This is a genomic window from Acinetobacter sp. 809848, from assembly GCF_000581275.1.
Taxonomy (GTDB): Bacteria; Pseudomonadota; Gammaproteobacteria; order Pseudomonadales; family Moraxellaceae; genus Acinetobacter; species Acinetobacter pittii.
Window position 1 is genome coordinate 1 of sequence record NZ_JEXG01000006.1, and the last position, 57671, is coordinate 57671.

Genomic DNA, 57671 nt, shown 5'->3' on the forward strand with positions numbered 1-57671 from the left:
CATGACCCGATGCCAATACATGTTCAGCCATTTCAGGCGTATTGATTCGGTTAGAAGTAATTAAAGGAATAGAGACTTCACCTTTAAGTTTTTCAGTCACCCAAGTAAATGCAGCACGAGGAACTTTAGTTGCGATTGTAGGAATACGTGCCTCATGCCAGCCAATACCTGTATTGATAATTGTTGCGCCTGCTTTTTCAATTTCTTTTGCAAGCTGAATCACTTCATCAAAACTTGAACCGCCTTCAACTAAATCAAGCATAGATAAACGATAAATAATGATAAAATTTTCACCAACTAAAGCACGTGTGCGCTTTACAATTTCAATTGGAAAGCGGATACGATTTTCGTAACTACCACCCCATTCATCATCACGATGATTCGTTCGAGCTGCAATAAATTCATTAATTAAATAACCTTCAGAGCCCATGATTTCTACGCCATCATAGCCCGCATACTGAGCAAGTTTGGCGCAGTTAGCAAAGTCATCAATGGTTTGTTGTACTTCGGCAGAGCTTAAAGCTTTTGGCTTAATTGGGTTAATTGGTGCTTGAATTGCTGAAGGCGCAACGTTATTTGCCTGATAAGAATAACGACCCGTATGTAAAATCTGCATAGCAATTTTACCCCCAGCTTCATGGACAGCTTGGGTAATCACTTTATGTTTTTCAGCTTCTTCAACTGTATCTAGTTTGGTCCCGTGGCTAAATACAACACCATCATCATTTGGAGAAACACCGCCAGTTACAATTAAACCCACATCACCTTTTGCACGCTCAGCATAAAACGCAGCCATGCGCTCATATCCTTGCGGTGCTTCTTCTAATCCAATGTGCATCGACCCCATAAGCACACGGTTTTTTAAAGTAGTAAAGCCTAAATCAAGTGGCTTTAATAAATGTGGATAAGCTGACATATTTTCTCCTATGGCTAGCAATAGCTTGCTAATGCAACTTGTTGCATAAATTTATAATCAAATTTTGACTTTTATGCAACATGTTGCATAATCTCATGAGTCACACTTTACTTTTGCTTACAAACTGGATTGCCATGTCACTTCCTCATGTTTTATTGACCAGCTTGCTTGAACGTCCAAGTACGGGGTTTGAACTTGCCCGTCGCTTTGACCGCTCAATGGGCTTTTTCTGGAATGCCACTCACCAGCAAATTTATCGTGAACTCAATAACATGCTTAAAAAAGGCTGGGTTTCCACTTTAGAAAATGAAATGGATAATGGCCGAAAAAAAACCTATCAGGTCGAACAACTGGGTCGTATAGAACTAGCCTCATGGATGACGCAACAAAGTGAACCTGCACAGCTTCGTGATGATTTAATGGTTAGATTGCGTGCAGAAGCACAATTGAGCAATAATCAGATATTACCTGAACTGTTAAGGCATCTTGGTTTACATCAAGAGAAGCTCAAACTTTATCAAAGTATTTATGATAAAGATTTTAAAGACAGTGATGATCTAAATGACCGTGTGTTATACATCCACAAAATGATCTTAGAACTTGGAATTACGATGGAAAGTGAATGGATCAAATGGTTGGAACAAGTCATCCCTCAATTAAAACGCTTTGCCCAAGATAACCCATCTGGAGAATAGCCATGCCGTATTACACCATGCCCGATCGGGAAAATTTATTTGTACGCCGTGTTGGTCGTGGTGAGCCTGTTTTGGTTTTATCTGGCCTTGGCATGCAAAGTTGGCAGTGGCTACCGTTTATTTATGCAAACCGCAAAGGATATGAGTTTATTATTCCAGACTGGCGTGGTTTCGGTGGATCAAAGAATTGTGCAATTCCCGAGCAAGATGCCATTTCTAGTCATTGGCAAGATGTTGCTCATTTAATAGATCAATTAAAACTTGATAACTTTATCTTGATGGGTTATTCAATGGGCGCAACAACTGCCATGCATGGCATGAAACATGCGCAACTGGCACAGCAGTTAAAAGCCTATTTACATATTGATCAGACACCAAAAATATCAGTAGATTCGACTTGGGAATATGGTTTATTCGGCCCTCTTCACACCCAGTTCAAACAATTATTAAATGATATTTATCAATTATTGCTAAAGCATAAAAACGCCAAATATCTTTATGAGCTATCACTTCCAGATCGACAAGAACTAGTCCGTCTATGGGTAGATTTTATTGAGTTACAAAGTAGCAATCCATTTAGTCCACTAGTTTTTAAAACAGCTTTAAAACAGCCTTTTTTACAAAAATATTTATTACCTATTCAACGTTTAGATTACTTGTTTTGGTATGTTGAAAACTATCTTTATCATAATGAAGATTATCGAGAAGCAATTCAGCAGTTAGCATGTCCTACCACTTTCTTTATTGGTCGTAATTCGACACTTTATCCAGAAACTGGTCAGACACTAATTGCACATAGCGTTGAGCATGCAAAAGCAATATATTTTGAACGTTCAGGCCATACACCTTTATTAACCGAGCCTAAAAAGTTTGGGCATGAAATCACTACATTCTTATCCGAACTCAAGCATGCTTCTTAAAAAAACAAAGGGATCTATCTACAGATCCCTTTTTAAAGCCCATAAATAATTAAGCGGAATGAGCTAATTCTTTTGTCTTTAATTGCTTCGAGACATTTAATAAAAGCTGCTCTGTTTTTTCCCACCCTAAACAACCATCAGTTACTGACTGGCCATAAGTCATATCACAAGAAATCTTTTGGTTACCATCAACCAAATGACTTTCAATCATGACACCTCGAACTTGTGTTTTTAAACGTTCAGCAACGATTTGCTGTAAAACTTCTGGCTGACGCAACGGATCTTTCCCACTATTACCATGACTACAATCAATCACCAGTGCAGGTAAATTCTGTTTGTACTTTTCGCGTATCGCCTGAATTGAAGCCAAATCGTAATTTGGCCCATGATTCGCACCACGCAAGATCAAGTGAGGTAATGGATTTCCGGCACTCTGAATCACTGAAGGCAAGCCTTGTTGATTCATTCCTAAAAATTGATGTTCATTTTGCGCGGATTGAATCGCATCTAGTGCAATCTGAATAGAACCATCAGTACCATTCTTGAAACCAATACTGTATGGCATATGACTTGAGATTTCACGGTGAATCTGAGATTCGCTTGTGCGAGCACCAATTGCCCCCCAAGCCAATAAATCATCAAAATAGCCAGTTGCCATTGGACTTAAAATTTCACTCGCAATTGGCAAACCCTTTTCAATAATCTGTAGGTAGAGTTCACGAGACTTTTCTAAACCAAGTTGTAAATTTGATGAACCATCTAAATTTGGATCATACATGAACCCTTTCCAACCAACTGTGGTACGTGGTTTTTCAATGTATGTACGCATCACGATAAAAATCTGATCTTTAACTTTTTCTTGTAATTTTTGCAGTTTTTCAGCGTATTCAAGTACTGCAACTGGATCATGAATTGAACAAGGCCCTGTAATTACCATTAGACGATGATCGTTGCCGTTAAGAATATTTTGAATAATTTGGCGATGTTCGGCAATTTGACGTGCGAAAGAGTGTGCAAGCGGGTATTTCGCTTTTAACTGGATAGGTAAACTAACTGGTGTTTCTTTTGTATTGGTTTGAGTCAGTAAAGTATTTAGGGCATTCATTGGTTTTTTCCTTGGGACTGCAATCTACTCAGTCCGATCATTTATTTGAGCGTTTTGGATCTATTCGTTGGTAAAGGTAAGCAAAAGTAAAACCAATAAAAGTTGCTAAAGTACGAATAAGTCATGTTGTTCATTTTAAGTTCCTCGATTCTAAAAAGATAAAGCATAAAAAAACCTGATCGGGGTTGCCGATCAGGTATTAACTGTGATGGGCAACTTTCTCATGCCCGAATACGCTCAGGCAACTATCTAAATTGCCAAAAGTAATAATAAGCGTTAGTGTTCACAGATTGATTTAACATCTTTATCTCAAATATTAAAAAATGTTCCTTAAATCTAAAATACGCATTGTTGATGAGTTTGACAAGTCTTTTTTTTGAAAAAAACTTCTTATTTGCTCGCTTAAGATTTGATTCAATGGTGCATTAACGAATCCACCCTTGAGGTTGCAAAATAATTAAACCAGCTCCACAAAGCACTATTAGACCACCTAATATATCCCATCTTGTTAATCCCACCTGATCAACAAAGCGTAGCCACATAAGCGCAGTAAAAATATAGATACCGCCATAGGCCGCATAAATGCGCCCAGAAGCTGCTGGGTGTAGGGTCAACAACCATACAAAGATAGCCAGACTTAAGACAGTAGGTAGCCACAGCCAAGCCGACTTACCCTCTTTTAAAATCAGATAAGGAAAATAACAACCAAGAATTTCAGCAATTGCTGTGATAATAAATAACCCGAATACACTGAGTATTCGGGTTATAGCAAGACTATCAATTAACATAAGTTATGCTGGTTCTGCTGTATGATGATCTTCAAACACTTCAAGTTTTAAGCCGACAGCTTTGCCATCTTCTTTTTTCACCGATACAGCCACGTTACCACCATGATCTGCAAGTTCACCAAACAAAATCATTTCAGCGAGTGGTTTCTTCAAGTGTTCTTGAATGAGACGTTGCATTGGACGAGCACCCATCAAACGATCATAACCATTTGTAGCTAACCAATCTCGTGCACTTTGATCAACATCAAGAACAACTTGTTTTTCATCCAATTGCGCTTGTAGTTCTGTCAAGAATTTGTCGACTACAGACTCAATCACAGTTGTTGGCAATGCTTTAAATTGAATAACACCATCTAGACGGTTACGGAACTCTGGAGAGAAAGCACGTTTCATCGCTTCTTGGTTATCAGAACTATGATCTTGTTCAGTGAAACCAATGCTCGCGCGAGAAATACTTTCTGCTCCAATATTCGTAGTCAGAACAATAATCACATTTCTAAAGTCTGACTTACGTCCATTGTTATCCGTTAAAGCGCCATGATCCATGATTTGTAGTAATAGATTAAACACATCTGGATGTGCTTTTTCAATTTCATCAAGCAACAAGACACAATGTGGATTTTTGTGAATCGCATCAGTAAGCAAACCACCTTGGTCATAACCCACATACCCTGGAGGTGCACCAATTAAGCGTGAAACTGCATGACGTTCCATATATTCAGACATATCGAAACGTACAAGCTCTACACCCAATAATTTAGCGAGTTGCTTAGTAACCTCAGTTTTACCTACACCTGTTGGACCAGCAAAAACAAAACTACCCACTGGTTTATCTGGTGACTTCAATCCAGCACGAGATAACTTGATCGCTGAGCCTAATGCAGTAATTGCTTCATCTTGACCAAACACCACACGTTTCAAATCACGCTCAAGATTTTCAAGCACTGACTTATCATCTTTAGACACAGTTTTTGGTGGAATACGAGCAATCTTAGAAACGATATCTTCGATATTCTCTACAGTAATCAAGCTATCATCACTTTCAGCTTTCAAACGGCGTTGAGCACCTGCTTCATCAATGACATCAATTGCCTTATCTGGCAAGAAACGATCATTAATGAACTTAGCAGAAAGCTCTACAGCTGATACCAAAGCCTTATCGTCATATTGTACGTGGTGAAAATCTTCAAACTTAGTTTTCAATCCACGTAAAATATCAATTGTTTCCGAAATACTTGGCTCATTGACATCAATTTTTTGGAAACGACGTGATAACGCATGGTCTTTTTCAAAAACCTGACGATATTCTTGGAAAGTCGTTGAACCAATACAACGTAAAGTACCATTAGCTAAAGCTGGCTTAATAAGATTTGAAGCATCCATTGTGCTGCCCATACTTGAGCCTGCACCAATGATCATATGAATCTCATCAATGAATAAAATCGCATTTGGATTTTTCTTCAATGCATTAAGCAACTGTTTTAAACGTTTTTCAAAGTCACCACGATATTTAGTTCCAGCAACTAATGCACCAATGTCCAGACTATAAATTTCAGCCTGACTTAAAGGTTTAGGTGCTTTACCATTCACAATTAACCATGCCAAACCTTCAGCAATCGAGGTTTTACCCACACCTGGATCACCCACAAGCAATGGATTGTTTTTGCGACGGCGACACAGAATTTGAGCTGTACGCTCAATTTCTTTTTCACGACCAATCAATGGGTCAGTTTTGCCTTTTTGCGCTTCAACATTTAGATTCAGCGTATAAAGCTCAAGTGGCCCTGCATTGCTTGCGCTAGTTTCACCTTCAATATCTTCAACTTCTTCTTCAACTTGTACTTCGTCTTTACGTGTCCCATGAGACAAGTATTGAGTCAATGTCAAACGATTGATTTGATGACGTTTAAGTAAATACACAGCAAAAGAATCACGCTCTGAATACATTGCGACCAAAACATCTGCACCTTCAACAGTACGATCGCCGCCACTTGATTGCACGTGAAAAATAGCACGTTGCAAAATGCGGTCGAAACTTTCTGTTGGATGAGGCGCTTGCTCGCTATTTTCGCCAAGCTTAGGAGTATGCTGTTCTACATATTCTTCTAATTCTTTACGCAAAGAAACTATATCAGCCCCACATGCTTTTAATGCATTCACGGCTGAATCGTTGTCGAGTAGTGCTAATAATAAATGTTCAACTGTAAGAAACTCATGTCTCTTTTGACGAGCCATGCTAACAGCCAAACGTAATGATACTTCTAATTGACGACTGAGCATGTAACCCCCTTATGCTTTAGGCTCAATCTGGCAAAGTAATGGATGACCTTGCGATCGAGCGTAATTATTAACAAGGTTTGCCTTAGTTTCCGCGATGTCTCTTGGATAGACTCCGGCAATACCTTTACCTTCATAGTGTACTGTTAGCATTACTTGAGTTGCTTGGTCAAGATTCATTGCAAAGTATTGTTGTAAAATTTCAATTACAAAGTCCATTGGAGTGTAATCGTCATTCATTAATACGACTGCATATAATGGGGGACGCTTGAGTTCAGGAGGGGCTGTTTGTACAACAACCTCTCCATCATGATCTTCGTTTTGCGAATCACTTAAGCGTGGGTGGAAGTGCCAATCGACATAGCCAGACTGCTGAAAAGAAGCCTTGATATCTTTTAAGTTTGTTTGACGCTTATTTGTTCGCATAGGATGTTACTATTGTGAATTTGCTTCAGCTTGAGGAATTTCTGCCACGAAAGCAGAAGATGTTTCGACAGGTTTACCACGCTGCCAACTAAAACGTTTAATAATCGGTGTATCAGAGCCACCAGTTAAACGCACTTCAATAAATTGAGGCGTGAAACCTTTAGGCATTGTCCAACGACCTGTTAAGCGCTCAAAGTCAGTAAAGTTAAAGTTCTTCGCTTCAAGTGGTACGACTAAAACCTCAGTATCTTTGATCAATCTGATTTCAACCGATCCTAAAGCACGGCGCTTACTTGGACTTACTTGAACTAAATCTAGTTGATATTCATAAGCATTTTCAGGTAAAGGCTTAATTGCCAGATTTTGGATTGTTAAGCTCAAACCACCGCGCTGTCTCAAAATCTCACGGTAGATATTACTCATACCTTCTTGCTGAGTCTTATCGGCGTTCGCTTGATTAAGCGCTTCAAATAGATCATTTGCATTCGTCACAGCCACATCACGCTCTTGCACCGCTGCATTAAGGCTTTTGTTAACTGCATCTAAGGCTGTTTTTTGCTTTTGCACCACTTCAACCAATTGCTCCGCATCTGCATCGTAACCGACAACAGTTAAACCTTGACGGTGCCCAATTGTATAGCCGAGCGCAAAACAACCACTCATTAAAATAGCAGCACCAATAAACAAAGGCTTATTGGTGTTTAAAAATTTTTTCTTTTGCAACGAACTTTCTGCTGAAGTCGTCTGTCCAGAGTTTTGCATCGTCATCTCAGTGTTCAAGATCAGAGTCAAGACACACATTTAAATCGAAATTTAAATGTGTGTGAAGCAAAAAAGAGTTTTTTATGGTAATAAACCAATCCCTTGTAAGCCTTCATCTTCATTAAAGCCAAACATAAGGTTCATATTTTGTACAGCCTGACCAGATGCACCTTTTACAAGGTTATCTTGAGCCGCCAAAATAATCAGTTTATTTGGTTGTGGTTTATATAATGCAATACGAAGTTCATTCGCACCGCGTACACTACGTGTTTCAGGTGAACTATTTGCAGGCATAACATCTACGAATTTTTCATTAGCATAGAAGTTTTCATACAAAGCTTGTAAGTCTGTCTGCTTACCAGCTTCTGTCAAATCTACATAAATTGTACTCAGCATACCGCGAATCATAGGTACTAGATGAGGAACAAATAAGAGTCCATCAAACCCGCCCTTTTGTCCTGCAATATTTTCTAAGGCTTCTACAATTTCTGGATGGTGACGATGACCTGCAACACCATATGCTTTAAAGTTATCAGCGTTTTCACTATAAATCATGCCCAAGCTTGCTTTACGGCCAGCACCCGAAACACCAGACTTCGCATCAATAATAATATTTTTGGTTTCAATGAGTGCTTGTGCTGATTTTAATAGTGGCGCTAAACCTAATTGAACAGTCGTCGGATAGCAACCAGGGTTACCAATAACTTGAGCTTGTTTAATTTTTTCGCGGTTTAACTCAGTTAGACCATATACAGAATCTTTTAGTACATCTGGGCAAGCATGCTCCATACCATACCATTTTTCAAATTGTTCAAGATCTTGTAAGCGAAAGTCTGCTGCTAAATCAATAACTTTAGTTCCAGCTGCAATTAAATCTTTGGCATGTTGCATGGCAACACCATGTGGCGTTGCAAAAAATACAACATCACACTCTTTTAATGCATCAATGTTTAAATCTGAAAATTGAAGATCAGTATGTCCACGTAAATTAGGGAACATATCTGCAACTGGTTTGCCCGCTTCTGTACGTGAAGTAAGAACTCGAACCTGCGCTTTAGGATGTCGTAATAAAATACGTAATAGTTCAACGCCTGTATAACCCGTTCCACCAACAATTCCGACAGAAATCACGTGCATTACCTCAATTTTTGAATCTATACTTGAGCAGTAGTATGACAGGATGTCCAAGCTTACAAAACCATTTCATGCTTAGTAATTTTAATTTTTTTAATTTTAGCGACAATCAGATAGCACTTACTGGACTGTCATAACCACATAAATATCAGCAAATAAATACCAGATTAATTTTTGGAGAGCTAGGATGCTTCATCAATCAAAAGAAACAAAATTACGCACGTACCTTGGCTTGAGCACATTTATTTTAAGTGTAGCCCTTACTGGTTGCGGAGGTGGAGGTAGTAGTGGAGGCAGTTCACCCACTACACCAACGCCAGTTGACCCTACACCTGAAGCAACAACTGATGTTACTTTAAAAACCCCTGTAGAAATGCGTAATATCCAGCTTAAAGTATATGACAATACCAACAATGCTATTTTAGTGGATACTTCAATTGCGAGTTTAAATAGCTTTAATGTCAAAATTCCTACTGCAAAATTGAATCGTTTATATCGCGTAGAAATTACAACTCAAAGCTCATCTCAAGTGTTTGACCCCATTACTCCACAATACCAAAATTTGTCAGGTATTTATCATGCATTTATTACACCAAACAGTGTAAGTGGCAGAATCCAATTCATTAGCCCAAGCAGTGAAGCAGTTTATCAACGAGCTGTCATACGTTCGGGACAACTCCCTCAAGAAACGGTTGACCCAACCCGTATTGAGCAATTACATGTGGATTTAGCTTCTCAAGATGTCTACAAATCGTTAATGAATGCGTTTAAGGATGGTGACATTCCAAGTTTAAGTCCAGCTAATTCCCTTCTGAATTTAACTTTGTTGCGATACTCAACTACTAAACCTAGTACATATGTAGATAGTTATCTTAGCTTTGGTTACTTACAATATTGGTCAACGATTCATGGCGGAGCAAACACCTACCAAGAACTTGTTAAAAGTTTAGCAACTGATTTAAAAGATGGCTTTTTGGATGGGAAAAAACTTCATGGGGATCAAACATCCTTCACTCCTATTTTCACACCTGCTCCAGATAATATTGATCCACTAAAAAATACGCTGTTAGATATTGCAGCTAATCAAAAAGTAACGCGCGATTACTTTGGAACCAACCTAAAAGCATCTACTTTGCAATTGGCTCAGGCTAATTCACAACAGTCTTTAGATCAGACGGGTTATGAACTTCTACAAAAAAAACAATATACAGGAATTGTTCCTACTGTAAATTCAACAACATTCATTCGCATTGACGGTGCTGGAGATTACCGTAGAGCTGTTGGGTTTACCACCACAGCGACGTGTAATGGATCAAGCTATCCATGCAAACAAGGCTTAACTAGCATCAACCTATCAGATCCAAACCTACCAGCTACAGACTATTTAGTGGGCCACTATGAAGACACCTCAACTGGATGTCAGCTTAATTTTCGCGCGAACGGTCAAATCGACTTAAGTAAAGGTTCACAAATTTATCGTGCTGCTTTAAGTGCTGATAGTACCGATAATTTATTGCAAACAGATGCTGCTAGTTCAAGTTATTTACTCAATTCAAGTTCAGCCGAACCAAATAACACGACGCAACAATACAACTTTATCCAATTATCTATTAAAGCAAATAAAATTATTAGTGCTAAAGCAGGTTTAGATAGCCGGAAAGCACCCGATAGCTTACAAACACCTCAACTAGAATGTACCTTTAGTTAAGCTGAAACATACCACCATGCAGGCAATGGATTTGATTTAAGTTGTCTGCGGTGTTTTTGAAAATATGGATCGTATTTTTCAACTTCTGCCCAAAATGCAGGACTATGGTCAAAATGTTTAGTATGCGCTAACTCATGAATAGCCACATAGCGAGCAATTTCGTGTGACATAAGTACCAGTCCTGCATGTAGCATAATATTATGCTGACTACTACAACTTCCCCACCGAGTTTTCGGGCGGCGAATTGTACACTCCCTATAAGCCAAATGAGTGTGCTCACTTAATTCTTTTAAAAGCTCTGGTAATTCTTGTTTCGCATAGGCAATAACTGCGTTTTGCAATGCCAAATATGGCTGTGTGTTTTTAATAAATAAAGAATTGTTTTCCCAGTCGAATTGAAAAACACGATGCTGCTTTTGAACAATCACTTGAAATGGCTGTTCTTTATTAAAGAAATAAATTTCCGAAGGAATTTCAATGGATGCCGATTGGACGTTTTGTTGCTTATTCCATGTCTCGGTTAACCATTGTTCAGATTGTGCTAAAAAATGCTGAATTTGTTTTTTACTACAAAATAAAGGAACCGTAAGACGGATTGAAGCAGGCTCAACACGTAAGCGCAATTTTCGTGCTCTTACGTGTCGAACGATTTTAATCTCTGGCATTTTTGCAGACATTACTGTGCTGTACGCTCTTCAATACCATTATTCGTTGCAACAATTGCAATCGTTGCCGGATTTAAGGCGAAGATACCGTTAGTTACCACACCAGGAATATTGTTAATTGTTTTTTCCAGCTCAATAGCATTTAAAATATTAAGATTGAAAACATCCAAAATAACATTACCGTTATCTGTAACTACACCTTCACGATAAACCGGATCACCACCCAAACTTACCAATTTACGAGCTACAGCTGAACGTGCCATTGGAATAACTTCTACTGGTAATGGGAAATCACGTCCAAGTTGATCAACCCATTTTGAATCATCAACAATACATACAAATTTCTTAGCGATTGATGCAACGATTTTCTCACGTGTTAATGCAGCACCACCACCTTTAATCATATGCATATGGCGATCAATCTCATCTGCACCATCAACATAGGCATCTAGGCTACCTACATGGTTCATATCAACCACTTCAATACCAAGTTTTTTAAGGCGATCAGCAGTTGCTTGAGAACTTGCCACAGCCGCTTCTAATTGTAATTCAGGTAATAAATCAATTAGAAAGTTTACGGTACTTCCAGTCCCAATACCCAAAATGCCACCTTTGGGTAAGTGTTTTAAAGCAGCTTTCGCAGCAGCTTGTTTCTTTTCATCTTGGGTTGCATATAGGCTCATTACATCACTCAACTATTTTTTGACATTTATGCGCCAATAAACGGCGCAAATGCACAAGGGTTTGCTACAATAATTTCCTATTTTAAACTGTTATAGGGAAGATGAACATGCTGTCTCGTGTGGTACGACAAATTTTACAAGCAACGGTTTATGATGTTGCAATTGAAACACCTCTCGAAGCAGCTCCACGAATTAGTCAAAAATTAAACAATACAATTCGTTTTAAGCGTGAAGATTTACAACCCGTTTTTTCTTTTAAATTACGCGGTGCCTATAACCGTATTAGTCAATTACCAAAAGAACAACTTGAACGCGGAGTAATTTGCGCCTCTGCTGGTAACCATGCTCAAGGCGTAGCTTTGTCAGGACAAAGACTAGGAATTCCCGCTATTATTGTTATGCCAAGCACAACACCTGACATTAAAGTTCAGGCTGTTAAACGCTTAGGTGGTCAAGTCGTATTACATGGCGATAGCTTTGATATCGCAAATAAATATGCTCAACAACGTGCTGAAGTTGAAGGTCTTGTATTTATTCCACCTTATGACGATGAACTTGTCATTGCAGGTCAAGGCACAATTGCCAATGAAATTTTACGTCAATGGCGTGATGTAGAGTACGTGTTTGTTGCCGTAGGTGGTGGTGGCCTTATTTCAGGCGTAGCAGCTTACCTTGGAGAAGTTGCACCGCATGTAAAAGTTATTGGCGTTGAATATGAAGAGTCTGCTTGTTTAAAGGCAGCTTTAGAAGCAAATGAACGTGTAATTTTGCCACACGTGGGCTTATTTGCAGATGGTACGGCTGTTGCCCAAATTGGTGCTTTACCTTTTGATATTATTCGTTTGCGCAAATCTGATAACTCAGGCCCGATTGTTGATCCTGATATTGTGACTGTGAATACAGATGAAATTTGTGCAGCAATTAAAGACACATTTGATGAAAACCGCAGCATTGTTGAACCTTCTGGCGCAATGGCTTTAGCGGGTATCAAAAAATATATTCACGAACATAAAATCAGTAATAAAAATATGGTGTCGATTGTGTGCGGCGCCAATATGAATTTTGACCGCCTCCGTTATATTGCTGAGCGTACCGAGTTAGGTGAGCAACGCGAAGCGATTTATGCAGTTACCTTATCTGAAGAAAAAGGCGCATTCTTAGGCTTCTGCCGTGCTTTACAAGGCCGCAATATTACTGAGTTTAACTACCGAGCAAACAATACAGAGGAAGCACAAGTATTCGTCGGTATTAGTTTAAAAGGTGGAGATGCAGAGCGCCATGAAATTTTGGAACAATTAAAACAGCAAGATTATATTGTAGATGACCTTTCTGACGATGAAGTTGCCAAATTACATATTCGTTATTTAATTGGTGGTCATGCAAATCTAGATGATGAAAGATTGTTCCGTGTTGAGTTCCCTGAACGACCTGGTGCGCTCTTAACCTTCTTAACTCGTTTAGGTCCAACCCACAACATTACCCTCTTCCATTACCGTAATCACGGCGCTGCTGAAGGTCGTGTATTAGTTGGCTTACAAGCAACAGATGCTAAACAAAACCCTGATGGATTGATTGAGACTCTCGAGCAGATTAATTATCCGTATGCAGAAATTACTGATAACGTCGGCTATAAACGCTTCTTAAAATAATCTTTAATTTTGATGAAGAAGCCGACAAAGTTGTCGGCTTTTTTATACAATCTTTTTATATTTCTATCATCTTTACATTGCATCTCTTTATCTTAAAGAAAATATCCTTAAAAATAATGATCTAACTCGGAAAAAAGGACCAACATGGCACAGTTTGCAGTCATTGGCTTAGGTAGTTTTGGAGCCACAGTTGCTCAAGAACTCACAAAATTGAATCATGATGTTATTGGCATCGATACGGTAAAAAAGAATGTCGAAAATCTTGCCGACGTTTTAACTCATGCCGTCATTGCTGACGCTACCGATGAACATGTGCTTGACGAATTGAATATCCAAAATTGTGATGCTGTTGTAGTCGCAATTGGTGAAGATATTGAAGCCAGTATTTTGTGTGTGTTGAACTTAAAAAATTTAGGAATTGATAAAATTTGGGTAAAAGCAAAAACCAAAGCTCATCACACCATTTTGTCACACCTTAATATCAATAAGATTATTCATCCTGAAGAAGATATGGGCGTAAGAGTTGCTCAAGCTCTGAACTACCCTATGGTAAGCCGCTATATGTCTTTAGAAGATGACCATTACATTATCAAGATTGAAATCCCAGATAAGCTTAACGGCATCAATTTATATGGCATTATGCAGCAGGCACCTCAAGTCAAAACATTGCTCGTGAAAAGACAGCAGCAAATTTTGTTTGAGACTGAAGAAAATTTCACTTTGCAAACACATGATATTCTTATTTTAGAAGGTCATTTATCACAGTTAAAGAAACTTTCTAATTGCTTCTTATAAGAAAACGAACTCTAGAATATGTCTATATATCCCAAGCCTCATAAAACGTTAAATTTAAGCCCTCCTTCACTTTTAGCGCTAGGGTTTTTAGGCTTTATTACTTTTGGCACTTTATTGCTTAAATTGCCATTTGCGAATACAGGCAATGTCAGTTGGATGGATGCGCTTTTTACAGCCACCTCAGCAGTTACCATTACTGGTCTATCTGTTTTAAATATTCATGAGTCTTTTACTCTCTTTGGGCAAACTATTATTTTATTACTGATCCAGTCTGGCGGTTTAGGTTTTATGACTTTTGCGATATTGGCCGCATTAAGTTTGTCACCAAAAGTTGGTCTTAAACAGCAAATGATGGCTCAAGATAGTCTCGGGCAAACAAGCCTATCAAAAGTTACCTTTGTTGCTAAAGGCGTTGTCACCTATACTCTTATTTTTGAGCTGATTGGTACAGTTATTCTTACTACCGCTTTTACACCAACCTATGGCTTTGCTCGTGGTTTATATTATGCGGCTTTTTACAGTATTTCCTCATTCAACAATGCTGGTTTTTCATTATTTTCCAATAGTTTAATGAATTTCCAAAGTAACTATATTATTTGTATAACCATTAGCATCCTTTACACCTTAGGTGGTCTTGGTTTTTTAGTGCTCATGGATATTAAACAAAACAAAAAATGGAAAAAACTAACGCCAAATAGCAAACTTATTCTTACCACCATTGCAATTATTAACCTCGTTGCCTTTATTTTAATATGGGCTTTAGAAGCTCAAAATCCCGCGACTTTAGGGATGTTAAACTCAGGTGAACAAGCATTAAACGCTTGGTTTCAGGCAACCGTTCCACGATCTTCAGGCTTCAATACCATTGATACAGGTGCAATGACCAACAGTAGCTCATTACTAATGATGTTACTAATGTTTATTGGTGGTGGTTCACTGAGTACAGCTGGTGGAATCAAAGTTGGCACCTTTGTCATCTTAGTACTTAGTGTAATTTCATTTTTACGCCGTACAGATGAAATTAGAATATTTAACCACTCTGTATCTCACGAAACGACCTATAAAGCATTAGCAGTGACTGCTATTACGAGCATACTGATTTTTATAGGCTTCTTTACTCTTTTGCTCTTAGAACCTAAAGCAGATTTTATGAACTTGCTTTTTGAGGTTGTTTCAGCGGCATGTACAGTGGGTCTCTCTCGTGGAATCACACCAGATTTACATAACGGTAGTTTATTCATTTTAAGCCTACTCATGTTTGCTGGAAGGCTTGGACCTTTAACACTCGCCTATTTAATCGCTACTCCGAAAAAGAGTCGACTCAAACATCCTCAAGCCAATATTCAAATTGGATAATAAAAAAGCCGCTTTAAAAGCGGCTTTTCTTATAGCTTCTTAGTACCAATTCAAGAGCGATACACCCAAACCAGCATAAGTTGCTCGATGGTTATAATCAATTAGGCTTTCACCATAACCGTTAAACAACTGGAAATGTCCGCGTAACTTGCCACTGATTGGAAAAGCCCAGTCAAATTGCACAGCACCATGAGAGTCATCACCACCTTTCAATGAATGACGCAGCATTAAAGAGAAGTCATTCTGCTTCCACTTATAAAACGCTGTTAAATCACCACGACCAATGTAATCTTCCATATCCGGATTATTATCATCTTTACTATCTTCTTCAAGACGAATCCATGGACGAAGCATTAAAGCAAAATTACCACGCTCCAATCCAACATTAAAAATTACACGGTTCCAGCTACGAGATAATGGATCTGAACGACCATTTGACTGATGGTTTAAGGTAACTCCAAGCAAACGTCCATCCAAACCAAGCAACTCGTAGTTCGTTCTAAACATTAAACTTGCTTCTGGCTCATAGTTCGTTTCACGGAATGGGCGAGATTCTTCAGCATTGAACGTCTGCCAACGTGAAGATTGTGTATACCCTACCCACAAATCACCATTATTTCCAAAAATATTTTCCCAAGCTTTGGTTTTCAAAGAAATCTGAAACTTACTTTCTGTTGATTTCAGATTCTGAGCATCCGTTACAGTGTTATTTGGATTTGGACTACTCGGGAATTCATTCTTGTCACTGGTCCAAAATACAGGTAGTAAATAGACTGGCTGATAAGCACGAATATTCCAAACACCGAGTTTACTTTTTTCAGATAACTCCCAACGTTGATCTAGCAAAGAAGTAGTAGGTTCAAGTGTAGGCGCTTTACCAATCACTTTAATATTACTAACTGTATCTACCACCTTCTCTTTAAATGTTTCTGGTTGAACAACAGGCTGATCGATTTTTTTAACAGGCTCAGGTACTACAGCGGCTTGCACAACAGGTAGAGCTGCTGGTTTAAATACAGAGTCGTAACAAGCCAGACGATCGGCATTCGAAGCAAGAGCAACACATGCATCAACTGTGGCAGGGTTTGCTGGAGCTAAGGTATCAGCATATGTTACAGACGCACATAAACAGCTAAGCACGATTCCCATGCTTAGCTGTAAAGATGTGCGTTCAAATTGTTTGAACGCCATGTTCAATCTCCAATTTTTATTTTAATTAACTTGTTGAATGGTAAAACCTAATTGCTGCAATTCATCACGTTTAGCAAATGGCGCAACTACAGCTTTTACAGGAGTTTGCTCTACTAAATATTGACGAGCAACACGTTTTAAATCATCCAATGTTACATGCAACAATCTTTCACGCAAAGTACGGCGGAAAGCTGGTGTTCTCGCATGCAACAATGCATAACATGCTGTAATCGCTTCACCTGCTGGAGAGCCTGGTTTATCCATACTTGCCACTAAACCAAGAATTGCTTCTTCAAGCTGATGAGGTTGTTGCTCTGTATTTAATAACCATTGCACGCTTGCTTCAAAGTCTTTAAACGTCTCTGCTAAACGTGGGTCACGGTAGCTAAAGAAACGGAATGAACAAGCATTTCCATCATAACTAGCCCCGCCGCCATAAGCACCACCTTTTTCACGGATAGCACTGTGCAAGAATCCGTTACGTAAATAAGCTGCCAATACCATTAATGGAGCCGCATCTGGATGTGATACTTCTACGGCTTGATATGCAGACGCACAGAATTGAACGTTTGCCTGAATTAACCATGCTTCATGATTATTATCATTAGCTTGTTCTACTTGAGTTAACTCAGTTGTAGCTGTATCAACATTCAACTTATCCCAAACATTCTGGATTTCTTCAACCAAACGTTCAGATTGATGTTCTTCACACACTAGTAAGAACTGTTTAGGTGCTTGCAACAACTTACTATGAATACGTTTTAATTCTGCAATCAGCTCATCGTAAGCGGCATCATCTTGGGTAATTTTAGTAACAAGCTCACCCAACCAATTCAATGCACCTAAACCCGTGTTTTGATAGTCACGTTGAGCCAGGGCACTCATGTTACGAGAAGCAATCTGCATCGCATAGCTGTGACCTGAACCAGATAAACGAGATTGCCAACGTGTTTTACGTTGTTGCAGTAACTCGATAATTCGTTCTTTCTCATCAAATCGAAGCTGTTCAAATGCTAATTTTAATAAATGAATTGCATCAAATTTCTGAGTCAAAGATTTAGTCGTTAAAGTCAGCCAAGCACTAATTTTATCTTTATCATCAACTTTACTACGTAAAGAAGCGCCCATTCCTAAACCACCACTTACAGCGGTTTGCAAGTTTTGTAGTTCAAGATAGCCATATTCGCCTGCACCCACTTCACCCATCAAAATAGAAAGCAAATTGAAGTAAGGTGACTTCACAATATCTTCAGGAATCTGAATGAGTACTTGTTGATAGTAAATGCCGTTAGTACCCGCATGGTACAAGTTCAACGGCGTATCCATACGATTACAAATAATTTCGCGTAACTGACCTTGCACAATATGCAAGTCAGCAGGTACATCTTCCAAACCTACTTTTGGCAATAACTCAAGATTATCAGGAGTGTCCTGACGTTCCTCTAAAGCCTTAGTCTTAGCAATGATTTCAGCCTTATCAGCATCTGTTAGCTTTTCACCAATAGCCGCTAAACGAGCTTTTTCCGCTTCCTGCTCTTTTACAGACTTGGTCGGGTCTGGAACTAAAGTCATCTGTACGCGATGAGGGTTGTCGAGCAAATGTGTTTGAATCAGATTTGATAACCACATTGGGTCTTTCAACTCTTCTTTAACTTGTGCAATTGCGCTGTCAACATCCCAAATTTGGATTGGATCATTATGGTGAATCGCACCACTTAAGCCATTTAAAATTAGACTTAAACCATACGGTGTACCATCACCATTAATTTCACGTTGATGTAACTCGATTTGATGCAAAATTGCATCGACTAAATTACTATCAATTGGTTTTGCAGCAACATCACGCAGAATATTTAAAACACCATCTCTAAAGCTTTGCGCATGTTCAGGATTTGAACCTTGAACACCACAGTAGAAAGTCATTTCAAAATTACTATCGTCTACGCCCATTAATGGACCTGTAGATTGAGCATAACCACAAGTTTCTAAGTAATGACGCAGTGGCGAAGCCGAATTTTCTAATAAAATCCCTTCGACTAAACGCATTCCTAAACGCAATTTAATGTCATTTGCTTCCGGTAATAACCAAGATAGAACATGATAAGTTTTATCTTTTAAATCATCACTATCAACACCGTAGTTCTCTGTTACTTCAATTGGTGCAGCTAAACGTTTTTCAGGCTTAGAGTATAAAGTTGTTCCCGCAGAAAACTTGTGTAGGGCTAGTTTTTCAAACTGCTCTTGTAGTTCATATGCTGTCTGATTACCAAAGGTCATGAATACAGCATTGCTTGGGTGGTAATGTACTTTATAAAAATCGACTAACTGCTCATACGTTAAATCAGGAATATCTTTCGGATCACCACCTGAGTTGTAATGATAGGTCGTTTCAGGAAATAAATGATGAGCCAACTGATGATAAAGTTGATCAGACGGCGCACTCATTGCACCTTTCATTTCATTAAAAACAACACCTTTATATACAGGTTGACCATTTTCAAGTTCAATACGAATACCTTCTTGAGCAAAATCAAGTGGATTCAAATTGGCAGCAAATGCCGCATCAAGATAAACAGAAAGTAAGTTTTGAAAATCTTTTTTATTTTGAGTAGCGAATGGATATGCTGTCCAATCTGCTGCTGTAAATGCGTTCATAAAAGTATTTAAAGAACGACGAATCATTAAAAAGAATGGATCACGTACCGGAAACTTTTCAGATCCACACAAAGCCGTATGTTCTAAAATGTGTGCCGTGCCTTTAGAGTCCATAGGCTGGGTTCTAAAAGCAACAAGAAATACATTTTCATCATAATCAGTTGCCAAGTGATAATGCACCGCACCTGTGACTTTATGCTTATATTCAGACACTAAAATATCTAATGCTTCTACATGGTGCTGACGTAGCAACTGAAACGCAGGGTGAACAGTTTGAGAAATGGTTTCAGTGACATCTACAGTCATGTGATCTCCTAACATATCGGATAAGTGAATAAGTCTCATTATAGCCTGAGTCAGCTTGAGATTGGCGAACAAAAGCCAAGTAAAATACTATGTTTTTGTTGAGTATTAGTTTTCATTGGCACAGCTTTGATATCAAGCACATAGCCATGAATGTTTTATCCTAACAGAACAAAAGCTTTTAATTCTATGTATATGATAGACATTGAATAAAAAAGCTGATCAATTTTATCTCAACGAGCTATTTGTGAGTCTAAAGAATTTTCACACAATAATATTTTTCCACTAATTTTTGATTTAACTGAATTTTATTCAACAAACTACAGCAAATCCAAGCAATGGTGTAAACTTAGCAACCTGATTTTTTTATTTTGTGACAACACATATGGCAACTGTAGATCTTTTTGCAATTGGTAATGCATTAATCGACCAAGAATTTAAAGTGTCTGATGATTTTCTTAGTCAACAAGGTTTGCAAAAAGGCACCATGCAGTTGTCCGATGGCGACACTCAATCTGCTCTTTATGCGGAGTTAAAACAGCATCAAGATTATAAAGGTCAAGCAAGTGGTGGTTCTGCTGCGAATACTACTGTAGCCTTTAGTGCATTAGGTGGAAGTGCTTTTTATGGTTGCCGCGTTGGTAACGATGATTTGGGTTCAATTTATCTGCAAGGTTTAAATGAAGCTGGCATCCAAACCACTCCAAAATCAATCAGTGAAGGCGTGACAGGTACCTGCATGGTACTCATTAGTCCTGACTCTGAACGTACAATGCATACTTATTTAGGCATCACTGCTGAACTTTCTCAAGATCAAATCGACTTTGAACCGTTAAAAACAGCAAAATGGCTTTATATTGAAGGTTATCTTTCTACAAGTGAAACAGCGCGCAAAGCTGTAAAACAAGCCAGAGAAATTGCAAAAGCAAATGGCGTTAAGATTGCTTTATCTCTTTCAGATCCTGCCATGGTGCAATACGCTCGCGAAGGCTTAGAAGAGCTCATGGATGATGGCGTAGATTTACTATTTTGTAATGAACAAGAAGCCTTAATGTATACAAATACAACAACTGTTGAAGATGCTCTTGCTCAATTACGTTTTAAAAATCATACAGTAGTCATTACACAAAGTGCTAAAGGTGCTTTAGTTTCTAACTCTACTCAACATTTCCATGTGGCAGGCCGTCATGTAGAAGCCGTTGATACCAATGGTGCGGGTGATGCATTTGCAGGCGCATTCCTATACGCCCTAAACCATCATCAAGATTTGAATGCTGCTGCACAGTTGGCTGTCTTGATTTCTAGTGAGGTTGTTTCTCAGTTTGGCCCACGTTTAGCAATTAATGATTATGCTAAACTTCTTGAAAATTTTCAGAAGGAATGTGCTTGAAATGGAAAGGATCTGTATGACGGAAGAAGTTCCTGAGCGTGAAGCTAGAGCTTTTGACACTTTACAAGGAACTACTATTTTCATTACGCAACGTGATGGCGCATTCTATGCTTATCAAAACCTATGCCCTCACTTGCAAACAGAGCTTGAATATTTAGAAAATCAATTTCTGGATCAAGACCAAGAATATATTCAATGTTCTACCCATGGTGCTTTATTCACTGTGGAAACAGGCGAATGTATCTCAGGACCATGTTTAGGTGATTTTTTAAATAAAGTTGAGATTAAAGTACATTCAGATGGCGGTATCTATATCGTAGACTGAAGCGATCAACATTAGAGTTTCTGCCATGGCTGATTTCTTTTTCAATTATTATCTTATGCCATTTCACTTAAGTGTAGTGGCTTTGATATTACTCAGCGTGGTAGAAACCATTGGTATGTATATTGGACTTCGTCCAAGTCAATTACTCAAAAAAATTGCGCCTGTTTGGCTTTCCAATTCACCACTACTTAACGTTAAATTTTCTAAAGCTTTAATTTTCGTTTTTTTACTTATCAATTTTAGTTTTGCAGGCTATTTTTTACAGCTCTCTTTCTTTGCAATCCAGCATTATTTTATTTCACCATTTTATTTAATCGTCCCAGCCCTTGTCATCGCAATCTTTTTTACTGTATTCATGATTCACTGCCTTGACCAAGTAATTAAACCAAAGCTTACTCATACAAACTATAATCTTTTAGGACGTTTAGCGACAGTTTCCAGTGGTAATGCTAGACCTGGGTTTTCTGCCCAAGCGCGTGTGCGTGATGAATTCGGCCAGCTACATTACGTTCAAGTCGAACCAGAATACGGCGAACTCGAATTATACTCTCAAGTTATCCTTGTCAGAGTGCATAAAAGCCATTATGTAGCCAAGAAAATTTCTGTATCAAACGATCTTTTCGCCCCCGATTAAATTCTCACTACTATTCTATTTACTTACTGCTTTTTGCAGGCTTTATTACGTCTATATTTATTATTTTCTTTTTAATTAATTATTTATTATTCCAACTCTTTTAGTTTGAAATAGTATTTATAAATATAATATACAACCATTTTGGTTGGTATTAAATTAAAACAAACCATTTTAATCAACTTAATATTTTTTATTTACAAGTGTTTTAGTAGGATTTAATAATCAATTCAAACCATTTTAGTATAGTATTTATTTTAAAATATTAAATGTTTGTTTTATAAAAATTAATTATTTAAATATTCATTTAAAATATATTTAATGTTTATTTTTATTATATTTTGATTAATAATAAAATTAATATCAAATGAGGTTTAATTTATGAGCCTTAATTTTAAAAATCTTAATGGTCGTTTAGTTAAAGAAATCACTATTATTCTAATAATAAAAATAGTGCTTCTCTTAACGATCAAACATATTTGGTTTGATGCTCCCACCATCCCCAAAAATTTTGACAATCAGGTCGCCGAGCATATTGCCGGCGATAACATTTCCCACATTAAGGAGACACGTTGATGATTTCTGAAAGCGTGGTTGATCTTTCGCGGTTTCAATTTGCGATGACCGCAATGTATCACTTTCTTTTCGTCCCTTTAACTCTAGGTTTGGCATTTATCCTTGCCATCATGGAAACCACTTATGTCATTTCCGGTAAAGAAATTTACAAGGATATGACTAAATTTTGGGGAAAATTATTTGGTATTAACTTTGCTTTAGGGGTAACAACTGGCTTAACCATGGAGTTCCAATTTGGAACAAACTGGGCTTATTACTCACACTATGTAGGTGATATTTTTGGTGCTCCATTAGCAATTGAAGGCCTTATGGCATTCTTTCTTGAGTCTACATTTATTGGTTTATTCTTCTTCGGATGGGATCGTTTAAGTAAGGTTCAGCATCTAGGCGTAACATGGTTAGTCGCTCTCGGTTCCAACATGTCAGCGCTTTGGATTTTAGTGGCGAATGGATGGATGCAAAACCCTGTAGGTGCTGCATTTAACTTTGAAACAATGCGTATGGAATTAGTTGATTTCGGTGCGCTTATCTTTAACCCTGTAGCTCAGGTGAAATTCGTACATACCGTTTCTGCGGGTTATGTAACTGGTGCAATTTTTGTACTCGCCATCTCAAGCTATTATTTACTTAAGAAACGTGATCTCCCTTTCGCACGCCGCTCTTTTGCAATTGCTGCCATTTTCGGTCTTGCATCTACACTTTCAGTGATTTTGTTAGGTGATGAATCTGGCTATGAGCTCGGTGATGTTCAAAAAACTAAACTCGCTGCGATCGAAGCCGAATGGGATACTCATCCTGCTCCTGCTCCATTTACTTTGTTTGGTGTACCAAACCATGAAGAGATGCGGACAGATTACGCAGTTAAAATTCCATATGCATTAGGTTTAATTGCAACTCGTTCAACAACCAAAGAAGTTACTGGTCTTAAAGATCTCATGCAACAGCATGAAGTTCGTATTCGCAACGGTATGCTTGCCTATGCCGAACTTGAAGAATTACGTGCAGGTGATCGTTCACCAGAGTTATTAGCCTCTTTTGAAAAAAATCAAAAAGATTTAGGTTATGGCCTACTTCTTAAGAAATATGCACCCAATGTAGTTGATGCAAGCGAGCAAAATATTAAAGCTGCTGTAAAAGATACTGTTCCAAATGTTACAGCGCTATTTTTCTCTTTCCGCGCAATGGTTGCCTCTGGTTTCTTAATGCTATTACTCTTCGTTTTAGCGACTTGGGCTGTAGCAAAAAGAAATGCTGAAAATAAACCTTGGCTACTGAAATATGCATTGTTGGCTCTACCGCTTCCTTGGATTGCTGCACAAACTGGCTGGTATGTAGCTGAAGGTGGTCGTCAACCATGGTCTATTGGTGAAATTCTACCAACCCACCTCTCTACTTCTAGTTTAAGTACTGGTGACGTATGGGGTTCGATTATTGCGCTAGCAGCGTTCTACACGGCTCTTTTGATTATTGAAATGTATTTAATGATCAAATTTGCTCGCTTAGGACCAAGCTCTCTACACACTGGCAAATATCATTTTGAAAAGCAAGAACCGAAAGCAGCGGTTAAAGGGGAGGCCTTATCATGATTGAATATGAATTATTGAAAATCATTTGGTGGGTGTTAGTTGGCGTACTTCTGATCGGCTTTGCTCTTACCGATGGCTTTGATATGGGGTCTATGGCTCTCATGCCTTTCGTTGGAAAAACCGATAGCGAACGCCGTGCTGCAATCAATACCATTGCCCCACACTGGGATGGTAATCAGGTTTGGTTTATTACAGCAGGTGGGGCACTATTTGCTGCATGGCCAATGGTTTACTCAGTCGCTTTCTCAGGCATGTACTGGGCACTTTTGTTAGTTCTATTTGCACTTTTCTTAAGACCTGTAGGTTTCGATTATCGCTCTAAACTTGAAAATACCAAATGGCGTAACTCTTGGGACTGGGGTCTGTGCATCGGTAGTGCTGTTCCAGCGCTTGTGTTTGGTGTGGCCTTCGGTAATTTATTTTTAGGCATTCCTTTTAGTTTAGATAGCACATTACGCTCTGAATATACAGGCAGCTTTTTTGCCCTTCTTAACCCCTTTGCTCTAGTTTGCGGTGTGGTAAGTCTGTCTATGCTTTGTGCACATGGCGGTGCATGGCTCATGCTACGTACTGATGAAGCTTTAAAACAGCGCTCTGCCAAAGCCACTCAAATTATGGCAATTATCTTTTTAATTTGTTTCCTTGTAATTGGAGCATGGCTCTATTTCGGGCAAGTTCCAGGTTATAGCTATGCTGTTGCTATAGACCCAAATACTGCGCTTAACCCTTTAGCTAAAGAAGTGGTTACCAATAGCAATCCAGGTTGGATGAACAATTACAGCACCTACCCAGTGACTAAAGTTGCCCCTGTTCTTGCCATATTAGGCGCAATCATTGCAATTTTTGCATCTTCAAAAGCAAAAGCGGGCTTAAGTTTTACTGGTACAAGTTTAATGATTGTAGGAGCAATTTTAACTGCTGGTTTTGCCCTATTCCCATTCCTACTTCCATCTAGTATCAATCCTAACTCTAGCTTGACGATGTGGGATGCTGTATCAAGTCACCTTACTTTAGGCGTTATGACAGTTGCTGCCTGCATTTTTGTTCCTCTTATTTTGATCTATACCAGTTGGTCTTATTACAAAATGTGGGGAGTCATTACCAACAAACACATCGAGTCAAACTCGCATAGCTTGTATTAAGGAGAACGTAATGTGGTATTTCGCATGGATCCTAGGCATTTTGATGGCATGTTTTGCGGGTGTACTCAGTGCACTTTATATCGAACATCATCAAAATCTAGATGAGGAATAAATGATGGCAAAAGCAATGACAGCATCAAATCATCGAAAAGCTCAAGCATTTGCAATGGCCCTTTCTTTTCTGTTGGCATTGCCTCTTGCTGCAATTTTGTTGGTTTATCCTTCACTCATGCTAGATGCTAACGGACACTACAATCATAGCCAGCTTATGCTGGTGATGATTGGTATTTCTGGTGGTTTTATTTATGGAGTGGGTTTCGTACCCAACTTCTGGTTATGGAAATGGCTATTTAGCCCATGGGTGGCTTGGCCTCTCATGCTTTTAGGTTATTACATCTGGTTTCTAACCTAAATTAAAAAGACCTCATCTGAGGTCTTTTTTCATTTCAACCAATTTAATAGGGACCCTTGGCACCCCTACATTTGCTTCAACCGGATATGACTGCTTATTACCCGTTTTCATATATCCACGTCTTTCATAATAAGCGATCAATTCAGAACGGACATCTAGCACATACATTAAGGCGCTGGTCAGATGGGGATCTTCTTTCAATGCATATTGCTCTGCATATTCTAAAACAGATCGACCCACTCTCATATTTTGAACTTGAGGATCAGTACAAAATGTTCCAATCTCAACCTGATTATTTTCAAATGTAAGCCCAATACAAGCAATAAGCTTGGAAACAGAAGTTTCTGCTATCAATAATGTTGAATTCCTAAGTTGTAGTTGTGCTTCTAATTGAAACTCTGTAATACGCTGTCCTTCTACCCAATCAAGTTCTGTTGTCCAACTTCTATCTTGTTGTTCTCGATAGGACTTATTAATTAAAACTACGAGTTGTGGAATATCAGGAAATTGAGCTGAGCGGAAATTTAAATTATTCATAAAATATACTTAGGCTATTTATAAAAATTCTAAAAATAAAGCCGATATTAAATCGGCTTTATTTTAAATAGCAATAAATTAATTTGATTGTTCAGCTAACCATGCCATAAATTTTTGACGCTCAGCTTTAGAAGCTTTTTGCCAAGTTTCTACTAAACGTTGATCATTCGTTTGGGCTACACCCGTTACTGGCATAGATGTTGGAGCTGGTACAGCCACCTGAACAGAAGTAGGTTTAGCAGAGGCATACACTGCCTCAGGCTGCGATTTAGATGATTTAGTCGTAAAGTCAGTGACTTTTCCTAATAAACCCGTTGCAAACCATGGTTTTGCCTCATTGTTTGCACCAGTTTGTTGTACGATTAATTCATTATTTGCGCTGTACAAAGCCACAGTTGGTTGCTCAGCATATTTCTTTGCTTGTTCAAATTGCTTTGGTGCATCTACCATCGAAAGCTTATAAGTTTGCCCATCTTTGAGTACTGGAGTTTGAATTGTGACTACTCCAGATTTAACAATGTCATGCTCCCCGCTTAAATGTTCAAAGTATTCTTGATAGCGCACACTTAAGCTTGTTTCACCAGCATCGACTTTATAATTATTTTTAGATGAACGAAATAACCCAGAGTTGACTTCCTGACCATTCACCGCAAGGATTACAATTTCCTCTGGTGCTGTAATTGTAACTGCTGAAAATACCGAACCGCTGAGTAATAAACCAATTGCAGCAACACCTAATCTTAAAGTCATCTGTCTCTTTCTCTGTGTTTGATAAGCTATTAAATCATGAGCAATATGCAATATGATTGTGACTATTTTATGACAAAGCAGTTATCGACTAATTTCTTGATTTATTATTTTGAAATATGCATTTGAATTTCATAAATTTTCGTTTTATGTATTCTTCCTCTTCATTCTAAAAACATAAAAAAAGCACCTAAAATAGATGCTTTTTTTAATTTCAATTAAATTAATTGAAAGTTTTGAAACGATCAGCATCATTAATAAATGCTTTTTCACCTGCTGGTGCTTCAACCGAACCAAATACTAATTGAGCACGTAATTTCCAAGTTGCAGGAACATCAAATGCTTCAGCTGCGTCTGCATCGACAATTGGGTTATAGTGCTGTAAAGATGCACCTAAACCAAGCTCTGAAAGCGCAGTCCAAGTTGCAAATTGAGCAATTGCACTTGAGTGTTCAGACCATACAGGGAAATTGTCTGCATATAGTTCGAATTGCTCTTGTAAGCTTTTAACAACAGCTTGGTCTTCATAAAATAAAACCGTACCAACACCAGCTACAAAGCTATCAATTTTTGCATTTGTACCAGCAAAAGCTTCTGCAGGAACAATTTTACGCAAAGCTTCACGAACTAAATTCCAGAATTTAGCATGAGATTCACCGTATAGTGTCACTACACGTGAAGATTGTGAGTTAAAAGCTGAAGGACTATGTTTAACTGCTTCACGGATAGTTTCTTCAATTTTAGTGTGATCTAATGCAACGTTTTTACCAATTGCATAAATTGTACGACGGTTTTTAATTTTATCTAAGAAAGTAGACATTTTGTTATTTCCTACCTATTGATTTGACCAAGGGTCGTTGTTTGGGAATGAGTACAGTGTATTAAAGTCATTTTTCATAATCAGCATTAAAAATATGACAGTTCGTTTTATTTTCGCAACAATAATAAAAGATATACATATAAAAAAAGCTTCACGATTTAGTGAAGCTTTTTAGGGTTATCAAGCAATTTACTTATCAGTTTCAAACAGCGCAGCAACAAAAGATTTAGCCGAGAATGGTCTTAAATCATCAATTTTTTCACCTACACCAATAAAACGAATTGGCACATGGGTGCGGCTCGCAATGTTAAAGAGTACACCACCTTTAGCTGTTCCATCCAACTTGGTAATGGTAATACCCGTTAAACCTACAGCTTGATCAAACTCTTGTACTTGGTTAATCGCGTTTTGACCTGTTCCTGCATCTACCACCAACATAATTTCATGAGGTGCAGTTGCATCAATTTTCTGCATAACACGTTTAACTTTTTTGAGTTCTTCCATCAAGTTACTCTTATTATGTAAACGCCCTGCCGTATCCGCAATTAATACGTCAATTCCTTTAGCACGAGCACTTTCAAAGGCATCAAAAATAACAGAAGCACTATCAGCTCCATGACCTTGCGCTACTACAGAGATATCGTTACGTTCACCCCAGATCTGTAATTGCTCAGTTGCTGCGGCGCGGAATGTATCACCAGCAGCCAACATCACTTTTTTACCTTCACCTTGTAAACGTTTAGCCAATTTACCAATAGTTGTAGTTTTACCTACTCCATTTACCCCAACCATCAAAATCACATAAGGTGATTTATTAGGGTCAATATGTAATGGCTTAACACGTGGAGCCAACAAAGCAACCAACTCTTCTTGTAACGCTTTATATAAAGAGTGAGAATAGATCAAATCACCACGAGCTGTACGCTCTGTTAAATTGGTAATGATGGTTTTAGTTGCTTCAACACCAATGTCTGCAACCAATAATTGCTCTTCGACTTCTTCAAGTAACTCATCGTCAATTTCCTTTCCACCAATCAAGATATTGACCATACCATCAGCGAAATTACGACGAGTTTTGGTTAAGCCTTCTTTCATCCGGCCAAAAAAACCAGTTTTTGGTTGTTCAGCCGCTGTTTCTGTAGAAGCTACTTCGTCTTTGGCTACTTCAGTATTTTCTTGTGATTTAGCAGGAGATTCAACGATGGGAACATCGATAGCAGGTAAATTAGGTAATGTGACATCGTCATCACCGATCTCAGCATCTATCAAGAATTTATTTTGCATATTCGATTGTTGCTCCATGCGGATTCCTTGAAAAGCAGCGCGTTTAAAAAGATAAAGTTTAGCATAAATTCTAAATTTTGCCTGCCACAATAGTGCTCAAAAAGCTTTGGAAACCAAGATTTAGCCTGATTAACCCATTTACTGAGTATCTTCCTGAGCAAGTGCTGGATATTGTCTAATATGAGCACCTTCAAATTGATATGCATGCATTAACTTTAAATACTCTGCTCTATGAATTTCTGATTGAGCTATTAGCAGCTCAGCCATATCCTGAGTTTTAGGATAAGTAGCTTGATGAGAGAGTTGTATAATTCGTTGATATTGTTCCGGACTAATAGGCCGAAGTAATGCTAAATATGACAGCACAAAAATACAGCCAATGACAATAACCACAAATAGGTTAAAACATTGATCAACTTTTAACTCAGACTTTAATTTAAGAAAATTTTGTTTGAATATGAGCATGACCTACCTCGAATTAGTGTAGTGTAGGGTTCAATACTCATAAGCACAAGATCAAACATCCAGTAAGGCCAAGAATCGTACCTTACTGGATAATAATACTTAGCTTATTAGTGAACGAATGACGGAAAAGTATAAAATTGCTGCAATAATCACCAAGACTAAAAACATCGCAAAAATACTTAACCCTTCTTCAGCATCGGCTGGATGCAATTCATCTTCGTCGGCAATTTTTCTTAGTTCACCATCATAAACTTGATAAAACCAGTTTTTTTGTGCAGGTTCCAAATGCCGTGCAAAGTCAAATACCCTTTTGCGCTGAGCAAGACAATAATCCCCTAAATGGATCTCTTGATGAAAGATCGCTTCGTCTAATAGCTTACGATGATAATGGGCTAGTTCTATGATTTGTTCCTCTCTAGGTGGAGTATCAAAAACAAAGCCATCAATAGTATTTGTCATATTTTATTCTCCTTGTCTTTTATTCTCATATTGATTTTACTCAAAATTATTTGTGAATAATGTTTAATCATGTATCCTAATAGTGAATTAACTGGTATGCACCAATAGTTGACAAATCCATTAATTTGTAATATTAGTTTAATAATTCTAAGTTAAATTAATTTAAAGGCAGTGGCCTTTAGAAAAAGTAATCATAATTACAATAAGGAGTTTTCTATGATTCAACGTATCTCTCATCATGATTTAGAACATGTGTACGCAACTGCAGTAAACACAATTCACTCTCAAATGAATTTTCAGGATGCAGTTGCACAGTTAGAAGAAGTTGCTCGCGCTGGGCACGGTAAAGCTGCTCTGTTTTTAGCTGAATTGTATTATCAAGGTTTCCGTGTTGAACGTGACTCACTTAAAGCACAATATTGGCAAAAGTTAGCCACAATGCAAGCATAAAGAAACGTCACTTAGGTGGCGTTTTTTTACGTCTGTAAATAAGTAAAACTAGCAATTTATCTAAAGCTTTAGCCACTTTAAGTAAAGGATATGAATTTCACAGCTGGAATATTTGTTTACGATTTGATACCTGTTTAAACTGAAATGTCATCTGATTTTTTTATAATAAGCAAGACAAGTTAGAACCTTTAAAATTCACAATGAAAAGTTTAAGTAATCTACAACCGGTTTCAAGAGACTTGATGATTAAGATTTATATTTTAAGAACCATGATGTATTGCGGGGTTCTTTGGGGATTATTTCATCAAGGATGGGCAATTAAATCAGATCAGGAAGACTTTATTTTTCCTTTTTGGCTTAATGGTTTGCAGGCACATCGCTACGCAAAAGAGCATTGGCCACATTACAAGCCAAGAAGAATTACACCTAAAGATTTCCATGAGTCTTTACTACCAACTTTAACTCGACTCAACGTCACTCCTGCTTTGTTTAATTCATCTCATAGAAAATTAAAGTTATCTACTCAACAAATGCAACATTTCTTTTTCAAACATCCGAATTGGCAAGGAGCGTAAACTTTTCTTTAGATTCTTAATCTCTATTAGAATGCTTTTTGAACGTTTGAATGTAAAACTTGTATTTGAATGACTATCCAGTCTTTGCATTTTTATAAAATCAAGCTAATTTAAAACAAAATGATAAAACACAGGACAGAAGAAATGACAATCGTTGCACAAGTAATCAAGAACAAAGCAGAGCAAGATATTTTTACAATTTCTCCAGAAGCCACTGTCCTTGAAGCAATTAAGATTATGGCGGATAAAGGAATTGGTGCGCTCGTCGTAGCTGAGGGTGAAAAAGTTGTCGGAATTTTGTCTGAACGTGACTACACGCGAAAAGTAACGCTTATGGAACGTTCATCATATAGCACTACAGTCGCTGAAATTATGACATCCAAAGTACTTACGGTAAGCTTAAATAACACGGTTGAAGAATGTTTGCAGCTTATGACAGATCGTCATTTACGTCACTTGCCTGTACTAGACAATGAAAAATTAGTTGGTTTTATCTCTATTGGTGACTTGGTAAAAGCTGCAATGGAAGACCAGAAAAATCTCATTGAACAATTAAAACAGTACATCTCTGGTTAATTATTTCATATAAAAAAATGGGCATTTATATGCCCATTTTTTATTGATATAAAATTTAAAGATAGTTATTAATTAAAGCAACTAAACGCTCTAGCAAGTCATCAGCCTGTGCTTGAGTCATGTTAATTGGTGGCAACAAACGCACTACTGAACCAGCTGTAACATTAATAATAAGCTTATGTTGATCACGAGCAATTGCAACGAGCTCAGCACAGTCTTTAGGCAATTGAATACCAATCATCATACCAAAGCCACGTACTTGCACATTTTTATGTGCCAATTGCGCACGTAATTGATCAACAATATAACCACCAACAACTGCCGCGTTTTCTACAGCATTCTCTTTTTGGATTGTATCAATTACTGTATAAACCACACGAGAACCTAGCACTGTGCCACCATAAGTAGACCCATGGCTACCAGGTCCTAATAAGCCAACAGCTTTACCTTGGGTCATTACAGCGCCTACTGGAAAGCCATTTCCAAGGCCTTTCGCAGTGGTAAGAACATCGGGCACAATGTTTGTATGCTGATAAGCAAAATACTTACCGGTACGGCCGTTACCTGTTTGAATTTCATCTAGCATCATTAGCCAGTTATGTTGATTACATATGGTGCGGACTTCTTCAAGATAGCTAAAGCCTTGAGGCGCTGTATTAATACCACCCTCACCTTGAATAGGTTCAATCAAAATCGCAACAATATCTGGGTGCTGCAAAGCAGCTTCTTGAATTGCTTCTACATCACCAAATGGCACACGAATAAAATCATTGGTTAAAGGAGCAAAACCATCTTGTACTTTCTTATTACCAGTAGCTGAAAGTGTTGCTAAGGTACGACCATGAAATGATTGCTCTGCCACAATTATCTTTGGGGAGCTTACACCTTGTTGAGTACCAAATTTACGAGCAATTTTAATGGCGCCTTCATTTGACTCCGCACCACTGTTTGAAAAGAAGATCTCTTCCATCCCTGAAACTTCAGCAAGCTTCTGAGCAGCTGCCGTTTGCCAAGGAATCTCAAATAAGTTACTCGTATGCACAAGTGTTGCAGCTTGTTCAGCAATTGCTTCTGCAATGACTGGATGCGCATGACCTAAACCACATACAGCAATACCGGTTAAAGCATCTAAATACTCTGTGCCATCTTCGGTATATAGATATGCCCCTCGGCCTCGTACAAAACTGATCGCTTGGCGACCATAAGTAGCCATTAAATGTGATGGTTGATCAGGTTGTATTGGAGCTAGGGTAATATCATTCATAACGAACTCTGTCTGTATGAGGTTTTAAGAAGGGTTTATATAAGCAAAAACTGGCTCTGATGAAAAGTCTCATCACTCATTTATCTAAAATTTCGTCCGCTTTTTGCTATCGCTTCGGTTTATACAATAAAATATTGAATATTCAATGCAACTTTAAGTAATCAGGTGGTTTGCAAAGCGATGTAAACACCCCCTATAATGCTGCTAGATTAGTTGAGGATCTCTTTATGACTGAACAAGCACGTGATACTGAAGCGTTAATCCGCGATCAAATTGCGAAGCATCCCGTTTTACTTTACATGAAAGGCACACCACAGTTTCCACAATGTGGTTTCTCTGCACGTGCTGTAGAAGCGCTCAGTCAAATTGGTCGTCCATTTGCATATGTAAATATTTTGGAAAACCCTGATATTCGTGCAACATTACCAAAAATTGCGAACTGGCCTACTTTCCCGCAACTTTGGGTAAATGGCGAACTTATTGGCGGTAGCGATATCATGCTTGAAATGTTCCAAAATGGCGAATTAAAACCATTAGTTGAACAATACAGTGCAGCGCCAGAAGCGTAAATAATAAAAAAGCCAATCAATAGATTGGCTTTTTTATACTCTCAATTTTAACGATCACTTACCCCGACATAGCGAAATAAATTTTCCACACCTAAATCAGATTTTAAAATAATTAGATTTTCATATGTTGTTGTCGTGAGAGCTTCAAAAATATTCATATTCGGATCTTCGTGCAACTCATCCACATTTTGATCCATACACTCTTCAAATCGATCAGCAATAAATTCAAACCCCAAATCCATAGCAATAAATAAAGTATGCTCACATGGCTGAATATATTGTTCTTGCGCCCAGTCAATTATTGCTTGTTTGCAAAATGGACATTCAATATTCGCAGAAGCATCGTTAAGTTCAATTAATTGATAGTGCATTAGATTTGAAAAGAATAGAAAATTGTAGTGTAAAAGAAATTAATTGAAAGTTCTAGAAAAGGCTAGAACCACTCATCAAAAAACACACAATAAAATTACATTGTAATGACAACATAATTTCAAATTCTCAGTTGAAGGAAATATCTTAGTATATGTTTTAATTACAAAAAATTTAGTTTAAGAATTATCGTTGCAAAAATAATAATGTAAAATCATGGTTGTTGCAGAAATAGGATATTTTAATGCTCACTGATCTTGATGATTTTTATTGTTTTGCTCTCGTCGTTGAGCATGGTGGTTTTAGTGCTGCTGAGCGTGTAACGGATATACCAAAATCAAAACTAAGTCGTCGCGTATATAGCCTAGAAGAAAACTTAGGCGTTCGCCTGATTCAACGCAGCTCTCGTCATTTTGCTGTTACAGATATTGGGATGGATATTTATAGACATGCTCAAGTCATGATGAATGCTGCACAGGCTGCTCATGATTTGGTTGATCATTTAAGCATTCAACCTAGAGGTGTTGTAAAGGTTAGTGTTCCTGTTGATATTGCTCAAAATCAACTGCCTAAAATTTTGCCTGCTTTCTTAAAAAAATATCCAGAAATTCGTTTGCAACTTATGGTCAGCAATCGTCGAGTAGATGTCATTAATGAAGGAATTGATATTGCTTTACGTGTTCGCTCAAAACTAGATGATGATCCAAGTTTAGTTCTTAGACAGTTTGCACTTATTGAACAGAGTCTATTTGCAAGTCAAGCATATCTAAATGAATTTGGAGATATAAAAAATCCAGAACAACTTAGTGAGCATCGCATTTTAAGTTTGTCTGAAGAGCATCTTGATCAACAATTCCTTTTGCATGGTCCAGACAATCAGCAAAAGAAAATCAAAGTCAGCCCTATCGTAATGGGTACAAATATCCATATGTTGGCGCAATTAGCGAGTCAAAACTGTGGGATCGCTTTACTACCAGAGAGCGCAGCAGAAGATTTTCTAAAATCTGGACAGCTTGTACAAATTTTACCGGAATGGAAAGCTCCTCACGGTATATTACATGCTGTATATCCATCACGCCGAGGGTTATTACCTGCTGTACGAGTATTTATTGATTATTTGGTAGAACATCTTTCTGAGCATTAAAATGAATTTAAAAAAAGTTCGATAATTATCGAACTTTTTTTATTTTTAAATTACAGGATAGTTTCCTACACCTTCAGGCCAAGGTGTTAAGAGTTCAAAGCCAGTGTCAGTTACAGCAACCATATGTTCCCATTGCGCAGATAACGAAAGATCTTGAGTAATAACTGTCCATCCGTCATTTAATTCTTTAACCTGTGGTCTACCCGCATTAATCATCGGTTCAATCGTAAAGACCATACCTTTTTTTAATACTAAGCCTTGGCCGCGCTGTCCATAATGTAAAACATTAGGTTGTTCATGATAAACCTTACCAATCCCATGACCACAATATTCTCGAACAATGCTATACCCTTCTCGATGAGCAACTGACTGAATAGCATAACCAATATCGCCTAGTGTAGCTGCTGGCTTAACAGCATGAATCCCAGCAACCATCGCTTCATAAGTTGTATCAACAAGTTTTTTTGCTTGCGGGTTTACATCACCTACAAAATACATGCGGCTCGTATCACCAAAATAGCCATCTTTAATAATTGCGACATCAATATTAATAATATCACCATCTTTTAAAATCTTATTCGGTGACGGAATTCCATGGCAAACTACTTCATTTACTGATGTACATATTGTTTTAGTAAAACCATGATATCCCACATTCGCAGGAATAACTTTTAAAGTATTTACAATATAGTCATTACACAGGTTATCTAAATATTCAGTAGATACACCCGGTTTAATATATGCCCCTATCATTTCTAAAACTTGTGCAGCCAAGCGTCCAGAAATTCTTAACTTTTCCAGATCTTGTTCAGTTTTTATTGTAACAGTAGAAGCTCTCATTCAGTTTTATCCTCGTAGGCACTGCTTTTACCACGCCTACAAAAATGTAAGTTAATTTAGAATATTCTAGAACGGATATAGGATAGGCTGGAAGCATTAAATGCCCAAATATTCAACATTCATAATAGAAATTCATACTTTTATTTTTGCATAATTTCTTTAAAAAGTCAGAGACAAAAAATGATTTCCTAATTTCTTTCAATGGTTTTTCAAATACATACCTTAACCAGTTGATATTTTTAATATCTATTAAAGGTTTTTATGCTCTGAAAAAAATCTTTTTCACATAAAATACCGCTTGATCATGATCTCTTTTGCTCTAAAATTCCTTCTTTTTTATTAATTTTAATTTATGCAACATCTTCGTACTGGAGATATTATTGCCCTAGGTTTTATGACCTTTGCTCTTTTTATTGGGGCTGGCAATATTATCTTTCCTCCCATTGTCGCTCAACAAGCCGGTGATCATGTATGGCTAGCCGCTATAGGCTTTTTGATTACTGCAGTTGGTCTACCCGTAATTACCATCATGGCACTCTCTCGTATGCAGGGTTCCATTGAAATTATTAGCTCTCCTCTCGGCCGAGTAGCAAGTCTGATTTTAACCGTTGTTTGTTATTTATCAGTAGGCCCTTTATTTGCTACTCCACGTACAGCTACTGTTTCTTATGAAATTGGTTTTTCATCTTATTTTGGAACATCAAGTAGTAGCCTTTTAATTTACAGCGCAATTTATTTTTCATTTGTAACTGTAGTTTCACTTTATCCAAACAAGTTATTAGATACTGTTGGTCATGTGCTTGCTCCCCTAAAAATTATTGCTTTAGCAATTTTAGGTATTGCAGCAGTTATGATCCCAGCGGGTTACGTCCCTGCTCCAATCAACCATTACGTTGAATCTCCAGTTTCGGAAGGTTTCGTAAACGGTTATCTCACTATGGATACTTTAGGCGCATTAGTATTCGGTATCGTAATTATTCAAGCGATTTATTCGCGTGGTGTTACCGATAAAAAATTAGTCACTAAGTATGCGATTATTGCCAGTCTTATTTCTGGTGCAGGTCTTACTTTAGTCTATTTAAGCTTATTCAAATTAGGTGTAGGTAGTCATGAAGTAGCACCAAATGCAGCAAATGGTGCAGTAATTTTACATGCATATGTTCAACATGCTTTTGGCAATATGGGTTCATTATTCTTAACTGGCCTCATTTTCTTAGCATGTATGGTGACAGCGATTGGCTTAACTTGTGCTTGCGGTGAGTATTTTGCTCAGTTAACTAAATTACCTTACAAACTTTTAGTATTCATTTTAGTTGGTTTCTCTTTCATTATTTCTAATCTTGGATTAACCAAACTTATTGCCGTATCAGTACCTGTTTTAAGTGCAATTTATCCACCAGCCATTGTTGTGATTATGCTGAGCTTCTTTTGGAAATTTTGGCACAAACCCTCTTTTATTGTCGGTTCAGTAACAAGTATTGCTTTAATTTTCGGTATTATTGACGGTATTAAAGTTGCTGGTTTTGGTGATTATTTACCTAATTTTCTTCAACATTTACCTTTAAATGAACAAAACTTAGCTTGGTTGATCCCATCTTTAGTTATTCTAGCAATTACCGTAATTATCGACAAAGTTAAATTTAAAAACATTTAATCTAGTGTCTTTTTTGAAATCGAGTTTTACCCAAACATGATTTTATATATTGAATAAAATGCTGAGTTTACCCAACCGGCATTTTATTTCCACACTACTTTCAACGACAAATCAACTATAGATATAATCAGTTTTTACTGTAAAATTACACTAAAATAATTTTTAGCTTACTAGGAAAGAAGAGCAACAATGAAAAGTAAATATTACCTAACACAAGCAGATGCAGAGTTTTTAATGGAAGAAGCTCAAAAATATGCAATTGAACACAACTTTAAAGTCAGTATCGCTATTGTTGATGAAACAAGTTCTCTACTGTTGATGAAGCGTTTAGATGGTGCTTCACCTTTATCCTCACATTTATGTTTAGAAAAAGCAAAATGCTCTTCAATATCAGGTAGACCTTCAAAATTTTACGAAGAACTTCTGCAAAGTGGACGCTTAGGTTTTTTAAGTATGCCTAGTGCTCAAGGAATGTTAGAAGGTGGAAAACCCATTATTTATGATGGACAAATTTTAGGGGCCATTGGCGTTTCTGGTGTCCAATCTTTTGAAGATGCAGAAATTGCTCAACATGCGATTGATATATTTTTAAAAAAACAAAACAGCTAACCTGAAATGATAGAAAAGAGAAATTATTACACTTTTCATTAAAATATTTTCTCTTTTCTAAAATATTAAGTATTTTATACAAAAATATTTAATATTTACTTTTTTAATACCTTAACCATTTATAAACATAGAGTTTTTTATAAAACTGTTCAAAAAATTTTCTATTCACTATTGAATTGAATTAAAAATAGAAGTACAACATTAAACTTATTCTTGACTAAAACATTCGGTTTTAGCGCAACCACAAGGAGGGATGGAGATGTTATCATTACATTTCAACAAACAAGTCTTCATTAACACTCTGAACAGCAAAGATTCAGTTGTTTATGGAGTAACACCGCTTGCTCTTATGCTGACTTTACTGTTTCAAGGTATGATTAAAGGAAATCTGAAACCCGAATACTTTATGTATGCGATGGTTGTTTCTTTCATATTTTGTGTGTGGGCCTTTGTCGACCATAAGATGCGAAAACTAGCTAAAAGACGTCTTAGTCAACAAAACTCGAATACTTAAAAAATGGATGAGCAATCATCCATTTTTATACATCCAAAAATAAAAAAATTGTTCCGATAACTAAAATAGCTGTAGCTACTAATTCAGTCAAAATTAATCCCACCATCATTAAAGTCATCATCCATGAAGGTAAGCTAAAACGACCTAGCTTGTGAGGACGTTTGAATTGATTTGTTGTGTCCTGTAAATAGCCATGTATGATATAAACCAGAATTGAAAAACTAAAAAATAGAATATTTGCGAATACACACCATAAAGTAATATTTTCATTTAAAACAGTAAAATAGCTTAATACAGCTAAAATTAGGCTAGCAGCTGCATATAACAAACTACTTCGATGAGCGATATCCACATAATAATGAGCACGACTTAATTCTGAACGGCGTATTTGCCAATATTTCCATACCCCAGTCAACATCCCTATCCATAAAAATATGCCACTAAATACAATTGCGAGCTGTACAGCTTTCGGTAAATCCATATTTTTTCCAATTATTTGTTTTATTCAAATTTAATGAGCTATATAACATAAATATTGACTTTATAGTCACATTTTAACCAAGTTTCATTTCAGAACTCGTGTAAATTAAAGACATCAATAAACCAATCACTACGAAATATTATGGATAACACTTTTGAATCATTTTGGATGACCTGTAAAGATGGTTATCAACTTGCTGCACATTTTTATCCAGCTCAATCCCCAAAATCAGCAAATCCCGTATTGATCTGTCCAGCAACAGGTATTACTAAAAACTTCTATCATTCTTTTGCTACATGGTTAAGCGAACAAGGATATGACGTATTAAGCTTTGATTTCCGTGGAATTGGAGGCTCTTTACACGGGTCTTTGAAGCAAAGTACAGCAAGTATTAATGATTGGGGAGTTCTCGATATTCCTTGTGCAATTGATACGTTATTAGAAAAAACTAAAGCAGAACAAGTTACCCTTCTTGGCCACAGTGCTGGTGGGCAGCTATTAGGAATTGTTCCTAATTTTCATAAAGTAGCAAAAGTTATCGCGGTCGCAGGTTCCACTGGCCATGTAAAAGGTCTTAAAGGTAAAACCAAGTTTTTAGCACCGGTAATGTTCAATGTCATCTTTCCAATTTCTAGTGCTTTTAAAGGTTATGGTGCTACTCAATTTATTGGAATGGGAGAAAACTTACCTAAAAAAGTCGCCCAACAGTGGCGAGAATTTTGCAGCCATCCTGGCTATGTGAAAAATGCTATAGGTAAAACAGTCCATCATGATTTTCATAGTGAAATTATCTGCCCTATTACTTCAATTTGGGCAAGTGACGATGAAATTGCAACCGAGCGTAACGTTGAAGATTTATTAAAACTTTATCCTAATGCGCCCACAAAAATGCTAGAGCTAAATCCCATGAAACTTGGGCATAAATCAATTGGGCACATGCTAATGTTTAAAAAATCACATCAAAACTTATGGTCACTTTTAGAACAGGAAATCCAACACTAATCTATTGATCTTTTACTTTTGCCTCTATACCCGTAATCCGGTATAGAGGTTTTTTTTAATATTAATACCCACTTCTTTTATAAAGTTAGTTTATTAACCTAATAATTATCATAAGAAAACAAAATATATTAATCACCTATTCCTTTGTATTAAAAACAAGCATTATTTACGTAAATACGTCGATATAGCTTTAAAGTTCTGCTATCGTTATTTATACGAAGCTGTTGTTTAAAAACGGTTAAACTAACCTTTTTTTAATACTAACAGCTTCTTTTTTTCTGTTTAGCTAAACCAAAGAAATTGTTCAAGGATAAGTATGCTAGCACTAGAGCCTCGACATATTCATATGAATCAACATGCTGTTGATAAAAAGCATGCATTACAGTGTCTAGTAGATATATTGGTAAAAGATGGGTTAGTTACACCTGACTACATTACAGGACTCATTAATCGCGAACAACAAAGTGCCACCTATTTAGGTCAAGGCATTGCTATTCCCCACGGTACACCCCAATCTCGCGAATTTATTCTAGAAACAGGTATCCGTTTAGCTCACTTTCCAGAAGGAATTATATGGGATGGTGAAAACAGAATTTATTTAGCTGTTGTTATTGCAGCAAAATCTGATGAACATTTACAAGTTCTACAAATATTAACTCGAGCTTTAATGCATGATGTAAGTGAACAGGTAAAAAATGCTAAACAACCTGAACAAATTATTGAAATCTTACAAGCTCAACCATTATCTTTAACTTTGCATGAGAATTTAATTCAAACTGAAATTGAATCTCAAGATATTGAAGATTTATTTTGGTCAGCATCTCAGATTCTAAAAAAGCACAATTTCGTAAAGTGCGGCTTTCTAAGTTCACTTGACCCTGATCAAGTTATTCAACTACAAGATCAGATCTGGTCTATTTCAAGTAGTAAGTTTGTTCAACAACCAGCAATCAGTATCGTAAAGCCTCGCCATGCTTTAGAGCTAGGTGAAAAAAAGTTAAATACGCTAGTTTGTATAGCTGCCAATGAACAATTAGATAGCCAGAGATTTAATCGACTGATTGATATTCTGTTTAATCCAGAGCAAGTTGCGCAATTAGACCAAACACAAGCACCAAATGAAATTGCTAAAATCATTGGTGCAGATGTTATTCCCGATTGGCCCCACCGTTCTGTTGTACTCGCTAATGCACATGGATTACATGCTCGACCAGCAACTCATTTAGTAAACCTAACAAAAAGTTTTCAAGGTGATATCCAAGTCGCAGTAGATGAAGGCAATTTTGTTTCAGCTAAAAGTTTGACACGTCTCTTAGCTTTAGGTTGTAAACGCGGCCAAACTTTACGTTTCATTGCTGAACCAGAAACGGATGCAGTTGACGCTTTAGATAAAGTTATTCTGGCAGTACAACAAGGCTTAGGTGAAGAAGTTGAACCTATAAAATCTTCAGACATCAAAGTAGAGCAATCTAGTGAAATCCCAAGCCATTCAAAACCACTTAGCACAAATACAGGAATTGCTGCTTCAAGCGGTTTAGCTTTTGGCCCTGTACATGTAATTAAACCTAAGGTTTACCAATATGAACGCATGGGCTTAAGTGTCAAAGCAGAAAAAGAAAAACTTGATATTGCACTTCACGCAGTTAAAAACAATATTCACCAAGTTATTGCAAAATCTGAAGTGGCTGAAATTAAGCAAATCTTCCAAGCACATTTGGAAATGCTTGATGACCCAGATCTTATTAATGGTGTTTATCAAAAGATTAACCTAAATCTTTCTGCTCCTGCTGCCTGGCATGAACATATTGAAGCAGCAGCCAAAGAGCAAGCAGCTTTACCAGATCGATTATTAGCTGAGCGTGCTACAGACTTACGTGATATTGGTGATCGCGTTTTGGCTCAACTCTGCGGTGAGGTCATCATCGAAGAACCTAAAGAACCTTATATATTGATCATGTATGACGTGGGACCAAGTGATGTAGCCCGACTTAATAAAGATCGTGTAGCAGGTATTTTGACAGCTGTAGGTGGTGCAAGCGCTCATAGTGCTATTGTTGCTCGTGCTTTAGGTATCCCTGCAATTGTTGGGGCTGGTGATCAAGTACTAGATATTGAGCAAAAAAGTTCTCTTTTAATTAATGGAGATACTGGAGCTTTTATCTTAAATCCCAATGCTCAACAAATCGAACAAGCAAAACAAGAACGAGACCTTCAGAAAAAAATTCGTGAAGAAGCTGAACGTCACAGCCAAGAACCTGCGATTACTCTAGATCAACATCAAATCGAAATTGCTGCCAATTTAGGAAAAGTTCAAGCAACAGCCCATGCGGTTGAATATGGCGCTGAAGCAATTGGCCTACTCAGGACTGAGCTTGTTTTTATGGCGCATAGTAGCGCTCCGAGTGAAGCTACCCAAGAAGCAGATTATCGTATTGTTTTAGATGCTCTAGCGGGCCGCCCTCTCGTAGTACGTACGCTAGATGTAGGTGGTGACAAACCGCTTCCTTACCTTCCAATTGCTGAAGAAGAAAATCCATTTTTAGGTCTAAGAGGTATCCGTTTAACGCTAAGACAGCCTGAATTGTTGCGTCAACAACTTATTGCTTTGCTTAAAGCTGCAGATGACCGCCCTCTAAGAATCATGTTTCCAATGATTGGCCGTGTGGAAGAATGGCGTGCTGCAAAAACTATTCTTGATGAAGTTAAAGCTGCACATCCATGCACCAACTTACAAGTTGGTATCATGATTGAAGTTCCTTCTGCTGCTTTACTTGCACCTATTCTCGCGAAAGAAGTGGACTTTTTCAGTATCGGAACAAATGATTTAACTCAATATACATTAGCCATTGACCGTGGACACCCTATCCTTTCAGCTGAAGCTGATGGACTACACCCAAGTATTTTGCAATTGATTGATCAAACTGTAAAAGCTGCGCATAAGTATGGCAAATGGGTTGGTATATGCGGTGAACTCGCAGCCGATCCAAAAGCTGTGCCCATTCTAATGGGCTTAGGGGTAGATGAGCTTAGTATGTCACCAAATAGTATTCCTTTGGTTAAAGCACAAATTCGTACACTTAACTACAGCCAAGCTCAAGTGCTTGCTAAGCGTGCACTTGAATGTGATAGCGCTACTGCTGTACGTCAGTTATCCGAACAAGAAATGTAAAGATTAGGAATGGTAATGGCTAAAGTTTTAACAATTACTTTAAATCCTGCAATTGATGTGACTATACAACTCAATGAGTTACAGATAGGTGAAGTAAACCGCCAAGAATCTGTTGAAATACATGCGGCAGGCAAAGGTTTAAATATTGCTCAAGTTTTAAAAGATTTGGGGCATGAAGTTGTTGTTTCTGGTTTTCTAGGAGCAACAAATAGACAGATTTTCGATGACCATTTTAAAGAAGCTCAATTTCAATCTGAATTTATTTATATTGAAGGTGAAACTCGCCAAAATATAAAAATTGCTGAACAATCAGGACGTATGACGGATTTAAATGGAAAAGGTTTTTTCGTATCTGAACTAGATAAGAAAAACCTCTTTCAAAAAATCGAGATGATTTTGCCTCAGGTAGATGTGGTTGCTATTGCTGGAAGCCTACCACAAGGTTTTAGTGCTGATGAGTTACAACAACTTATTAAACTTATTCAAGAGCAAGGTAAAAATGTTGCACTTGATACAAGTGGTAAAGCGTTGGTTGCTGCAATTGAATGTCAACCTTGGATGATTAAACCAAATACAGATGAGTTAGTAGAAAGTTATCAGCTTCCTGCTACAACCTATGCTGAACAAAAAAAACTTTTTGCAAACTTAGCTAAAATTGAACATGTCGTTATTTCGATGGGTGAAGACGGTGTAAACTGGTTACATGACACTCACCCACTTCATGCCACAGCACCTAAAGTGATAGTTAAAAGTACAGTTGGTGCGGGTGACTCTCTTTTAGCAGGGATGATTCATGGCTTATTAAGTGGCTTCTCTGCCGAAGAAACATTAAAAATTGCTACAGCAATTGCAAGCCACGCTGTAACACAAATAGGCTTTCGTATTCCTAATGCTGAAAAGCTAAACCAATTAAAAGCCCAAACAACAATCAATTCATTGAGTGAATCTGATGCCAACTGCTAAACGTTTATTATTTGTTATTAATAGTCCGCAACAGCAAGTCAATGCTTTGATTTTAGCTCGTAAGCTTGCACAAGTCGCGTCTCAACAGGGTTATCAAAACAGCATTATTTCGCTTGATGAATTCGAGGTGAATGAAAGCTTTGACCAAATTATCGTTGTTGGACAACGCCCGAAAAATCTTAATATTTTTGGTACACACCCTTTATCTTTCATTAACATTGAAGAGATCAAAAGTGATACTGATTCAGCTTTTCAAACTGCTTTAGATCATTTTAAATCTGCTCAAGACTGGCAAAATGATAATAACGTATCAGCATCTACAGCTAAAAAATTTGTTGCGATCACTGCGTGTCCTACGGGTGTCGCGCATACTTTTATGGCCGCCGAAGCTTTACAGCAAGGCGCAGAAAAACATGGTTATGACATTGAAGTAGAAACTCAAGGTTCCGTTGGCGCAAAAAATATTTTATCACCTCAAACTATTGCTGATGCGGACATCGTCATTCTTGCGACTGACATTGAAGTTAATACAGACCGTTTTGTAGGTAAGCGTGTTTATAGATGTAGTACAGGTTTTGCTCTAAAGCAAACAGATAAAGCTTTTGCTGAGGCAATCAGTAATGCGCAAGTTTTAGAACAAGGTAAGCAACAAACATCTGCAGAAAACAAAGATAAAACCGAAAAAGTTGGCGTATATAAACATCTCTTAACAGGTGTCTCTTATATGTTACCTATGGTGGTGGCGGGAGGTCTTTTAATTGCTCTGTCTTTATGCTTTGGCCTTAATGCAGCTGAACAAGCAGGCAGCTTACCGGCTATATTAAAACAAATTGGTGCCGCTGCATTTATACTTATGGTTCCAATGTTATCTGGTTATATCGCCTACTCGATTGCTGATCGTCCTGGCCTCGCACCTGGTTTAATTGGCGGCTTACTTGCTTCTCAGTTACAAGCAGGTTTTTTAGGAGGTATTGTCTCAGGTTTTCTTGCAGGCTATATCGCACTATTTATCGCTAAAAAACTTAAACTTCCAACTAGTTTAGAAGCACTTAAACCCATTCTAATTATTCCGTTATTAGGCACATTATTTGTTGGTCTAATTATGTTTTATGTGGTTGGACAGCCAGTAGCACATATTTTTGAGCTAATGAAAGATTTCTTAAATAACATGGGTACAACAAATGCCGTGTTAATGGGAATTATATTAGCAAGCATGATGTGTATTGATTTAGGTGGACCAATCAATAAAGCAGCCTACGCTTTTACTGTTGGACTGCTGACAACAAATACTTATATGCCTATGGCAGCCACGATGGCAGGCGGCATGGTCCCTGCTATTGGTATGGCTATTGCAACTTTCATTGCTAGGAATAAATTTAGTACTGGAGAGAAAGATGCCGGAAAAGCAGCTTTCGTATTAGGTTTATGTTTTATTTCTGAAGGTGCTATTCCCTTTGCAGCTAAAGACCCAATGCGTGTTATTCCAACTTGCATTTTAGGTGGAGCTGTGACTGGAGCACTCGTTGCCCTATTCCATTGTGAGTTGGTTACTCCTCACGGCGGTGTATTTGTTCTTTTAATTCCCAATGCGATTAATCATGCTTGGTTATATCTTGCTGCAATTGCTGCTGGTAGTATCGTTACAGGGATAAGCTATGCGATTGTTAAGAAAAAAATAGAAGAAAAAGCTGTGACCACTGCATAATTAAAAAGGGAGAATATAAATTCTCCCTTTTTTATAAATTATATGTGCCTGATCTCATAAAAATTTAAACTGAGAGTTTTTAATATTTAATTCTCTTTCTCTGAGACTTAAATCATTTAATCTGAATAGCTCTTGCCATAATCTTTGTGGGCACTTCTTCTGCGAGTATTACGGTTAGATTGGCTCTTTTGAGATTTAATGGATAAAATTTATTAAAATTATAATTTATAGACAAAAACACCTCTATTTCAAAAGCTTATGATTTCAAATAATATTTGAAATTTATTAATAAAAATCAATTATTTAATATAGAAATCTAATTTTATTTTACTAAATAATAGATGTTTCATGTTAAATGTATGGTAAATTTCGGCAACATCAAAACAATACAAGTGATTGATAAAAATAAATATTTTTTATTTAAATATCTTAATTTTTCATAGTTATGACTTTAGAGACAAAAACTTTCTCGTTCAATGCCACGTTCAAATCATAATTTTTTTTCTACGATGCCCTTGCAAGCAATATCGTTCAATTAACGATCAAGCAAGCTTAGATGCAATCTTACATATCCACTCAAAGAGTTTTAGGTACAGCCCTGTTAAGCAGTTTTACCTTTAATAGTCTTTGATTATAGCTGAAGAGTATTTAAAGTTCGCAAAGTTGTAGGAACGCTTTATAAAGATAAAGACAATTAAACCATGTCATTGTTAAATGAAGCTATATAACTTTTGCTCATCAAGTAAAGTCCTGCTATAACTTGCTTGATGAAACTATATTTTTCAACTATTAAAGATAGTTCACCAGGAATGCGATCCACCAAGGTATGGGGAAAAGTCAATGACAAAGAAGTATGCGCGTTTTTTACCTACAACAGAATCTTTTACTCTTGAAGATTTTCCATATTATTGGATTACTCAGGTACATGCTCAATATGTACAAAACATTGATAATGCTTTAAAAAAATATGGTTTAGATAACTCACGTCGACGCATCATGTTGGCTTTAAGCAGCAAGCCCCATGCGAGTGTTTCTGAACTTTCAGATATGATTATTTCAAAAATGTCGACTACCACAAAAATTGTTTATCGTTTGAAAGATGAAGGTTTGGTTGAAACTTACTCTTGCCAAACTGATGGTCGTATCACTCGTGTAGTACTTACAGAAAAAGGGACTGAAATGATCAACAAGATCAATGATCTTACAAGTGTAGTACTTGAGCAGTCTTTTGAAGGTATTACTCCCTTACAGTTAGAAAAAATGATGGAAAGTTTAAAATTACTTTTAAAGAACCTTTCTCGCTAAGATGAAATAAGAATCTATTTACACCCAATAGTTAAGCTCTCATTATGAGAGCTTAACTATTTTAATGTCTCTACTTTAATATTGAGAGAAATGGCATCCCACATAAAATAATCAATTAACCTTCCATCTGTTGACTTGAGCTCTTAACTCCAGTAGAAATTCTCTTTCAATAACTGAATAGCAAATTTCGGAAAATGGCTAAAAGAAAATACAAAAGTGACAAATTTCAGGTACGTCGTATTAACCGTAGCTGGTGGGTACTTGAAAAAGACCTTGAATCAAACTGCTATTTAAAACATGAGCAAGTGGCAACAAAAACCTTAGCAAACAACTATGCTGATGATTATATCGAACAGTACTATATGAATCTGTACATACAACAACAGTTGAACAAGCCAGAAACTGTATAAAAAGCCATTTTGGCTTTTTTTATTTTTATAATTAAAATTTATAAAAATTATGCATAAAAAAAACCTACATCTTGGGGAAAATGTAGGCTATAAAATGTACAAAAAGGAAATATATATCCTTTTTGACAAAAAGAATTTTACGATAATACAAGCTATTATTTTATATTACTTTTGTAAACTTAATAGCGATTATTGTATTTAATTAACCTCTTTTGAGAGCTTCTTTGTTTATATTATGAATAAAATTTGATTTATCAAATTCTTTATTTTTTATCTTTACTCCTTCTACTTTCTTAGTTTTATTTTTAATATGACAAATATATATGCATAATTATAAGCTGCTGTTTTAATAAGTTTTTTACAAAAATAAGCATAAATATTTTTTTAAAGAAAGATAAATAAAAATTAATAAATAACAAAAACATAAATTAAATCTTTAGTATATATTAGTTTTAATAACTCAATTTTAGTTCAAAAAAAATACACATAAAATTTATTATTTGCTGTTTTGCTTACTACAGAAAGATTACAATAATGGCTAATAAATAGATTAATCAACACAATCTTTCTAGGCATGTTATGACTTCAATGTCGAACAACACCCAAAAGCATTTTATTGTTGAGCAAATTCCACTCCCAACTTGGGTGAGTGATGAAAATGGCTTGATATTATATTGCAATATAGAGTGTACAGAATATTGGTTGGATACTTTTTCTCCATTGCCAGCGCAATGGCTAGATTTTGTTTATCCTGCCGATTTAGATGAAGTCAAAAACAGATGGCTCGAAGCAATTCGCCTACAAAAAAGAATCGAATTAAAATGTCGACTTTTACGAGCTGGAAATCAATATAGATGGTGCAAACTATCGATTCAAGCATCTAAGTATCGCAGCTCCTCACAAACTAGCGAATGGTATGTTAGCTTTTTAGATATAGATCACGATATTCAAGAACAACAAAACTTGCAAAAGAACATTGAAATACAAAATCAGATGTTAGATATCAGTGTAGATTGTATTAAAGTTCTGAACGTAGACGGCACACTTTCTCACATGAACAAATCAGGATGCCTCGCTTTAGGTGTACCTGTTGATGAAACAGAATTTGGAATGAAATGGCTCGAACTATTACCACCGCACATTCGTAAACGCGGTCGAGTCGCTTTGAAAAAAGCTCTTCAAGGTAAAGTTGCTAGATTTGCAGGAATGAGCTGTTTGCCAGATCAGGATCCTGAGTATTGGGATAATATGCTTACCCCGATTCATCGGGAAAATGGTGAAATTGGACAAATCCTTTGTGTCTCACGTAATGTTACTCAACAACATTTGGCAGAAAACCAGCTTAGGAATATGAGTGAGAGAGATGAACTGACCGGATTATATAATCGGCGTTCATTTAAATTTCAACTTAAGCGTACTCTCTCATATTCAAAAGACACTCAAACAAGTGTAGGGTTACTTTTAATTGACCTCGACCACTTTAAACATATTAATGATACTTTAGGGCATAGCGCAGGCGATCATCTATTAAAAGTTCTCTCTAAACGCTTTAGTCATTGTGTAGATGATGAAAAGTGCTTTGTTGCGCGGTTAGGCGGAGACGAATTTGCGGTTATTATTAATAATCTCAATTCTGAAAATGATGTCCGAGAGTTAGCAGCCATTTTACTTCAACAGTTAAATCAGCCGATTACCTATTTAGGAAATGTCTTAAATGGTGGGATGAGCATTGGCTGCGCAATTTATCCGCAAGATGCCATAGACCAGTCAGGTTTGCTTAGTTGTGCCGATATGGCATTGCATGATCTAAAAGCGCGTGGTCGTGGGGGTATTCGCATGTATGATCCATGCATGATGCAAATGACCGAAACAGTCGCTTCTCAGCTTAATTTAGCTCGTCAGCTGATTCGCCATCATACCATCCAACCCTATTATCAACCTAAAGTAGACCTAAATACCCATCGTGTAGTGGGATTTGAAGCTTTATTAAGATGGCATACAACCTCAGCTCAAAGAGGCTACCCTGCACAAATTGCGGAAGCGTTTAAAGATTATAATTTAGCGAGTAAGATCGGTGAAACGATGCAACACCAAGTTCTACGTGACATCGCCAAATGGATAACTCTTGGTATTACCCCTCTCCCTGTTTCACTAAATGCTGCACCAGTTGAGTTCTTAAGAGATAATTATGCTGAGAGACTTTTGAAAAAGATTAATCAATTTCAAATTCCGACGCACTATATTGAAGTGGAAGTCACTGAGCACATGCTAGGCGACCGAGGCTCGGAATATGTGATCCGTGCACTTAATAAATTAAAACAGCATGGGGTACGTATTGCACTTGACGATTTTGGGACTGGTTTCTCATCGCTAACCCATATTCGCGATTACCCAATTGACAGTTTAAAAGTAGATTGTAGCTTTATCCAAAAGATGCAACATGACCCATCAATCTATGCAATTGTCCAAGCAATTGGTTTACTCGCTCCAAATTTATCACTTGGGCTTATCGCCGAAGGAATTGAAACTCCTGAACAAGAAGAACTACTTCGACAATTTGGTTACAGCATAGGCCAAGGGTTCTTGTTTGAATCTGCTATAGATGCTGCTCAGGTTATTTCCATACTTAAACAAAATCAGCCTTACTTAGAAAGTCATTACAATCTTTGAAAATAAGATGTTTAATAAACCTTTTAGTTTTTATTCATACTAAAAATAAACAATAATTTTAAAAAAACTGTTCATAATATAAGCATAAAGATAATAATTTCGGTGTTCCCGCACCATACATTGTCACAAGACAATAAGGAGCAATATATGAGTTATCACCATATCTTGGTTCCAGTCGATGGTTCTCCTACTTCACTTATTGCCGTTAATCATGCAACAGCAATTGCTAAGGCCTTTGGCAGTAAAGTGACTCTAGTATATGCACTTACCATAGATCCTTTCATTTCTGTAGAATTCATTGATAGTACAGAATTAGCACAGGATTATTTTAATAAAGCTAGAGCATCGATTCAGAGCATTTTAGACCAAGCTAAAGAACAATTTAGCCAACATGGAATTTCTGTTGAAACAAAAATTGTTGAGGGTCAAACAATCCACACAGAAATTATTAAAGCAGCTAATGAGCTAAAAGCAGATTTATTAGTGATTGGCTCACATGGGCGAAAAGGGTTTAAAAAGTTCTTCTTAGGAAGTGTGACTCAAGCCCTTTTAGGAGAAATTCATTTACCGGTATTAGTCGTAACTGAATAGTTTCTAAAGCTAAAAAACCGATCTTTAATAGATCGGTTTTTTAATGGCCTGTATTACTTAGCCTTATATGTAAACTTAATGAGAGATCCTGGATTTTCTAATGTATTTGTTACTGAGCCATCATCTTTTTGAACATTTCCGGCAGTGTCAGTTAATACATATAAGACATTCCCATCTGGACTTGCAATCACATCACGATAACGGTTGTTGCTCTTAAACATCGGTACAGCGTCATCATAAGTAGTGCTATAAGTTGGATCTAACTTAATACGGAAAATAACACCGCGTTTTAAAGATGGAACCAATAATGTATTTTCCCAACCAGTAATTGCTTTTTTACCGCCCTTATAGACATAGGCAGATGACGGCGCAACTGTTGGCCAACAAATATAGGTCATCTCTCCACAAGTTGGATCGTTATAGTTGTAGGTATCTTGAACGGTATATAAAGTTTTTAATGGTGGGACAAAGTTTTTACCAGTCCATTCAGATTCTTTCGTTACAGGAACCCCTGCGGCTACTTTTACTCCATTTTGAGCTAAATCCTTAATTGACTTATTGGCTGCTGCTGAATAATTTGCATAAGCATAGCCACTATCATCTTTATAACCTGCTACATTTGGCCAACCATAATTGCCACCTTTGACAATGAGGTTAATTTCATCGTCAGAGTTTGGGCCTTGTTCAGACTGCAACAATTTACCATTTGGAGTGAATGCTAAGCCCTGCGGATTACGATGTCCGAGTGTATAAATATGGCTAACCACCCCATTAAAACTTGGATTATCCTTTGGAATACTTCCATCAAGATTTAAGCGTAGTACTTTACCCATGTAGGTGTGATAGTCTTTGCCATTCAGTTCTTGTTGAGTTGGCGTGTGCTGTGCTTGATTTGGCAAGAACAAATAAGCAAGCTGGTTACGCCCTTGGTCACCAATCGTATAATAAATCTTTTGATCTGGACCAATGACAAGACGACCAGACTGATGGTCTTTCGATGATGGTAATCCTGCCAATAAATCTACTGGCTTCTCGAGCGTATCTGTTGATTTATTATAGGTATAACGACGAATAATCGTTTGGTTCGGTAATTCTTTATCTGTAGATTTCGGATTTTTAAATGTGCCTGAAATATAGATATAAGGATTATTTTTAAAGTCAGGATGAAAGGCAAAGCCTAATAAACCATTTTGCCCATCAGTGTTATTGACAATCTCTGGCACCTGAAAAACTGTTTTTACACTACCCGACTCTGGATTCACTCTTAAAATCTTACCTGTTGCGCGCTCTGTTAACCAAATTTGATTATCAGGTCCCCACAACAAAGCATGTGGCTTATTTAAATTAGATAGAATAACTTTCTTGTCAAAGTTTTCTGTTTTTGCTTTAGCAAATTGAGATGGAGTTAGAGGAACATCAGCAAATGCTGAGAGTGTAACTAGCTGAGCAGCGCCTAATAAAGCAATTTTAGCCAATAAATGTTTATTCATGTGTCCACCTTATAAATTGTCAAAATTTTCCGAGAATTTTTAAACCTCTAATAAAGGGTTTGTACGAGTTCTCTATATGATTTGTATTATGATGAATAACGAATCTATTAAAATCTAAATTTCTGAAAGGCTCTGTTGCATAAAAGTAGCTATTAAAACAGAATAAACTCTCTTTAAGATGAGCAACTTAACTATACGATTTATCTATTCTATTAATTTTATATCTGAAACTTTTTTGAAATGGCCATGAGTTAAATAAATATTTATTAACGAAGTAATTGATAGTTAAAAATTAATACTCAAAGAGACAATTCTAATTATAAAAATATACATCACTAAAGACTAAAAGTTAGAAGCTGTAATTGAGAGCTATTTTTACAACGAAGGTGTCTTATGTGTGCAAACTTTAAACCTATTAAGAGAATACATGCCAATCAATTAGACTTATTTGAACCAACTTTTGAATATAAGATGGATATTTTTCCGAGTGATGATTGTCCACTCATTTTATCTCATCAAAATGAGCTTGAGTGGAGAAAAGCTAAATTTGGAATGCTTCCCCCTTACGCTAAAGAAATCGCATTCAAATATGCAACGTATAATGCCAGAACAGAGACAGTACAACAAAAGCGCTCTTTTAAACATGCTTGGTTAAATGATCAGTTCGCACTTATTCCTGTTGAAGCCATCTATGAACCTAAATACATTAATGGAAAAGCTCATTGGTATGGTATTTTCCGTCAAGATCGACAACCTTTTACCCTTGCTGCAATCTATGAAGAAACACTTATAGATGAACAGAAAGTTAGATCAATGTCGCTATTAACAATCAATGCTGATCATCACCCTTTCATGAAACAATTTCACAAACCTGATGATGAAAAGCGTTCGGTTATTGTGATACCTGATGATCTTAGAAATGATTGGCTCAACTGTACTCATTCTGAAGCAAAAGACTTTTTCTTAGATATGCCTGCGAATGAATTTGCCTCAATGCCAAAAGCTGAAATGAAAAATTATGATTAAATCGGTTTAGTCGACTTAGGTTAGTCAGCCTTAAAAACTTATGCTATTCTTCGGGCACTTTTAAATGCCTCAAACTCTCTATACCTATGACACTTACGCCACCTTAAGTTTATTTACCCTTATCTATTGTAAATAACTCATCACTGTTTAGTGATGTGGTGTAGTCGCTTGTGTTGGTATATCACATCACTAGCCTTTTAAATTTAGAACTTAGGCTATTTCTCATGTTATCCAATGTCCGAGAACAATGGTTCTCTAATGCCCGCGCAGATATTCTTTCTGGTCTTGTGGTTGGTCTTGCTTTAATTCCAGAAGCAATTGCATTTTCAATTATTGCGGGTGTAGATCCAAAAGTTGGTTTATATGCCTCTTTTTGTATTGCCGTTATTATTTCTTTCGTAGGCGGTCGTCCCGCTATGATTTCGGCGGCTACAGGCGCAATGGCTTTGGTTATGACAACGCTTGTAAAGGATCATGGTCTTCAATACTTATTTGCAGCAACAGTATTAACTGGCGTTATACAGATTTTGGCAGGATATTTCAAACTCGCTAAACTCATGCGTTTTGTTTCTAAATCGGTGGTTATTGGATTCGTTAATGCCCTCGCCATACTCATCTTTATGGCCCAATTACCGGAATTAATAAGCGTTACATGGTATGTCTACTTATTAGTAGCAATAGGTTTAGGAATTATTTACCTTTTCCCCTATATTCCAAAAATTGGAAAGTTCTTTCCCTCGCCCCTTATTTGTATTGTAGTGGTCACATTACTCGCTATTTTTTTAGGATTTGACGTTCGAACGGTTGGTGATATGGGTTCATTACCAGATACGTTACCTATATTTCTAATTCCGAATATTCCTTTAAATTTAGAAACAGTTCTTATTATTCTTCCATATTCTTTAGCCCTTGCCGCGGTTGGCTTACTTGAATCAATGATGACTGCAACAATCGTTGATGAAATGACAGATACATCTAGTGATAAATTTCAAGAATGTAAAGGTCAAGGTATCGCAAATATTGCTTCAGGTTTTATGGGCGGCATGGCTGGTTGTGCCATGATTGGTCAATCAATGATTAATGTAAAATCTGGTGGTCGTACACGTTTATCTACTTTTTGTGCAGGAATATTCTTACTTATTCTAGTTGTGTTTTTAAGTGATTGGTTAAAAGTAATCCCTATGGCTGCTCTGGTTGCTGTCATGATTATGGTGTCGATTAGTACTTTTGAGTGGAGCTCTCTGACTCAATTTAAAAATAATCCTAAAAGTAGTAATGCCGTTATGATCGCAACCGTTATTGTAGTAGTTGCTACCCATAACTTAGCGCTAGGTGTATTAACTGGCGTATTGCTTTCAGCACTTTTCTTAGCAAATAAACTAGAAAACGATATTCGTATTGAAACTTCATTCGAAAATCAAGCTCGTTTATATGAATTAAGAGGCCAAATATTTTTCAGTTCATCTGAAAAATTTATGCAAAGTTTTAACTTTAAAGAAAAAGTTAAAGAAGTCATTATTGATCTCACCCATTCTCATATTTGGGATGTGACCTCAGTTGCCATGTTAGATTCTGTTGTGAATAAATTTCAAAAGAACGGTATTCAGGTAACGGTTCGCGGTTTAAATGAAGCCAGCTCAATCATGATTGATAAATACGGTACTCATGCAAAAATCTAAAAAAAGGTCCTTCGGGACCTTTTCCAATTTCAAGACATACTTCTTATTAAGGTGATTTATATAACAATCGATTTGGGCTACCAGAAGGATTTTTTACCACATTACTACTTGCTTGATTTAACAGATTAGTTGAGATTGTCTGAGGTGTTGCTGTAGGTGTACTTTGCAACATTTCAGCTACGACTCCAACAACATGTGGAGTAGCCATTGAAGTTCCATTTAAAACTTTAGTTGCTGTATTGCTCCCAATCCATGAAGAATTGATCTGGCTTCCTGGCGCAAAAATATCAACGCAGCTTCCATAATTAGAATAACTCGCTCGTGTATCAGTATTATCTGTAGCAGCGACAGTAATTGCCTTACTTACTCTGGCAGGAGAAGAACTACATGCATCTGTATTCGAGTTTCCTGCAGCCACAACCATTACATAGCCATTATTAAATAAGTTTTCTACTGCACTATCTAAAGATGCGTTTGCTTCACCACCTAAAGATATATTCACTACAGCTGGCTTTTTACCATTTTTTAATATCCAATCTAAACCAGCAATCACATTACTCGAAGCACCAGAACCATCACATCCTAAAATCCGAATAGGCACTAAGCTTACATTCTTGGCAACCCCATAGGTACTACCACCAACTGTTCCTGCCACATGGGTACCATGACCATGACAGTCACTTGTTCCATTACCATCAGATATCGCGGTATAGCCACTTAATACCCGTCCAGAGAACTGTTGATGTGTAGACAATATTCCTGTATCAACAATATAAGCGGTTGTGCCTGAACCTGTTTGTAAGTACGAATAGGCTGAATCTAGAGGTAAGTTTCTTTGGTCAATACGATCTAGTCCCCAATCTGGGTTACTTTGCGTAGTCGCATCGACTTTCATGATTGTGTCATTTTCAATAGAAACGACTTTCGGATTTTTTTTCATTGCTTCAACAAAAGCAGTACCGGCAACATCGGGTAAATAAATTGCAAATCCTTTAAGTACAGCATCATAGGTCTGTAATACCTTCCCACCATGTTGTTTAGCAATACCTTGTGCAAACTCGTTAGAAGAACCCACATCCTTATTAAGAATAACAATATATTGATTTTTAATAATTCCTTTTGCTTCAGATGAGCCTAATACAGAATTTGTTGTAGCAGGTGCAGCATAGGTTAAATGACTCAGCGCTATTGCTAAAAGAAAAGTCGAAACTTGGCAAAACTTCATAGAAAATCTCCATATTTTTTACTTTAGACATCATTGTTATGATCAGTACAGTCTTTATATTTAGGGATTAACATCTTTAGAAAGGAATTTTTATTATATTCTCCATATATTATAACCACATCATGTTTTCATAAAACTTGGACCTATACAATGCTATTATCTTTTTTCATTTAAAATTGAGAACCAATTCAAATAAACCAATACATCAAACATTTTAGAATAAATAATTATCTTACTTTATTTATAATTTAGTTTAGGTGGGATGTATAATGTAAAAATATATAATCATTAAAAATAATATAAATGTAGAAATAATGAGATATGTTCCAGTTGTATTAAAGCTTTTTAAAAATTTCCAGATATCCATAAATAAAAATATAAAACAGTGAGTTATGAAAATTCTTGCAAATTACAATATAGCCTTCAACTAAAAGAGATTTACAATTTTTTAAACTATAGGTGTTCAGTATCAAATATGTAAAGATATATTGCAAAAATATGTGATAATTAATGAATATAATGTTTTTTAAATGGTTATAATTAATAAATACTAAAATCAATTATATTCTATAGCTTTTTAATTTTAGTTCTGGCAGTTCAACCTTACAACCAGCTAAATGATGCCTACAATTAACGCTATATTCGATAAAGCCATCTTTAATAAAGTAATTACAATATTCATTTATACTTATGATGGGATCAAATGTCGGTTTTTCCAAGTTACCATTAAAAAACCATTGGTTGCCGTTAGAGAAAGGATAATGTACAGGAATATAATGAAGATATCCGCAAGCAGGACACATATGTTTATACATGCCTCCTTCAAAATACTGTACTTTCATTAACACTCCTTTAAAAATAAAAAAGCCAACTCATAAGAGCCGACTAAACCATTTATTTACAGATGCTATATATTATTAAATTATGTGCTATAGCCTTCTCTCTTTTATTTTTCTGTTTTTAATTTATCTAACCTATATGACAAATTC

56 protein-coding genes are annotated in these 57671 nt (G+C 36.9%); 32 read left to right on the forward strand and 24 right to left on the reverse strand.

The features are described 5' to 3' along the window. Positions 1-916: 2,4-dienoyl-CoA reductase FMN-binding domain-containing protein (locus J536_RS09245; RefSeq protein WP_032062741.1), on the reverse strand; the 916-nt coding region annotated here is incomplete at its 3' end. A gap of 134 nt (positions 917-1050) precedes the next feature. On the opposite strand from J536_RS09245, the gene J536_RS09250 reads away from it, so the two are divergent. Continuing rightward, positions 1051-1611, forward strand: coding sequence for a PadR family transcriptional regulator (locus J536_RS09250; protein ID WP_005069032.1), 561 nt, complete (start codon positions 1051-1053; stop codon positions 1609-1611). Positions 1612-1613: 2 nt separating this feature from the next. Further along, complete coding sequence (locus J536_RS09255) at positions 1614-2531, forward strand: alpha/beta fold hydrolase (RefSeq protein WP_032062742.1); 918 nt, start codon at positions 1614-1616, stop codon at positions 2529-2531. Positions 2532-2580: 49 nt separating this feature from the next. Here J536_RS09255 and J536_RS09260 read toward each other — a convergent pair whose 3' ends face one another. The 6 genes from J536_RS09260 to argC all read right to left on the reverse strand — a co-directional run bounded on the left by J536_RS09260 (position 2581) and on the right by argC (position 9026). After that, a complete protein-coding gene (locus tag J536_RS09260) occupies positions 2581-3636 on the reverse strand; it encodes a 3-deoxy-7-phosphoheptulonate synthase (RefSeq protein ID WP_005069028.1) in 1056 nt (351 codons plus the stop codon). Positions 3637-4061: 425 nt separating this feature from the next. Next, the gene (locus J536_RS09265; protein ID WP_032062743.1) at positions 4062-4424 is read right to left on the reverse strand and encodes a YnfA family protein; all 363 of its coding nucleotides are present in this window, start codon (positions 4422-4424) and stop codon (positions 4062-4064) included. Positions 4425-4427: 3 nt separating this feature from the next. Beyond that, positions 4428-6704: an ATP-dependent Clp protease ATP-binding subunit ClpA gene (clpA, locus tag J536_RS09270; RefSeq protein WP_005073979.1), complete on the reverse strand. Its 2277-nt coding sequence runs from the start codon at positions 6702-6704 to the stop codon at positions 4428-4430. A gap of 9 nt (positions 6705-6713) precedes the next feature. After that, positions 6714-7127, reverse strand: coding sequence for an ATP-dependent Clp protease adapter ClpS (gene clpS, locus J536_RS09275; RefSeq protein ID WP_002121129.1), 414 nt, complete (start codon positions 7125-7127; stop codon positions 6714-6716). Positions 7128-7136: 9 nt separating this feature from the next. Next, on the reverse strand, positions 7137-7895 hold the full coding sequence (locus J536_RS09280; protein ID WP_014206946.1) for a DUF6776 family protein: 759 nt from the start codon (positions 7893-7895) through the stop codon (positions 7137-7139). Between the two features lie 75 nt (positions 7896-7970). Continuing rightward, complete coding sequence (argC, locus tag J536_RS09285) at positions 7971-9026, reverse strand: N-acetyl-gamma-glutamyl-phosphate reductase (protein ID WP_016805956.1); 1056 nt, start codon at positions 9024-9026, stop codon at positions 7971-7973. A 184-nt stretch (positions 9027-9210) separates the two neighbouring features. Here argC and J536_RS09290 point away from each other — a divergent pair, with 184 nt between their 5' ends. Next, entirely contained in the window at positions 9211-10731 is a 1521-nt protein-coding gene (locus J536_RS09290; protein WP_032055970.1) for a hypothetical protein, read from the forward strand. Here J536_RS09290 and J536_RS09295 read toward each other — a convergent pair. Beyond that, positions 10728-11408, reverse strand: a complete 681-nt coding sequence (locus tag J536_RS09295) for a SprT family zinc-dependent metalloprotease (protein ID WP_032055968.1) — start codon at positions 11406-11408, stop codon at positions 10728-10730. The genes J536_RS09290 and J536_RS09295 overlap by 4 nt on opposite strands. After that, complete coding sequence (gene rpiA, locus J536_RS09300; protein ID WP_032055966.1) at positions 11408-12079, reverse strand: ribose-5-phosphate isomerase RpiA; 672 nt, start codon at positions 12077-12079, stop codon at positions 11408-11410. Before rpiA ends, J536_RS09295 begins: the two co-directional genes overlap by 1 nt. Before the next feature lie 101 nt (positions 12080-12180). Here rpiA and ilvA point away from each other — a divergent pair, with 101 nt between their 5' ends. The 3 genes from ilvA (at position 12181) to J536_RS09315 (ending at position 15879) form a co-directional block, all read left to right on the forward strand. Beyond that, positions 12181-13728, forward strand: coding sequence for a threonine ammonia-lyase, biosynthetic (gene ilvA / locus J536_RS09305; RefSeq protein WP_014206951.1), 1548 nt, complete (start codon positions 12181-12183; stop codon positions 13726-13728). A gap of 144 nt (positions 13729-13872) precedes the next feature. Continuing rightward, positions 13873-14523, forward strand: coding sequence for a potassium channel family protein (locus J536_RS09310; RefSeq protein ID WP_005069007.1), 651 nt, complete (start codon positions 13873-13875; stop codon positions 14521-14523). Between the two features lie 18 nt (positions 14524-14541). After that, positions 14542-15879 carry a TrkH family potassium uptake protein gene (locus tag J536_RS09315; protein ID WP_032055964.1) on the forward strand — a complete coding sequence of 446 codons (1338 nt, stop codon included), beginning with the start codon at positions 14542-14544 and terminating at the stop codon, positions 15877-15879. Between the two features lie 39 nt (positions 15880-15918). Here the strand turns inward: J536_RS09315 and J536_RS09320 are convergent, their stop codons facing one another. Together J536_RS09320 and J536_RS09325 are read right to left on the reverse strand one after the other, a co-directional pair. After that, positions 15919-17070, reverse strand: a complete 1152-nt coding sequence (locus J536_RS09320; RefSeq protein ID WP_032062745.1) for a phospholipase A — start codon at positions 17068-17070, stop codon at positions 15919-15921. 21 nt (positions 17071-17091) lie between these two features. Then, positions 17092-20031, reverse strand: a complete 2940-nt coding sequence (locus J536_RS09325) for an insulinase family protein (RefSeq protein WP_002120972.1) — start codon at positions 20029-20031, stop codon at positions 17092-17094. A gap of 382 nt (positions 20032-20413) precedes the next feature. Between J536_RS09325 and J536_RS09330 the strand changes: the two genes are divergently transcribed. From J536_RS09330 to J536_RS09355, 8 genes are all read left to right on the forward strand, one after another. Beyond that, positions 20414-21418 carry an adenosine kinase gene (locus tag J536_RS09330; RefSeq protein WP_017480985.1) on the forward strand — a complete coding sequence of 335 codons (1005 nt, stop codon included), beginning with the start codon at positions 20414-20416 and terminating at the stop codon, positions 21416-21418. A gap of 16 nt (positions 21419-21434) precedes the next feature. Next, entirely contained in the window at positions 21435-21743 is a 309-nt protein-coding gene (locus tag J536_RS09335) for a Rieske (2Fe-2S) protein (RefSeq protein WP_002121079.1), read from the forward strand. Between the two features lie 25 nt (positions 21744-21768). Continuing rightward, entirely contained in the window at positions 21769-22377 is a 609-nt protein-coding gene (locus tag J536_RS09340) for an OB-fold-containig protein (protein ID WP_002121106.1), read from the forward strand. Between the two features lie 378 nt (positions 22378-22755). Beyond that, positions 22756-22950, forward strand: a complete 195-nt coding sequence (cydP, locus tag J536_RS0104285; protein WP_005073962.1) for a cytochrome oxidase putative small subunit CydP — start codon at positions 22756-22758, stop codon at positions 22948-22950. Further along, positions 22950-24536: a cytochrome ubiquinol oxidase subunit I gene (locus tag J536_RS09345; RefSeq protein ID WP_032062747.1), complete on the forward strand. Its 1587-nt coding sequence runs from the start codon at positions 22950-22952 to the stop codon at positions 24534-24536. Before cydP ends, J536_RS09345 begins: the two co-directional genes overlap by 1 nt. Then, positions 24533-25678: a cytochrome d ubiquinol oxidase subunit II gene (cydB, locus tag J536_RS09350; RefSeq protein ID WP_032062749.1), complete on the forward strand. Its 1146-nt coding sequence runs from the start codon at positions 24533-24535 to the stop codon at positions 25676-25678. The genes J536_RS09345 and cydB overlap by 4 nt, the downstream gene beginning before the upstream one ends. Positions 25679-25688: 10 nt before the next feature. After that, positions 25689-25790 carry a cytochrome bd-I oxidase subunit CydX gene (gene cydX, locus J536_RS0104290; RefSeq protein WP_000270276.1) on the forward strand — a complete coding sequence of 34 codons (102 nt, stop codon included), beginning with the start codon at positions 25689-25691 and terminating at the stop codon, positions 25788-25790. After that, positions 25791-26090: a cyd operon YbgE family protein gene (locus J536_RS09355; protein WP_004791954.1), complete on the forward strand. Its 300-nt coding sequence runs from the start codon at positions 25791-25793 to the stop codon at positions 26088-26090. It begins immediately after the preceding gene. Between the two features lie 12 nt (positions 26091-26102). Here the strand turns inward: J536_RS09355 and J536_RS09360 are convergent, their stop codons facing one another. The 6 genes from J536_RS09360 to J536_RS09385 form a co-directional block, all read right to left on the reverse strand. After that, positions 26103-26627 (reverse strand): GNAT family N-acetyltransferase, encoded by a 525-nt coding sequence (locus J536_RS09360; protein ID WP_032055951.1) that lies wholly within the window; start codon positions 26625-26627, stop codon positions 26103-26105. 78 nt (positions 26628-26705) lie between these two features. Then, positions 26706-27377, reverse strand: a complete 672-nt coding sequence (locus J536_RS09365; protein ID WP_032055949.1) for a DUF2057 domain-containing protein — start codon at positions 27375-27377, stop codon at positions 26706-26708. 220 nt (positions 27378-27597) lie between these two features. Next, positions 27598-28194, reverse strand: coding sequence for a nitroreductase family protein (locus J536_RS09370; RefSeq protein WP_032055947.1), 597 nt, complete (start codon positions 28192-28194; stop codon positions 27598-27600). Between the two features lie 189 nt (positions 28195-28383). Further along, entirely contained in the window at positions 28384-29496 is a 1113-nt protein-coding gene (gene ftsY / locus J536_RS09375) for a signal recognition particle-docking protein FtsY (protein WP_032062751.1), read from the reverse strand. Between the two features lie 120 nt (positions 29497-29616). Next, positions 29617-29943: a hypothetical protein gene (locus J536_RS09380; protein WP_002120920.1), complete on the reverse strand. Its 327-nt coding sequence runs from the start codon at positions 29941-29943 to the stop codon at positions 29617-29619. Between the two features lie 99 nt (positions 29944-30042). Further along, on the reverse strand, positions 30043-30402 hold the full coding sequence (locus tag J536_RS09385) for a hypothetical protein (RefSeq protein ID WP_002120892.1): 360 nt from the start codon (positions 30400-30402) through the stop codon (positions 30043-30045). Between the two features lie 216 nt (positions 30403-30618). On the opposite strand from J536_RS09385, the gene J536_RS09390 reads away from it, so the two are divergent. The 3 genes from J536_RS09390 to J536_RS09400 all read left to right on the forward strand — a co-directional run bounded on the left by J536_RS09390 (position 30619) and on the right by J536_RS09400 (position 32003). Further along, positions 30619-30852 carry a hypothetical protein gene (locus tag J536_RS09390; protein ID WP_002121063.1) on the forward strand — a complete coding sequence of 78 codons (234 nt, stop codon included), beginning with the start codon at positions 30619-30621 and terminating at the stop codon, positions 30850-30852. A 200-nt stretch (positions 30853-31052) separates the two neighbouring features. Next, entirely contained in the window at positions 31053-31427 is a 375-nt protein-coding gene (locus tag J536_RS09395) for a DUF2750 domain-containing protein (protein ID WP_005802084.1), read from the forward strand. A gap of 144 nt (positions 31428-31571) precedes the next feature. After that, positions 31572-32003: a CBS domain-containing protein gene (locus tag J536_RS09400; protein WP_002121094.1), complete on the forward strand. Its 432-nt coding sequence runs from the start codon at positions 31572-31574 to the stop codon at positions 32001-32003. Between the two features lie 55 nt (positions 32004-32058). Here J536_RS09400 and J536_RS09405 read toward each other — a convergent pair whose 3' ends face one another. Further along, entirely contained in the window at positions 32059-33267 is a 1209-nt protein-coding gene (locus J536_RS09405; protein ID WP_032062753.1) for an aspartate aminotransferase family protein, read from the reverse strand. A 227-nt stretch (positions 33268-33494) separates the two neighbouring features. Between J536_RS09405 and grxD the strand changes: the two genes are divergently transcribed. Beyond that, a complete protein-coding gene (gene grxD, locus J536_RS09410) occupies positions 33495-33836 on the forward strand; it encodes a Grx4 family monothiol glutaredoxin (RefSeq protein WP_002120913.1) in 342 nt (113 codons plus the stop codon). 47 nt (positions 33837-33883) lie between these two features. Here grxD and J536_RS09415 read toward each other — a convergent pair whose 3' ends face one another. Then, complete coding sequence (locus tag J536_RS09415; RefSeq protein WP_002121003.1) at positions 33884-34207, reverse strand: hypothetical protein; 324 nt, start codon at positions 34205-34207, stop codon at positions 33884-33886. A gap of 242 nt (positions 34208-34449) precedes the next feature. Here J536_RS09415 and J536_RS09420 point away from each other — a divergent pair, with 242 nt between their 5' ends. Beyond that, entirely contained in the window at positions 34450-35349 is a 900-nt protein-coding gene (locus tag J536_RS09420) for a LysR family transcriptional regulator (protein ID WP_002120927.1), read from the forward strand. A 45-nt stretch (positions 35350-35394) separates the two neighbouring features. Here J536_RS09420 and map read toward each other — a convergent pair whose 3' ends face one another. Further along, positions 35395-36189, reverse strand: coding sequence for a type I methionyl aminopeptidase (gene map / locus J536_RS09425; protein ID WP_032062755.1), 795 nt, complete (start codon positions 36187-36189; stop codon positions 35395-35397). Positions 36190-36541: 352 nt separating this feature from the next. On the opposite strand from map, the gene brnQ reads away from it, so the two are divergent. The 3 genes from brnQ (at position 36542) to J536_RS0104295 (ending at position 38966) form a co-directional block, all read left to right on the forward strand. Then, positions 36542-37843, forward strand: a complete 1302-nt coding sequence (gene brnQ, locus J536_RS09430) for a branched-chain amino acid transport system II carrier protein (RefSeq protein WP_032062756.1) — start codon at positions 36542-36544, stop codon at positions 37841-37843. Positions 37844-38032: 189 nt separating this feature from the next. Further along, entirely contained in the window at positions 38033-38452 is a 420-nt protein-coding gene (locus tag J536_RS09435; protein WP_002120910.1) for a GlcG/HbpS family heme-binding protein, read from the forward strand. A gap of 259 nt (positions 38453-38711) precedes the next feature. Then, positions 38712-38966, forward strand: coding sequence for a hypothetical protein (locus J536_RS0104295; RefSeq protein ID WP_005068965.1), 255 nt, complete (start codon positions 38712-38714; stop codon positions 38964-38966). Positions 38967-38991: 25 nt separating this feature from the next. On the opposite strand, the gene J536_RS09440 is transcribed toward J536_RS0104295, so the two are convergent. Next, complete coding sequence (locus tag J536_RS09440) at positions 38992-39447, reverse strand: hypothetical protein (protein WP_005068962.1); 456 nt, start codon at positions 39445-39447, stop codon at positions 38992-38994. A gap of 141 nt (positions 39448-39588) precedes the next feature. Here J536_RS09440 and J536_RS09445 point away from each other — a divergent pair, with 141 nt between their 5' ends. The 8 genes from J536_RS09445 to J536_RS09480 all read left to right on the forward strand — a co-directional run bounded on the left by J536_RS09445 (position 39589) and on the right by J536_RS09480 (position 51262). Further along, entirely contained in the window at positions 39589-40449 is an 861-nt protein-coding gene (locus tag J536_RS09445; protein WP_005068960.1) for an alpha/beta fold hydrolase, read from the forward strand. 316 nt (positions 40450-40765) lie between these two features. Next, on the forward strand, positions 40766-43618 hold the full coding sequence (gene ptsP, locus J536_RS09450) for a phosphoenolpyruvate--protein phosphotransferase (RefSeq protein WP_032062757.1): 2853 nt from the start codon (positions 40766-40768) through the stop codon (positions 43616-43618). 15 nt (positions 43619-43633) lie between these two features. Next, a complete protein-coding gene (gene pfkB / locus J536_RS09455) occupies positions 43634-44581 on the forward strand; it encodes a 1-phosphofructokinase (protein ID WP_032062758.1) in 948 nt (315 codons plus the stop codon). Then, the gene (locus J536_RS09460) at positions 44568-46286 is read left to right on the forward strand and encodes a fructose-specific PTS transporter subunit EIIC (protein WP_032055938.1); all 1719 of its coding nucleotides are present in this window, start codon (positions 44568-44570) and stop codon (positions 46284-46286) included. Before pfkB ends, J536_RS09460 begins: the two co-directional genes overlap by 14 nt. A gap of 840 nt (positions 46287-47126) precedes the next feature. After that, on the forward strand, positions 47127-47591 hold the full coding sequence (locus J536_RS09465) for a MarR family winged helix-turn-helix transcriptional regulator (RefSeq protein ID WP_002121027.1): 465 nt from the start codon (positions 47127-47129) through the stop codon (positions 47589-47591). 194 nt (positions 47592-47785) lie between these two features. Then, positions 47786-48001 carry a hypothetical protein gene (locus J536_RS09470; RefSeq protein WP_002120955.1) on the forward strand — a complete coding sequence of 72 codons (216 nt, stop codon included), beginning with the start codon at positions 47786-47788 and terminating at the stop codon, positions 47999-48001. A gap of 579 nt (positions 48002-48580) precedes the next feature. After that, positions 48581-50671, forward strand: coding sequence for a putative bifunctional diguanylate cyclase/phosphodiesterase (locus tag J536_RS09475; RefSeq protein WP_032062760.1), 2091 nt, complete (start codon positions 48581-48583; stop codon positions 50669-50671). A gap of 147 nt (positions 50672-50818) precedes the next feature. Then, entirely contained in the window at positions 50819-51262 is a 444-nt protein-coding gene (locus tag J536_RS09480) for a universal stress protein (RefSeq protein ID WP_002120966.1), read from the forward strand. Between the two features lie 53 nt (positions 51263-51315). Here J536_RS09480 and J536_RS09485 read toward each other — a convergent pair whose 3' ends face one another. Continuing rightward, the gene (locus J536_RS09485) at positions 51316-52752 is read right to left on the reverse strand and encodes a glucose/sorbosone family PQQ-dependent dehydrogenase (protein WP_032062762.1); all 1437 of its coding nucleotides are present in this window, start codon (positions 52750-52752) and stop codon (positions 51316-51318) included. 393 nt (positions 52753-53145) lie between these two features. On the opposite strand from J536_RS09485, the gene J536_RS09490 reads away from it, so the two are divergent. Together J536_RS09490 and J536_RS09495 are read left to right on the forward strand one after the other, a co-directional pair. Beyond that, on the forward strand, positions 53146-53778 hold the full coding sequence (locus J536_RS09490) for an SOS response-associated peptidase family protein (protein WP_032062764.1): 633 nt from the start codon (positions 53146-53148) through the stop codon (positions 53776-53778). A 224-nt stretch (positions 53779-54002) separates the two neighbouring features. After that, positions 54003-55457: a SulP family inorganic anion transporter gene (locus J536_RS09495; protein ID WP_032062765.1), complete on the forward strand. Its 1455-nt coding sequence runs from the start codon at positions 54003-54005 to the stop codon at positions 55455-55457. Between the two features lie 46 nt (positions 55458-55503). On the opposite strand, the gene J536_RS09500 is transcribed toward J536_RS09495, so the two are convergent. Together J536_RS09500 and J536_RS0104300 are read right to left on the reverse strand one after the other, a co-directional pair. Then, positions 55504-56682 carry a S8 family peptidase gene (locus J536_RS09500; RefSeq protein WP_032055929.1) on the reverse strand — a complete coding sequence of 393 codons (1179 nt, stop codon included), beginning with the start codon at positions 56680-56682 and terminating at the stop codon, positions 55504-55506. 560 nt (positions 56683-57242) lie between these two features. Further along, positions 57243-57524, reverse strand: a complete 282-nt coding sequence (locus tag J536_RS0104300) for a DUF6527 family protein (protein ID WP_032055927.1) — start codon at positions 57522-57524, stop codon at positions 57243-57245. Between the last annotated feature and the right edge of the window lie 147 nt (positions 57525-57671).

Coding starts and splice junctions, on each gene's coding strand:
- J536_RS09250 (WP_005069032.1), top strand. CDS start 1,051: ATGTCACTTCCTCATGTTTTATTGACCAGCTTGCTTGAACGTCCAAGT.
- J536_RS09255 (WP_032062742.1), top strand. CDS start 1,614: ATGCCGTATTACACCATGCCCGATCGGGAAAATTTATTTGTACGCCGT.
- J536_RS09260 (WP_005069028.1), bottom strand. CDS start 3,636: ATGAATGCCCTAAATACTTTACTGACTCAAACCAATACAAAAGAAACA.
- J536_RS09265 (WP_032062743.1), bottom strand. CDS start 4,424: ATGTTAATTGATAGTCTTGCTATAACCCGAATACTCAGTGTATTCGGG.
- clpA (WP_005073979.1), bottom strand. CDS start 6,704: ATGCTCAGTCGTCAATTAGAAGTATCATTACGTTTGGCTGTTAGCATG.
- clpS (WP_002121129.1), bottom strand. CDS start 7,127: ATGCGAACAAATAAGCGTCAAACAAACTTAAAAGATATCAAGGCTTCT.
- J536_RS09280 (WP_014206946.1), bottom strand. CDS start 7,895: ATGACGATGCAAAACTCTGGACAGACGACTTCAGCAGAAAGTTCGTTG.
- argC (WP_016805956.1), bottom strand. CDS start 9,026: ATGCACGTGATTTCTGTCGGAATTGTTGGTGGAACGGGTTATACAGGC.
- J536_RS09290 (WP_032055970.1), top strand. CDS start 9,211: ATGCTTCATCAATCAAAAGAAACAAAATTACGCACGTACCTTGGCTTG.
- J536_RS09295 (WP_032055968.1), bottom strand. CDS start 11,408: ATGTCTGCAAAAATGCCAGAGATTAAAATCGTTCGACACGTAAGAGCA.
- rpiA (WP_032055966.1), bottom strand. CDS start 12,079: ATGAGCCTATATGCAACCCAAGATGAAAAGAAACAAGCTGCTGCGAAA.
- ilvA (WP_014206951.1), top strand. CDS start 12,181: ATGAACATGCTGTCTCGTGTGGTACGACAAATTTTACAAGCAACGGTT.
- J536_RS09310 (WP_005069007.1), top strand. CDS start 13,873: ATGGCACAGTTTGCAGTCATTGGCTTAGGTAGTTTTGGAGCCACAGTT.
- J536_RS09315 (WP_032055964.1), top strand. CDS start 14,542: ATGTCTATATATCCCAAGCCTCATAAAACGTTAAATTTAAGCCCTCCT.
- J536_RS09320 (WP_032062745.1), bottom strand. CDS start 17,070: ATGGCGTTCAAACAATTTGAACGCACATCTTTACAGCTAAGCATGGGA.
- J536_RS09325 (WP_002120972.1), bottom strand. CDS start 20,031: ATGACTGTAGATGTCACTGAAACCATTTCTCAAACTGTTCACCCTGCG.
- J536_RS09330 (WP_017480985.1), top strand. CDS start 20,414: ATGGCAACTGTAGATCTTTTTGCAATTGGTAATGCATTAATCGACCAA.
- J536_RS09335 (WP_002121079.1), top strand. CDS start 21,435: ATGACGGAAGAAGTTCCTGAGCGTGAAGCTAGAGCTTTTGACACTTTA.
- J536_RS09340 (WP_002121106.1), top strand. CDS start 21,769: ATGGCTGATTTCTTTTTCAATTATTATCTTATGCCATTTCACTTAAGT.
- cydP (WP_005073962.1), top strand. CDS start 22,756: ATGAGCCTTAATTTTAAAAATCTTAATGGTCGTTTAGTTAAAGAAATC.
- J536_RS09345 (WP_032062747.1), top strand. CDS start 22,950: ATGATTTCTGAAAGCGTGGTTGATCTTTCGCGGTTTCAATTTGCGATG.
- cydB (WP_032062749.1), top strand. CDS start 24,533: ATGATTGAATATGAATTATTGAAAATCATTTGGTGGGTGTTAGTTGGC.
- cydX (WP_000270276.1), top strand. CDS start 25,689: ATGTGGTATTTCGCATGGATCCTAGGCATTTTGATGGCATGTTTTGCG.
- J536_RS09355 (WP_004791954.1), top strand. CDS start 25,791: ATGATGGCAAAAGCAATGACAGCATCAAATCATCGAAAAGCTCAAGCA.
- J536_RS09360 (WP_032055951.1), bottom strand. CDS start 26,627: ATGAATAATTTAAATTTCCGCTCAGCTCAATTTCCTGATATTCCACAA.
- J536_RS09365 (WP_032055949.1), bottom strand. CDS start 27,377: ATGACTTTAAGATTAGGTGTTGCTGCAATTGGTTTATTACTCAGCGGT.
- J536_RS09370 (WP_032055947.1), bottom strand. CDS start 28,194: ATGTCTACTTTCTTAGATAAAATTAAAAACCGTCGTACAATTTATGCA.
- ftsY (WP_032062751.1), bottom strand. CDS start 29,496: ATGGAGCAACAATCGAATATGCAAAATAAATTCTTGATAGATGCTGAG.
- J536_RS09380 (WP_002120920.1), bottom strand. CDS start 29,943: ATGCTCATATTCAAACAAAATTTTCTTAAATTAAAGTCTGAGTTAAAA.
- J536_RS09385 (WP_002120892.1), bottom strand. CDS start 30,402: ATGACAAATACTATTGATGGCTTTGTTTTTGATACTCCACCTAGAGAG.
- J536_RS09390 (WP_002121063.1), top strand. CDS start 30,619: ATGATTCAACGTATCTCTCATCATGATTTAGAACATGTGTACGCAACT.
- J536_RS09395 (WP_005802084.1), top strand. CDS start 31,053: ATGAAAAGTTTAAGTAATCTACAACCGGTTTCAAGAGACTTGATGATT.
- J536_RS09400 (WP_002121094.1), top strand. CDS start 31,572: ATGACAATCGTTGCACAAGTAATCAAGAACAAAGCAGAGCAAGATATT.
- J536_RS09405 (WP_032062753.1), bottom strand. CDS start 33,267: ATGAATGATATTACCCTAGCTCCAATACAACCTGATCAACCATCACAT.
- grxD (WP_002120913.1), top strand. CDS start 33,495: ATGACTGAACAAGCACGTGATACTGAAGCGTTAATCCGCGATCAAATT.
- J536_RS09415 (WP_002121003.1), bottom strand. CDS start 34,207: ATGCACTATCAATTAATTGAACTTAACGATGCTTCTGCGAATATTGAA.
- J536_RS09420 (WP_002120927.1), top strand. CDS start 34,450: ATGCTCACTGATCTTGATGATTTTTATTGTTTTGCTCTCGTCGTTGAG.
- map (WP_032062755.1), bottom strand. CDS start 36,189: ATGAGAGCTTCTACTGTTACAATAAAAACTGAACAAGATCTGGAAAAG.
- brnQ (WP_032062756.1), top strand. CDS start 36,542: ATGCAACATCTTCGTACTGGAGATATTATTGCCCTAGGTTTTATGACC.
- J536_RS09435 (WP_002120910.1), top strand. CDS start 38,033: ATGAAAAGTAAATATTACCTAACACAAGCAGATGCAGAGTTTTTAATG.
- J536_RS0104295 (WP_005068965.1), top strand. CDS start 38,712: ATGTTATCATTACATTTCAACAAACAAGTCTTCATTAACACTCTGAAC.
- J536_RS09440 (WP_005068962.1), bottom strand. CDS start 39,447: ATGGATTTACCGAAAGCTGTACAGCTCGCAATTGTATTTAGTGGCATA.
- J536_RS09445 (WP_005068960.1), top strand. CDS start 39,589: ATGGATAACACTTTTGAATCATTTTGGATGACCTGTAAAGATGGTTAT.
- ptsP (WP_032062757.1), top strand. CDS start 40,766: ATGCTAGCACTAGAGCCTCGACATATTCATATGAATCAACATGCTGTT.
- pfkB (WP_032062758.1), top strand. CDS start 43,634: ATGGCTAAAGTTTTAACAATTACTTTAAATCCTGCAATTGATGTGACT.
- J536_RS09460 (WP_032055938.1), top strand. CDS start 44,568: ATGCCAACTGCTAAACGTTTATTATTTGTTATTAATAGTCCGCAACAG.
- J536_RS09465 (WP_002121027.1), top strand. CDS start 47,127: ATGACAAAGAAGTATGCGCGTTTTTTACCTACAACAGAATCTTTTACT.
- J536_RS09470 (WP_002120955.1), top strand. CDS start 47,786: ATGGCTAAAAGAAAATACAAAAGTGACAAATTTCAGGTACGTCGTATT.
- J536_RS09475 (WP_032062760.1), top strand. CDS start 48,581: ATGACTTCAATGTCGAACAACACCCAAAAGCATTTTATTGTTGAGCAA.
- J536_RS09480 (WP_002120966.1), top strand. CDS start 50,819: ATGAGTTATCACCATATCTTGGTTCCAGTCGATGGTTCTCCTACTTCA.
- J536_RS09485 (WP_032062762.1), bottom strand. CDS start 52,752: ATGAATAAACATTTATTGGCTAAAATTGCTTTATTAGGCGCTGCTCAG.
- J536_RS09490 (WP_032062764.1), top strand. CDS start 53,146: ATGTGTGCAAACTTTAAACCTATTAAGAGAATACATGCCAATCAATTA.
- J536_RS09495 (WP_032062765.1), top strand. CDS start 54,003: ATGTTATCCAATGTCCGAGAACAATGGTTCTCTAATGCCCGCGCAGAT.
- J536_RS09500 (WP_032055929.1), bottom strand. CDS start 56,682: ATGAAGTTTTGCCAAGTTTCGACTTTTCTTTTAGCAATAGCGCTGAGT.
- J536_RS0104300 (WP_032055927.1), bottom strand. CDS start 57,524: ATGAAAGTACAGTATTTTGAAGGAGGCATGTATAAACATATGTGTCCT.